55 protein-coding genes and 1 pseudogene (2 of these 56 running past the window's edge) are annotated in these 56621 nt (G+C 72.4%); 44 read left to right on the forward strand and 12 right to left on the reverse strand.

The window, feature by feature from the left end; all coding sequences use genetic code 11:
* The 13 genes from ftsZ to Vlu01_RS10175 all read left to right on the forward strand — a co-directional run.
* Positions 1 to 1043: the 3' portion of a cell division protein FtsZ gene (gene ftsZ / locus Vlu01_RS10115; RefSeq protein WP_203996908.1), read on the forward strand. Its footprint begins 73 nt before the window's first position; 1043 of the gene's 1116 nt are visible here — the last part of the coding sequence; its start codon lies off the left edge, out of view; its stop codon occupies positions 1041 to 1043.
* Positions 1044 to 1052: 9 nt separating this feature from the next.
* Positions 1053 to 1802 carry a YggS family pyridoxal phosphate-dependent enzyme gene (locus Vlu01_RS10120; protein ID WP_203996909.1) on the forward strand — a complete coding sequence of 250 codons (750 nt, stop codon included), beginning with the start codon at positions 1053 to 1055 and terminating at the stop codon, positions 1800 to 1802.
* 190 nt (positions 1803 to 1992) lie between these two features.
* Positions 1993 to 2679 carry a cell division protein SepF gene (locus Vlu01_RS10125; protein WP_203996912.1) on the forward strand — a complete coding sequence of 229 codons (687 nt, stop codon included), beginning with the start codon at positions 1993 to 1995 and terminating at the stop codon, positions 2677 to 2679.
* Positions 2680 to 2708: 29 nt separating this feature from the next.
* On the forward strand, positions 2709 to 3014 hold the full coding sequence (locus Vlu01_RS10130) for a YggT family protein (RefSeq protein WP_203996914.1): 306 nt from the start codon (positions 2709 to 2711) through the stop codon (positions 3012 to 3014).
* Between the two features lie 44 nt (positions 3015 to 3058).
* Positions 3059 to 3862 (forward strand): DivIVA domain-containing protein, encoded by an 804-nt coding sequence (locus Vlu01_RS10135; RefSeq protein WP_203996924.1) that lies wholly within the window; start codon positions 3059 to 3061, stop codon positions 3860 to 3862.
* Positions 3863 to 3936: 74 nt separating this feature from the next.
* Positions 3937 to 4503, forward strand: a complete 567-nt coding sequence (locus Vlu01_RS10140; protein WP_203996926.1) for a hypothetical protein — start codon at positions 3937 to 3939, stop codon at positions 4501 to 4503.
* A gap of 11 nt (positions 4504 to 4514) precedes the next feature.
* Positions 4515 to 4820, forward strand: a complete 306-nt coding sequence (locus tag Vlu01_RS10145) for a DUF167 domain-containing protein (protein WP_203996929.1) — start codon at positions 4515 to 4517, stop codon at positions 4818 to 4820.
* A 229-nt stretch (positions 4821 to 5049) separates the two neighbouring features.
* Positions 5050 to 5469 (forward strand): TraR/DksA family transcriptional regulator, encoded by a 420-nt coding sequence (locus Vlu01_RS10150; RefSeq protein ID WP_203996930.1) that lies wholly within the window; start codon positions 5050 to 5052, stop codon positions 5467 to 5469.
* Between the two features lie 67 nt (positions 5470 to 5536).
* Positions 5537 to 6220, forward strand: a complete 684-nt coding sequence (lspA, locus tag Vlu01_RS10155; protein WP_203996932.1) for a signal peptidase II — start codon at positions 5537 to 5539, stop codon at positions 6218 to 6220.
* Positions 6217 to 7161, forward strand: coding sequence for an RluA family pseudouridine synthase (locus Vlu01_RS10160; RefSeq protein WP_203996934.1), 945 nt, complete (start codon positions 6217 to 6219; stop codon positions 7159 to 7161). The genes lspA and Vlu01_RS10160 overlap by 4 nt, the downstream gene beginning before the upstream one ends.
* A 40-nt stretch (positions 7162 to 7201) precedes the next feature.
* Positions 7202 to 8224 (forward strand): hypothetical protein, encoded by a 1023-nt coding sequence (locus Vlu01_RS10165; RefSeq protein WP_203996936.1) that lies wholly within the window; start codon positions 7202 to 7204, stop codon positions 8222 to 8224.
* 96 nt (positions 8225 to 8320) lie between these two features.
* Positions 8321 to 9748: a MinD/ParA family ATP-binding protein gene (locus tag Vlu01_RS10170; protein WP_203996938.1), complete on the forward strand. Its 1428-nt coding sequence runs from the start codon at positions 8321 to 8323 to the stop codon at positions 9746 to 9748.
* Between the two features lie 64 nt (positions 9749 to 9812).
* Positions 9813 to 10682 (forward strand): DUF2567 domain-containing protein, encoded by an 870-nt coding sequence (locus Vlu01_RS10175; protein WP_308440936.1) that lies wholly within the window; start codon positions 9813 to 9815, stop codon positions 10680 to 10682.
* On the opposite strand, the gene Vlu01_RS10180 is transcribed toward Vlu01_RS10175, so the two are convergent.
* Complete coding sequence (locus Vlu01_RS10180) at positions 10594 to 11289, reverse strand: LON peptidase substrate-binding domain-containing protein (protein ID WP_203996940.1); 696 nt, start codon at positions 11287 to 11289, stop codon at positions 10594 to 10596. The genes Vlu01_RS10175 and Vlu01_RS10180 overlap by 89 nt on opposite strands.
* 106 nt (positions 11290 to 11395) lie before the next feature.
* On the opposite strand from Vlu01_RS10180, the gene hisD reads away from it, so the two are divergent.
* The 9 genes from hisD (at position 11396) to hisF (ending at position 18349) form a co-directional block, all read left to right on the forward strand.
* Complete coding sequence (gene hisD, locus Vlu01_RS10185; protein ID WP_203996942.1) at positions 11396 to 12763, forward strand: histidinol dehydrogenase; 1368 nt, start codon at positions 11396 to 11398, stop codon at positions 12761 to 12763.
* Complete coding sequence (locus Vlu01_RS10190) at positions 12760 to 13881, forward strand: histidinol-phosphate transaminase (protein WP_203996944.1); 1122 nt, start codon at positions 12760 to 12762, stop codon at positions 13879 to 13881. Before hisD ends, Vlu01_RS10190 begins: the two co-directional genes overlap by 4 nt.
* Positions 13878 to 14489 (forward strand): imidazoleglycerol-phosphate dehydratase HisB, encoded by a 612-nt coding sequence (gene hisB / locus Vlu01_RS10195; protein WP_203996946.1) that lies wholly within the window; start codon positions 13878 to 13880, stop codon positions 14487 to 14489. Before Vlu01_RS10190 ends, hisB begins: the two co-directional genes overlap by 4 nt.
* Positions 14490 to 14523: 34 nt before the next feature.
* Complete coding sequence (locus tag Vlu01_RS10200; protein ID WP_373307333.1) at positions 14524 to 14697, forward strand: CG2302 family histidine operon protein; 174 nt, start codon at positions 14524 to 14526, stop codon at positions 14695 to 14697.
* Positions 14694 to 15362 carry an imidazole glycerol phosphate synthase subunit HisH gene (hisH, locus tag Vlu01_RS10205; protein WP_203996950.1) on the forward strand — a complete coding sequence of 223 codons (669 nt, stop codon included), beginning with the start codon at positions 14694 to 14696 and terminating at the stop codon, positions 15360 to 15362. The genes Vlu01_RS10200 and hisH overlap by 4 nt, the downstream gene beginning before the upstream one ends.
* A 30-nt stretch (positions 15363 to 15392) precedes the next feature.
* Positions 15393 to 15713, forward strand: a complete 321-nt coding sequence (locus Vlu01_RS10210; RefSeq protein ID WP_203996952.1) for a hypothetical protein — start codon at positions 15393 to 15395, stop codon at positions 15711 to 15713.
* Between the two features lie 22 nt (positions 15714 to 15735).
* Positions 15736 to 16461, forward strand: coding sequence for a bifunctional 1-(5-phosphoribosyl)-5-((5-phosphoribosylamino)methylideneamino)imidazole-4-carboxamide isomerase/phosphoribosylanthranilate isomerase PriA (gene priA, locus Vlu01_RS10215; RefSeq protein WP_203996954.1), 726 nt, complete (start codon positions 15736 to 15738; stop codon positions 16459 to 16461).
* A gap of 54 nt (positions 16462 to 16515) precedes the next feature.
* Positions 16516 to 17514 (forward strand): NADP-dependent oxidoreductase, encoded by a 999-nt coding sequence (locus Vlu01_RS10220; protein WP_203996956.1) that lies wholly within the window; start codon positions 16516 to 16518, stop codon positions 17512 to 17514.
* A gap of 67 nt (positions 17515 to 17581) precedes the next feature.
* Complete coding sequence (hisF, locus tag Vlu01_RS10225; RefSeq protein ID WP_203996959.1) at positions 17582 to 18349, forward strand: imidazole glycerol phosphate synthase subunit HisF; 768 nt, start codon at positions 17582 to 17584, stop codon at positions 18347 to 18349.
* A gap of 62 nt (positions 18350 to 18411) precedes the next feature.
* On the opposite strand, the gene Vlu01_RS10230 is transcribed toward hisF, so the two are convergent.
* Both Vlu01_RS10230 and yczE read right to left on the reverse strand, forming a co-directional pair.
* Complete coding sequence (locus tag Vlu01_RS10230; protein WP_203996961.1) at positions 18412 to 18873, reverse strand: hypothetical protein; 462 nt, start codon at positions 18871 to 18873, stop codon at positions 18412 to 18414.
* A 143-nt stretch (positions 18874 to 19016) separates the two neighbouring features.
* Entirely contained in the window at positions 19017 to 19670 is a 654-nt protein-coding gene (gene yczE, locus Vlu01_RS10235; RefSeq protein WP_203996963.1) for a membrane protein YczE, read from the reverse strand.
* 58 nt (positions 19671 to 19728) lie between these two features.
* Between yczE and yczR the strand changes: the two genes are divergently transcribed.
* Complete coding sequence (yczR, locus tag Vlu01_RS10240) at positions 19729 to 21186, forward strand: MocR-like transcription factor YczR (protein WP_203996964.1); 1458 nt, start codon at positions 19729 to 19731, stop codon at positions 21184 to 21186.
* Positions 21187 to 21245: 59 nt separating this feature from the next.
* Complete coding sequence (locus tag Vlu01_RS10245; protein ID WP_203996965.1) at positions 21246 to 22559, forward strand: low temperature requirement protein A; 1314 nt, start codon at positions 21246 to 21248, stop codon at positions 22557 to 22559.
* 98 nt (positions 22560 to 22657) lie between these two features.
* On the opposite strand, the gene Vlu01_RS10250 is transcribed toward Vlu01_RS10245, so the two are convergent.
* From Vlu01_RS10250 to Vlu01_RS10260, 3 genes are all read right to left on the reverse strand, one after another.
* The gene (locus Vlu01_RS10250) at positions 22658 to 24478 is read right to left on the reverse strand and encodes an AMP-dependent synthetase/ligase (protein WP_203996966.1); all 1821 of its coding nucleotides are present in this window, start codon (positions 24476 to 24478) and stop codon (positions 22658 to 22660) included.
* A gap of 140 nt (positions 24479 to 24618) precedes the next feature.
* Positions 24619 to 25557, reverse strand: coding sequence for a terpene synthase family protein (locus tag Vlu01_RS10255; protein WP_203996967.1), 939 nt, complete (start codon positions 25555 to 25557; stop codon positions 24619 to 24621).
* A 122-nt stretch (positions 25558 to 25679) separates the two neighbouring features.
* Entirely contained in the window at positions 25680 to 26309 is a 630-nt protein-coding gene (locus Vlu01_RS10260; RefSeq protein ID WP_203996968.1) for a TIGR03085 family metal-binding protein, read from the reverse strand.
* 198 nt (positions 26310 to 26507) lie between these two features.
* Between Vlu01_RS10260 and Vlu01_RS10265 the strand changes: the two genes are divergently transcribed.
* From Vlu01_RS10265 to Vlu01_RS10275, 3 genes are all read left to right on the forward strand, one after another.
* Complete coding sequence (locus tag Vlu01_RS10265) at positions 26508 to 28376, forward strand: ABC transporter ATP-binding protein (protein ID WP_239095807.1); 1869 nt, start codon at positions 26508 to 26510, stop codon at positions 28374 to 28376.
* A 100-nt stretch (positions 28377 to 28476) separates the two neighbouring features.
* The gene (locus tag Vlu01_RS10270; protein WP_203997121.1) at positions 28477 to 30204 is read left to right on the forward strand and encodes an ABC transporter ATP-binding protein; all 1728 of its coding nucleotides are present in this window, start codon (positions 28477 to 28479) and stop codon (positions 30202 to 30204) included.
* Positions 30205 to 30268: 64 nt separating this feature from the next.
* Positions 30269 to 31003: a DUF2470 domain-containing protein gene (locus tag Vlu01_RS10275; RefSeq protein WP_203996969.1), complete on the forward strand. Its 735-nt coding sequence runs from the start codon at positions 30269 to 30271 to the stop codon at positions 31001 to 31003.
* A 26-nt stretch (positions 31004 to 31029) separates the two neighbouring features.
* On the opposite strand, the gene Vlu01_RS10280 is transcribed toward Vlu01_RS10275, so the two are convergent.
* The 3 genes from Vlu01_RS10280 to Vlu01_RS10290 all read right to left on the reverse strand — a co-directional run bounded on the left by Vlu01_RS10280 (position 31030) and on the right by Vlu01_RS10290 (position 33191).
* Complete coding sequence (locus Vlu01_RS10280; protein ID WP_203996971.1) at positions 31030 to 31626, reverse strand: TetR/AcrR family transcriptional regulator; 597 nt, start codon at positions 31624 to 31626, stop codon at positions 31030 to 31032.
* 78 nt (positions 31627 to 31704) lie between these two features.
* Positions 31705 to 32460 (reverse strand): ABC transporter permease, encoded by a 756-nt coding sequence (locus Vlu01_RS10285; protein ID WP_203996973.1) that lies wholly within the window; start codon positions 32458 to 32460, stop codon positions 31705 to 31707.
* Positions 32460 to 33191 carry an ABC transporter ATP-binding protein gene (locus Vlu01_RS10290; RefSeq protein ID WP_203996975.1) on the reverse strand — a complete coding sequence of 244 codons (732 nt, stop codon included), beginning with the start codon at positions 33189 to 33191 and terminating at the stop codon, positions 32460 to 32462. The genes Vlu01_RS10285 and Vlu01_RS10290 overlap by 1 nt, the downstream gene beginning before the upstream one ends.
* Before the next feature lie 108 nt (positions 33192 to 33299).
* On the opposite strand from Vlu01_RS10290, the gene Vlu01_RS10295 reads away from it, so the two are divergent.
* The 5 genes and pseudogenes from Vlu01_RS10295 to Vlu01_RS10310 all read left to right on the forward strand — a co-directional run bounded on the left by Vlu01_RS10295 (position 33300) and on the right by Vlu01_RS10310 (position 37396).
* The gene (locus Vlu01_RS10295) at positions 33300 to 33692 is read left to right on the forward strand and encodes a MerR family transcriptional regulator (protein ID WP_203996977.1); all 393 of its coding nucleotides are present in this window, start codon (positions 33300 to 33302) and stop codon (positions 33690 to 33692) included.
* A 495-nt stretch (positions 33693 to 34187) separates the two neighbouring features.
* A pseudogene (locus Vlu01_RS27530) lies at positions 34188 to 34505 on the forward strand (phosphoribosyl-AMP cyclohydrolase); the annotation flags it as partial.
* Between the two features lie 186 nt (positions 34506 to 34691).
* Complete coding sequence (gene hisI, locus Vlu01_RS27535) at positions 34692 to 35120, forward strand: phosphoribosyl-AMP cyclohydrolase (RefSeq protein ID WP_239095825.1); 429 nt, start codon at positions 34692 to 34694, stop codon at positions 35118 to 35120.
* Positions 35121 to 35196: 76 nt separating this feature from the next.
* On the forward strand, positions 35197 to 36771 hold the full coding sequence (locus tag Vlu01_RS10305) for an anthranilate synthase component I (RefSeq protein WP_203996982.1): 1575 nt from the start codon (positions 35197 to 35199) through the stop codon (positions 36769 to 36771).
* 55 nt (positions 36772 to 36826) lie between these two features.
* The gene (locus Vlu01_RS10310) at positions 36827 to 37396 is read left to right on the forward strand and encodes a Trp biosynthesis-associated membrane protein (protein ID WP_203996983.1); all 570 of its coding nucleotides are present in this window, start codon (positions 36827 to 36829) and stop codon (positions 37394 to 37396) included.
* Positions 37397 to 37415: 19 nt separating this feature from the next.
* Here Vlu01_RS10310 and Vlu01_RS10315 read toward each other — a convergent pair whose 3' ends face one another.
* Positions 37416 to 37667 (reverse strand): hypothetical protein, encoded by a 252-nt coding sequence (locus Vlu01_RS10315; protein ID WP_203996985.1) that lies wholly within the window; start codon positions 37665 to 37667, stop codon positions 37416 to 37418.
* A gap of 441 nt (positions 37668 to 38108) precedes the next feature.
* Here Vlu01_RS10315 and trpC point away from each other — a divergent pair, with 441 nt between their 5' ends.
* The 5 genes from trpC (at position 38109) to Vlu01_RS10340 (ending at position 43431) form a co-directional block, all read left to right on the forward strand.
* The gene (trpC, locus tag Vlu01_RS10320; RefSeq protein WP_203997123.1) at positions 38109 to 38912 is read left to right on the forward strand and encodes an indole-3-glycerol phosphate synthase TrpC; all 804 of its coding nucleotides are present in this window, start codon (positions 38109 to 38111) and stop codon (positions 38910 to 38912) included.
* Positions 38913 to 38951: 39 nt separating this feature from the next.
* Positions 38952 to 40190: a tryptophan synthase subunit beta gene (gene trpB / locus Vlu01_RS10325; RefSeq protein ID WP_203996987.1), complete on the forward strand. Its 1239-nt coding sequence runs from the start codon at positions 38952 to 38954 to the stop codon at positions 40188 to 40190.
* A 4-nt stretch (positions 40191 to 40194) separates the two neighbouring features.
* Entirely contained in the window at positions 40195 to 41010 is an 816-nt protein-coding gene (gene trpA, locus Vlu01_RS10330; protein ID WP_203996989.1) for a tryptophan synthase subunit alpha, read from the forward strand.
* Between the two features lie 79 nt (positions 41011 to 41089).
* The gene (gene lgt, locus Vlu01_RS10335; RefSeq protein WP_373307344.1) at positions 41090 to 42235 is read left to right on the forward strand and encodes a prolipoprotein diacylglyceryl transferase; all 1146 of its coding nucleotides are present in this window, start codon (positions 41090 to 41092) and stop codon (positions 42233 to 42235) included.
* A 14-nt stretch (positions 42236 to 42249) separates the two neighbouring features.
* Entirely contained in the window at positions 42250 to 43431 is a 1182-nt protein-coding gene (locus Vlu01_RS10340) for an FAD-dependent oxidoreductase (RefSeq protein ID WP_203997001.1), read from the forward strand.
* A 66-nt stretch (positions 43432 to 43497) separates the two neighbouring features.
* Here Vlu01_RS10340 and Vlu01_RS10345 read toward each other — a convergent pair whose 3' ends face one another.
* Positions 43498 to 44361 (reverse strand): GNAT family N-acetyltransferase, encoded by an 864-nt coding sequence (locus Vlu01_RS10345; RefSeq protein ID WP_203997003.1) that lies wholly within the window; start codon positions 44359 to 44361, stop codon positions 43498 to 43500.
* A gap of 147 nt (positions 44362 to 44508) precedes the next feature.
* Between Vlu01_RS10345 and gltB the strand changes: the two genes are divergently transcribed.
* The 7 genes from gltB to Vlu01_RS10380 all read left to right on the forward strand — a co-directional run bounded on the left by gltB (position 44509) and on the right by Vlu01_RS10380 (position 56332).
* The gene (gene gltB, locus Vlu01_RS10350; RefSeq protein WP_203997004.1) at positions 44509 to 49230 is read left to right on the forward strand and encodes a glutamate synthase large subunit; all 4722 of its coding nucleotides are present in this window, start codon (positions 44509 to 44511) and stop codon (positions 49228 to 49230) included.
* Positions 49223 to 50725, forward strand: a complete 1503-nt coding sequence (locus Vlu01_RS10355; protein ID WP_203997005.1) for a glutamate synthase subunit beta — start codon at positions 49223 to 49225, stop codon at positions 50723 to 50725. Before gltB ends, Vlu01_RS10355 begins: the two co-directional genes overlap by 8 nt.
* 191 nt (positions 50726 to 50916) lie before the next feature.
* Entirely contained in the window at positions 50917 to 51717 is an 801-nt protein-coding gene (locus Vlu01_RS10360; RefSeq protein WP_203997006.1) for an SGNH/GDSL hydrolase family protein, read from the forward strand.
* Between the two features lie 159 nt (positions 51718 to 51876).
* Positions 51877 to 54561: an FtsK/SpoIIIE domain-containing protein gene (locus tag Vlu01_RS10365; RefSeq protein ID WP_203997007.1), complete on the forward strand. Its 2685-nt coding sequence runs from the start codon at positions 51877 to 51879 to the stop codon at positions 54559 to 54561.
* Positions 54562 to 54564: 3 nt separating this feature from the next.
* Complete coding sequence (locus Vlu01_RS10370; protein WP_203997008.1) at positions 54565 to 55422, forward strand: hypothetical protein; 858 nt, start codon at positions 54565 to 54567, stop codon at positions 55420 to 55422.
* A 173-nt stretch (positions 55423 to 55595) separates the two neighbouring features.
* A complete protein-coding gene (locus tag Vlu01_RS10375; RefSeq protein WP_203997009.1) occupies positions 55596 to 55859 on the forward strand; it encodes a DUF6244 family protein in 264 nt (87 codons plus the stop codon).
* A gap of 35 nt (positions 55860 to 55894) precedes the next feature.
* On the forward strand, positions 55895 to 56332 hold the full coding sequence (locus Vlu01_RS10380; protein WP_203997010.1) for a hypothetical protein: 438 nt from the start codon (positions 55895 to 55897) through the stop codon (positions 56330 to 56332).
* A 45-nt stretch (positions 56333 to 56377) separates the two neighbouring features.
* Here Vlu01_RS10380 and Vlu01_RS10385 read toward each other — a convergent pair whose 3' ends face one another.
* A protein-coding gene (locus tag Vlu01_RS10385) for a J domain-containing protein (RefSeq protein WP_203997012.1) crosses the window boundary here: on the reverse strand, positions 56378 to 56621 show its end. The gene runs 842 nt beyond the window's last position; the window shows 244 of its 1086 coding nt (coding positions 843-1086); its start codon lies off the right edge, out of view; it ends in the stop codon at positions 56378 to 56380.

Here is a 56621-nt window from a genome sequence, read left to right on the forward strand (position 1 = left end):
ACCGGATGATCGAGGTTGGGCTCAAGGGCGTCGAGTTCATCGCGATCAACACGGACGCGCAGGCGCTGCTGATGAGCGACGCCGACGTCAAGCTCGACGTTGGCCGCGAACTGACCCGCGGCTTGGGGGCCGGCGCCAATCCGGACGTCGGCAAGAACGCCGCCGAGGACCATCGCGACGAGATCGAGGAGGTCCTCAAGGGAGCCGACATGGTCTTCGTGACCTGCGGTGAGGGTGGTGGCACCGGCACCGGTGGCGCGCCGGTGGTGGCGAACATCGCCCGCAAGCTCGGCGCGTTGACCATCGGTGTGGTCACCCGCCCGTTCTCCTTCGAGGGCAAGCGCCGTCAGGTGCAGGCCGAGGCGGGCATCGACGAGCTGCGCAACCAGTGCGACACCTTGATCGTCATCCCCAACGACCGGTTGCTGGCGCTCGGCGATCGCAACATCAGCATGATGGACGCCTTCCGGACGGCCGACCAGGTGCTGCTCTCCGGTGTGCAGGGCATCACGGACCTGATCACCACGCCGGGTTTGATCAATCTGGACTTCGCCGACGTCAAGAGTGTGATGAGCGGCGCGGGCAGCGCGTTGATGGGCATCGGTAGCGCCCGGGGCGAGAACCGTGCGGTCGAGGCCGCCGAGGCCGCCATTTCCAGCCCGCTGCTGGAGCAGAGCATGGACGGTGCCCGGGGTGTGCTGCTCTCCATCGCCGGTGGTTCCGACCTCGGCCTGTTCGAGATCAACGACGCGGCCCAACTGGTCACCGACGCGGCGCATCCGGACGCGAACATCATCTTCGGCGCGGTCATCGACGACGCGCTCGGCGACGAGGTGCGGGTCACCGTGATCGCGGCCGGCTTCGACGGCGGCACACCGGCGTACAAGGCGGCCGAGCCGGCCCGCAAGACCAACCAGAACCAGCCCGCGCAGCCGAGCACGCCGATCCTGCCGTCGCCGGCCACTCCGGCCACGCCGCAGTCGCCGCGCCGGGTGCTCTTCGACGACGTGGATGTGCCTGACTTCCTGAAGAACGGGTCCTGAACAGCACCGATGACTGACAGTCGAGCCCCGGCGAGCGGGGACCGGCGCGCGGAGCTCGCCGCCGGGCTCGCCCGCGTACGCTCCCGTATCGCCGACGCCTGCGCCGCCGCCGGCCGGGACGCAGCCGAGGTGACCATGATCGCGGTGACCAAGACCTACCCGGCCGCTGACGTGGTGACGTTGGTCGGCCTCGGCGTGACCGACGTGGGGGAGAACCGCGACCAGGAGGCGGCGGCCAAGGCGGCGGAGGTCGCTGCCGCCGGAGTCACCCCGCGCTGGCATTTCGTCGGCCGGTTGCAGCGCAACAAGGTCAAGTCGGTGCTGCGATATGCGGACGTGGTCCAGTCGGTCGACAGCGTCCGGTTGGCGTCCGCGTTGGACGCGGGCGTCACGTCGGTCGGCCGGGAGCGTCCGCTGGACGTGCTGGTGCAGGTCAGCATCGACGGTGATGCGGCACGGGGTGGCGCGGTGCCGGACTCGGCCGATCCGGACGTCGGTCTCGGCCCGGTCACCGAAGCGGTCGCCGCCGCCGCCGGGTTGCGCCTGGCCGGTCTGATGGCGGTGGCACCGCTGGGTTGGGAGCCGGAGCGTGCGTTCGCCCGGCTGGCCACCGTCGCGGCGCTGGTACGGGCGGACCATCCACAGGCCACGCAGCTGTCGGCCGGCATGAGTGGCGACCTGGAAGTGGCGATCGGTCACGGCGCGACACATGTCCGCGTCGGCAGCGCGTTGCTCGGAATGCGTCCCACGCTGCGGTAGCCTGGCCGCGAGGGAAGCAAATTACATCAGTGTTGTTTGTGGGAACGGCCTTCCCGGCAACGGGGGGTGTGACGTGCAACGCGAATTGCGCGTCGGGGGATTGCCGTTCCTGTCCGGTGGGCAGGGATGTCCACTCGCGACAGGCGACACGGCGGGGGCGTGCCGCACTGCGGACGGGAAGGGCGCGGGGATGGGTGCACTGCGCAAGGCGGGGGTCTGGCTCGGACTGGTCGAAGAGGACGACGAGCGGGCCTACGACGACGGCGGCTACGACAAGGGTGGCTACCGGGAGTCGCGTTACCGGCAGAGCCGGTACGCCGAGGAGTTCGCCGACGAGGAGGACGAGACGGAGGAGCCGCCGGCACCTCGTCCACGGTTGAGTGACCGTGGGCGCCTGAGCGAGCGGCAGAGCCGGTTGGGCGAGGCCGAGCGGCTGGAGTCCGAGCGCCCGGAGCGGGCCGAGCGGTCCAGCGTCCGGTCGATCACCCGGTCCACCGGCGAGCCGTCCGGCGCGCTGACGTACCACACCCGGGACAACCTCGCTCTGGCGCCGCAGGTGCAGCCGAGGGAGCGTGCGCTGGCGCCGGAGGAGGAGCAGCGATACCAGATCACCACGCTGCACCCGACCACCTACCGTGAGGCGCGCACGATCGGCGAGCACTTCCGCGATGGAGTGCCGGTGATCATCAACCTCACCGAGATGGACGAGGCGGATGCCCGCCGTCTGGTGGACTTCGCCGCCGGGCTGGCCTTCGGTCTGCGGGGTACGATCGAGCGCGTGACCAACCGGGTGTTCCTGCTCTCACCGGCCAATGTCCAGGTCACCGCGGAGGACAAGGCCAAGATCGCTGAGGGTGGGTTCTTCAGCCTGAGTTGACCCGCCCGACCTGAGGGACGTCGCCTGCCGTGTTGTCGATCTTGTTACAGGTTGTCTACCTGACCACGTACATCTTCCTGATCGTGCTGTTGGCCCGGTTCGTGCTGAGCGCGGTGTTGCAGTACGGCCGACGCTGGCAGCCTGGTCGGGGAGCGTCAGCCGGACTGGAATCCGTGTGGAGCGTCACTGATCCCCCGCTCCGGGCGTTGAGGCGTGTGATCCCTCCGCTGCGAATTGGTACCGTGAGCATCGACCTGGCCTCCCTTGTGCTCCTGGTTATCCTGTTCGTGCTGATGAGGTTTGTGTTAGAGCCGGCGATCATCAGGACCGCCTGATGACCGACGCGCTATCGCGGCCGCAACTGACCCGAGGAGTTTCGATGCCGCTGACCCCGGCCGACGTCCACAACGTCGCCTTCAAGAAGCCGCCGATCGGCAAGCGGGGCTACGACGAGGAGGAGGTCGACGCCTTCCTGGACGAGGTCGAGCGCGAACTCGCCCGTTTGATCGAGGAGAACAACGAACTGCGCGCCCAGGTGGAGCGCGGTGGGCGGGGCGGTGCCCCCGCCGGCCCCGGTGGCGATGCCCGCCTGGCGGCCGAGCTGAACGACGTCAAGGCCCAGCTCGACCGGGTGCAGCGCGACAAGGCCGCCGCCGAGCAGGCCGCCCGCGCCATGCAGGCTGAGCTGGAGCAGGTCCGCGCGGTCGGTGTCGGTGGCGCGGCAACCAGCGCTGACGGCGAGCAGCAGGCACTGCGCGTGCTGATGATGGCTCAGCGCACCGCCGACGACCACGTCTCCGACGCTCGTCGCGAGGCCGACCAGCTGCTCTCCGAGGCCCGCTCCAAGGCCGAGGAGGTCACCCGCGAGGCCCGTGCCAAGGCCGACGCGCTGGAGCGCGACGCCCGGCAGCGCCACCAGGAGGCCATGGGTGGCCTGGACGCCAAGCGCACCGCGTTGCAGAAGCACATCGAGGAGCTCAAGCAGTTCGAGCGGGAGTACCGCACCCGGCTCAAGGCGTACCTGGAGAGCCAGTTGCGGGACCTCGACGGCCGTGGCCAGGGCCTGGAGGTCGAGATGACCCGCGGCGAGGGTGCCCGCGCCGCCGGCAACGGGCTCGCTGCGGCGGGTCTCGCCGGATCCTACGGCGGGGGCCGCTCCGGCGCGCTTGAGGCCGGTCGCTGAACCGGGTCGGTGACTGCCGCCGAAGCGGCGATCACCCGCCCTGCCTCATCGGTACGACACGGCGAGGGTGAGTCATGATAGTTATCAGTCTCGCGCTCATCCTCGTCGCGGTGGTGCTGCTGGTCTTCGGCCTGGCCGGTGGCTCCAGCCCACTGCTGGTCGTCTCGATAGGGGCCAGCCTGCTGGCCGCCGTGGCACTGGTCGTGGGTGCCCGCCAGGCGGCAGGTCGCGCCTCGGTCGCCAGCGGCGCCCCGGACAGCAAGGCGCGTGGCGACGGGCGTGAGCCCGGCATACCGACCCAGCAGACCTCGGCAGATGTGGACACCGGCGATGCTGGGTGGCGGCAACCACCCGGCTCGCCGGTGGCCGAGCCGGGTGAGCGGTCAAGCGTCGTCGACGGGTACGACGACGAGCCCGGAGCCGAGGAAACCACCGCTGAACAGGCGGCCCGGGTGGTCCGTCTCGCAGGCGAGGTGCGGGTCGTCGACGGCCGGCCGCGTTACCACCTCGACGAGTGCCCGCACCTGGTCGGCCGGGAGCACGAGCCGCTACCCGTCGCGGAGGCGGTCGAACTCGGCTTCACCCCCTGCGCGCACTGCACTCCGGACACGGTGTTGCTGTCGGAATCCGAACGCCGCTGAGCCGGCCCCCGATGGACGATGCGCTCACCGTCGCGGTACGGGTGAAACCAGGGTCTTCCCGGGCCCGCGTGGGTGGCCGGTTCGACGGCCCGCACGGACCTGCTCTGGTCATCGCGGTGCATCCTCCCGCGGCTGACGGCCGGGCCACCGAGGCGGCCCGTCGCGCGTTGGCCGCCGCGCTCGGCGTCCGCCCGGCCGCCGTGTCGCTGCGTACCGGTGCGGCGAGCAGAGACAAGCTTTTCCTCGTCACCCCGTCCGGGCCGGATCTGGCCAGCCGACTGATCCGGCTACGCGACGGCGCGGAACCGGCCGGCTGAGTGTTCGTCATCTGCTAGCGTTCCCTGTGCCCCGAAACGGCAGTAATCGGGGCGGAGCGGGCGTTTCGGTGCGGCACGTTGTCGCACGCCTTTACGTTCCGTATCCTTGCCAACCTCCGGAGTGCGCGGCCTCGTGCCGCGCGCCCGTTTTGTACCTGGGGCGGCCGATGTTGGCGGCCCTGTCGAGGTGTCGCGGATTCACCGCGGCTCCGTGGCCGAGGGAGCGACGATGGCCAAGCCAGCCGACACCAGGACCGCCGGCCGCAAGTCTGCGGCGAAGTCCACCCGCAGCGCCGCGGAGACCGACAAGATCCGTGCCGCACTGGCGGCCCGGCACGAGGAACTGCGAGCCGAGTACGATCAGACGCTGAGCGAGATCACCGAGCTGCAGCGCGACCGCCTCACCGACTCGGCCGGGGACGACCAGGCTGACACCGGCACCAAGACGTTCGAGCGGGAGCAGGAGATCTCCCTCGCCAACAGCATCCTGGAACGGATCACGCAGGTCGAGCGCGCCCTGGAGCGTCTCGACGAGGGTGGCTACGGCTGGTGCGAGCGGTGCGGTAACCCCATCCCGGTGGAGCGCCTGGCTGCCTTCCCGTCCGCCACCCTCTGCGTGACCTGCAAGCAGCTGGAGGAGCGGCGCTGACGACACGCTCCCCGGCGTCCGTGCGTGGCGGTGCGACGGCACCGCCACGATCGTCGATGGGGAGCAGATGAACGCAGCACCACCCGCCGGGCCCGGCACCACCGGGCCCGGCACCACCACCAGATCGCGGCGGCGAGCCGTCACGATCCTCCTCTCGCTCGCGGTGTTCGCGCTGGCCGTCGACCTGTTGACCAAGCACCTGTCGCTGCAGGAGCTGAGCGACCGCGAGCCGGTGCGGCTGCTGGGTGGCGCGCTCTACCTGTCGCTGACCCGTAACAGCGGGGCCGCGTGGAGTCTCGGCAAGGACTACACCTTCATCTTTCCGATCATCGCGATCGGGGTGCTCGGCTGGATCGCCTGGATGGCGCGGACGTTGCGGTCGGTCCCGTGGGCGATCGCGCTGGGCCTGGTGGTCGGCGGCGTCGTCGGCAACCTGATCGACCGGATCTTCCGGGCACCGGGCTGGTTCGTCGGGCACGTGGTCGACATGTTCAGCGTCTTCGACCCGTACGGTCGGGTTTTCCCGATCTTCAACGTGGCCGACAGCGCTCTGGTCTGCGGCGTGCTGCTCGCCGTGGCGCTGGAGTTCACCGGGCGCCAGCGCGACGGCACCAGGGCGCTGGCCGACGGTCGTCGCGCCGACGCCGATCCGGACGACGTATCGGCCGACGACGGCACCGACCGGCAGCCCGCCGGGACGGGCGACCAGGCTGTCACCGACACCGACGGCGGACGGCGGGAGCGGGCATGACGGCCACCTTCGCCGCCGGCGGCGACCAGCGCAGCCTGCCGGTACCCGACGGACTCGACGGCATGCGGCTGGACCAGGCCGTGGCCCGGCTGTTCGGCCTCTCCCGGACCGCCGCCGCGGCGCTCGTCGACGCCGGCGAGGCACTGGTGGACGGTGCGGTACGGCCCAACTCGCACAAGGTTCGGGCGGGTTCCTGGCTGGAGGTGACGCTGCCCGCGCCGGCCACGGCACCGGTGGTGGTGCCCCAGGCGGTGCCCGGCCTGCGGGTGGTGTACGCCGACGACGACATCGTGGTGGTCGACAAGCCGGTCGGCGTGGCCGCCCATCCCAGCCCGGGGTGGACCGGCCCGACGGTGATCGGTGGGCTCGCCGGGATCGGGCACACGATCGCCACCAGCGGCGCCGCCGAGCGTCAGGGCGTCGTGCACCGACTCGACGTGGGCACCACCGGCGTCATGGTGGTGGCCAAGAGCGAGCAGGCGTACAGCGTGCTGAAGCGGGCCTTCAAGTACCGGGAGGTGGAGAAGCGCTACCACGCGGTGGTGCAGGGGCACCTGGACCCGCTGCGCGGCACCATCGACGCTCCGATCGACCGGCACCCGCACCACGACTACCGCTGGGCGGTGGTCTCCGGCGGCAAACCGAGCATCACCCACTACGACACCATCGAGGCGTTTCCGTCCGCGAGCCTGGTCGACGTGCGGCTGGAGACCGGACGGACCCATCAGATCCGGGTGCACTTCTCGACGCTGCGGCATCCGTGTGTGGGTGACCTCACGTACGGCGCCGATCCGACACTCGCCGCCCGGCTCCGACTGGATCGGCAGTGGTTGCACGCCAGAGAGTTGAGCTTCGAGCACCCCCGTACGGGGGACGAGGTCCGCTTCGTCAGCGACTACCCTGACGATCTGGGACGCGCGCTGGACCTCCTCCGCGACTGACGCGTCCGCCCGTGCCGACCGACTGACGAGGGGACCGCCCGTGCGCGCCGGCGATCTGCTGCGGAAGTTGGACCAGCGACTACTGCCCCGCCTCGCGGCCACGGTGACCCGGCTGGGTCAGGGCCCGAGCCGTACTCCGCTGCTCGGGTGGGTGGCGACGCTGTCGTGTGTCACCGTGCTCGCCACGGCCCTGCTGGCCACCGGTGGCCCGCCCGCGCAGGACCAGACGGTCGGCGAGGTGACCCGGGTGGGAGTGGTCGAGGGTGACTCCATCCCGCGGTACGAGGCGACCGCTGCCGCCGATCTGGCCGCGTTGGCCGGCCGGTCGCTCGGCGACGGCACGTACGCGCTGGTCTCGCTCACCGAGTACCTCACCCCGTCCCGGCTCGCCGCGGTGGTCGGTGACGTGGGAGTCGCGTTCGTGTTCGGTCGGGTGCCGCTGCCGGAGCGACAGACCGAGATCGTCCGCATCCCGGCCCAGCGGGTGCCGGAGGACGTCACGGCCGGGATGGCCAAGCTGGCCGAGCGCAAGGAGCGGGAGGCCGCCGACTACCGCGCCCGGGCCACCGCGCTGGGCGGCGGCGCGCCACCGGAACGCGAACTGCGCGACCTGTACCTCAGCGGCGCGCAGGTCGCGGCGGCGGAAGCGGCCGCGTACCGGGCCGGGTGCGCCTGTCTCTACGCGCTGGTGGTGCGCGCCGAGCCGGCAAAGTTGCGCGGCGTGGCAGCCCGCTCCGGGGTACGGGTGGTGGATCCGGCTCCGGAGGTCCGGCGGCTGGAGCGGACCGTCTTCACCCCACCGCTGCCCGAGCAGCGGGACGTCGTCCGGCCGCCGGTCGACCGGGTGACCACACCGGAGCCGACCGCGAGCGTCGTCGTGACCAGCAGGCCGCCCGCGCCGGAGCCGACCGTGGCGGATCCTTCGCCGTCAACGCCGGCGGTGACGGATTCGTCACCGTCACCGTCGCCGCCACCACCCTCGCCCGCTCCCTCGGCCTCGACCTGGACGCCGTCCACCTCGGCAGACCTGGTCGACGAGGATGATCCGGAGCCGACACCGTGACGGTTGTCGACACACCCGGTTGCCGCCCGGTGTGGCCTCAATAGGCTTTCGTTCGTAGCCTGTCAGACGGAGACCGTAGCGCTGGGGAGGCGATCCGTGGAGGGCAGCGAGACCGGTTGGGGACGACCCGCCGAACCGGCACCGCGGTGGCGGGCGCTGCTCGATCGAGCCCGCCTCGGCGGTCGCAGCGCAGAGTCGGCCGGCACCGAGCACCGGGCCGAGGAACTGCCGCCGGCACCGCCCGAGCCGTCGCCCGAGCCGTTGCCGCGGCGGGGGCCCGGCACCGGCTACACGGCGCGCGTACCGGCCGTGGGACCGCCAGCGGACCGGTCGTACGGCGAGGAGCCCGCCTACCGTGCCGAACCGGCGTACCTGGTGGACCCGCCGCGCCCCGCCCAGCCGTACCGGGGGCAGCCAGGGCAGCCACCGTACCCGGCGGTGCCGGAGCCGCGCCGGCCGGAGCCGGTCGAGTCGCGGTACACCCTGTTGGACAACGGCTACCGGCATGCCGCACCACCGGTGGAGTCCCGATACGCCCTGCTGGACAACGGCGGCTATCAGCCGCACTCGGCGGCGGTGGCGCCGCCGGCCGTGGCGCCACCGACCCAGGTTCCGCCGGCGGCACCGTTGCCGCCGGTCCCGCCGCCGGCTGGGGTGCCGCCGGCCATGGTGGGCGGCCGTCCGCGCATCGAGTGGCGGGCGCAGAGCGCCGGCAGCGACCTCGAACGGGCCGCCGCCGTGCTCCGTCGTGACCTGGGTACCCCACGGGTGATCGCCTTCGCCAACCCCAAGGGCGGGGTGCACAAGACGACGGCCACCGTGCTGGCCGCGGCCACCGTCGGCAGCGTACGCGGCCGAGGCGTGCTGGCCTGGGACGACAACGAGTTGCGCGGCACGCTCGGGCTGCGCGCCGGCAGCGCCCGGCACGCCCGCACGATCCGACACCTGGTCGCCGATCTCGTCCAGATCGAGATCCGGGAGGGCACCGAGCTGCTGGAGACGCTGGACGACTACCTGCGGCACGCCTCCGACGGGTCGTACGACGTGCTCGCCGGTGAGGAGAGCCCCCGGTTCGCCCAACGACTGGATCAGTTCACCGTCAAGCGGGTGCTCGACCTGTTGCGCCGTACCCACGACGTGATCTGTGTGGACACCGGCAACAACGTGGAGAGCCCGAACTGGCGCACCGTCATGCAGGCCGCCGATCAGCTGGTGGTCACCACGGTGCCGCGCGAGGACGCGGCGTTCAGCGCGGACTGGATGCTCGACCTGCTGCACGAGGAGGGGATGGGTGAGCTGGCCGACAACGCCGTGACCCTGATCTCCTGCCCCACGCCGGGACGGCTGCCGTTGCAGAGCGACCTGGAGCGGCACTTCGCCACCCGGACCCGGGCGGTGACCATGGTGCCGTACGATCCGGCGCTGGAGACCGGCTCCTCGATCGAATACCACCAGCTCCAGGGCGAGACCCGGCAGGCCTGGCTGCGGGCGGCGTCGGCGATGCTGGAGCCGTTCGGACGCTGACGGATCGGGCATTCCTGCGGCGACACGGTGTACGACCGACGAGGGTAGCTGCGAGGATCATCGGGTGAGCCCCACCACCCCCGCCGCCGAGCCTCCCGCACGACCGTCAGCGGCCCTGCCGCCGTCGTCCACCGAGCCGGTGAGCCCGCCCGCCGAGCAGCCGACGACGGAGGCGACAACCGGGTCGACGATCCCGCCGAGCACCGAGGCGGTGTCGTCCACCGAGCCGACCACCGGGCGGCCGGGTGGCCCCGGCCGGGTGGCGGTCTTCGGGGCGGCGGTGCTGGTGATGGGTGTGCTGGGGGCGCCGCTGGGTTGGCTCTGGGCGGCGGTCGCGCCGGCCACGCCGGTCATCAAGAGCGGCGACGGCGCCGTCTACGGCCAGGCACAGCCGGAACAGCCGATCGCCGCCGACGGGTGGTTCAGCCTGCTCGGGCTGGGGTTCGGGGTGCTCGCCGCGCTCGCCGTGTGGATCCTGCTGCGACGCCATCGGGGACCGGTCGGGCTGGTCGTCGCGGTGGCCGGTGGATTCGCTGCCGCGTTGGTCGCCTGGCAGGTGGGGCGTCGGATCGGACTGGCCGGCTATCAGCGGCTGCTGGACACCGTCCCGGACGGCACCCGCTTCAGCAAGCCGGTCGACCTGCGTTCCGGTGGGATCGAGTTGTTCCTCGGGGTGCTGCCGGTGCCCTACGGCAACCTTCTGCTGCCGGCGTTCGCCGCCGCGGTGACGTACACCCTGCTCGCCGGCTGGTCCCGATGGCCGTCGCTGCGGCCCGAGCCGGAGCCGGACGCGGCCTGGCTCGCCGCGTATCCGTCGTCGCAGCCCCCGCTGTCGGCGGGTGAGGTCAGTTCGGGGCCGGTGGAGGCGACGCCAGCTCCGCCAGCGGCACCGGAACCGCCCGCACCTGGCGCAGCAGAGCCGCCTCGCGGTTGAGCAGGTGCAGCTCGGCGCGCAGCCGGGCCGCCGTGCCGTCGATGGCGAGCAGCCGCTGACGGTCGGTCAGCGTCAGCGCCGCGGTCGCGGCGACCAGGTGGGACAGCACCGTCGGGTCCTCGGGCAGTTGCTCGGTCAGCTGACCGGCCTCGGCCCGGATCAGGCCGAGGTACTGCCGGAAGACGGAGATCACCCGGGCCGCCAGCAGGTCGGCGGTCTCGTCCGGGCCGTCCGGCTCGGGCAACCACTGCACCTCGGCGGTCAGGTACGGCGCGGAGTCGTGGTCGACGTCGCCCACCCGGAACCGTCGCCGTCCCACGGTGACGATGTCGAAGCCGCCGTCGTCCAACTCGGTGACCTGCCGCAGCTCGGCCGTGCAGCCCACCTCGTGCAGGGTGACCTCCGCGGACGCGGCCTGGCCGACGCCGGTGGCGACCTCCCAGCCGCTGCGGATGGCCACCACCCCGAACTCGCGCGACGCGCCCTCAGGCAGCGCGACCAGGTGCCGGACCAGGGCGCGGTAGCGCTCCTCGAAGATGTGCAGCGGCAGGACCAGCCCCGGGAAGAGCACCGTGGCGAGCGGGAACACCGGCAGCCGTGCGGTCACGTGATCGAGCGTAGCCGGATCGGCAAGCGGCGGCGTGTCCCGCCTCACCGTCCCGGACAGCGGGCGGCGACGGTCGGCTCGGCGACGGCCGCCTAGACTCGCAGGCGTGTTGAACCGGATCGACCTGCGCGGTGGTGCGCGTGACCCGCGCCACCTGCTGCCTCGCGCCCAGCTCGACGTCTCGGTGGCCGTCGAGCGCATCCGCCCGATCGTCGAGGCGGTGCGCGAGCATGGGTATCCGGCGGTCCGTGAGGCCAGCGAGCGCTTCGACGGAGTCGCCCCGGAGGTGCTGCGGGTGCCCCCGGAGGCCATCGCGGCGGCCGAGGGCACGCTGGACGGCGAGGTTCGTGCGGCGTTGTTGGAGTCGATCGCCCGGGCCCGGCGGGTGCACGCCGATCAGCGGCGGGTCGACCACACCACCCAGGTCGTGCCGGGTGGCACCGTCACCGAGCGGTGGATCCCGGTCGACCGGGTCGGTCTCTACGTCCCCGGTGGGCTGGCGATGTACCCGTCGACCGTGGTGATGAACGTGGTGCCCGCCCAGGCGGCCGGCGTCCGGTCGCTGGTGGTGGCCAGCCCGCCGCAGCAGGACAACGGCGGCCTGCCGGATCCTCGGGTGCTCGCGGCCTGTGCGCTGCTCGGCGTCGACGAGGTGTACGCCGTCGGCGGTGCCCAGGCCGTGGCGATGTTGGCGTACGGCTGTGCCGTCGACGCCGCCGGCAGTGCGCACTGCGACCCGGTGGACATGATCACCGGTCCCGGCAACATCTGGGTCACCGCCGCGAAGCGGCTGCTGCGCGGAGTGGTCGGCATCGACGCGGAGGCCGGCCCGACCGAGATCGCGATCCTCGCCGACGACACCGCCGACCCGGTGCACGTCGCGGCCGACCTGATCAGTCAGGCCGAGCACGACCCCCTCGCGGCCAGTGTGCTGGTCACCCCGTCGGTCGCGTTGGCCGATGCGGTCGATCGGGAGCTGGCCCGACTGGTACCCGCGACCAAGCACGCGGAGCGGGTCGGCACCGCGTTGCGCGGTGAGCAGAGCGGCGTGGTGCTGGTCGACGACCTGACGGCGGGGCTGGGGGTGGTCGACGCGTACGCGGCGGAGCACCTGGAGATCCAGACTGTCGACGCCCGCCAGTGGGCGATGCGGGTACGCAACGCCGGGGCGGTCTTCGTCGGCGCGTACTCGCCGGTGTCGCTGGGTGACTACTGCGCCGGCTCCAACCACGTGCTGCCCACCGGGGGCTGCGCCCGGCACTCGTCCGGCCTGTCCGTGCAGTCGTTCCTGCGCGGCGTGCACGTGGTGGAGTACACCGAGGAGGCACTGCGGGAGGTTGCCGGCCACGTGGTGACGCTGGCGAACGTGGAGGACCTGCCGGCGCACGGCCAGGCGGTCACCGCCCGGTTCTCCGACGCGACCGTCCGCACGGGCAGTGAGCCGGCGTCCTCGCCGACCGGGGGCACCACATGATCGGACTGGACGATCTGCCGATCCGGGACGATCTGCGCGGGCTGTCGCCGTACGGCGCGCCGCAGCTGGACGTGCCGGTGCGGCTGAACACCAACGAGAACTCCCACCCGGTGCCGGAAGCGGTCGCCGAGGCGATCGGCAAGGCCCTCACGGCGGAGTTGCGTGACCTCAACCGCTACCCCGACCGGGACGCGCTGGCGTTGCGGGCCGACCTGGCCGGGTACCTCGGCCACGGGCTCACCGCCGACGAGGTGTGGGCGGCCAACGGTTCCAACGAGATCCAGCAGCAGCTGCTCCAGGTGTTCGGCGGGCCGGGACGCAGCGCGCTCGGCTTCACCCCGGCGTACTCGATGCATCCGCTGTTGGCGCTCGGCACGGGCACCCGGTGGGTGCCGGCCCGCCGGGGCGTGGACTTCGCGCTGACCGTCGACGAGGCGGTCGCGCAGGTCCGCGAGCACCGGCCGGACGTGGTCTTCCTCTGCTCACCGAACAATCCCACCGGCACCGCGCTCGACCCGGCGGTGATCACCGCCGTGCTCGATGCCGCGCCCGGCATGGTGGTGGTCGACGAGGCGTACGCGGAGTTCGCCCGGCCGGGCACGGTCAGCGCCCTGACGGTGCTGCCCGGGCACCCACGGCTGGTGGTGACCCGGACGATGAGCAAGGCGTTCGGCTTCGCCGGTGGCCGGCTGGGCTATCTGGCCGCCGATCCGGCCGTGGTGGCGGCGGTGCAGCTGGTTCGGCTGCCGTACCACCTCTCCGCGCTCACCCAGGCCGCCGCGCGGGCCGCGCTGGCGCACCGCGACGCCCTGCTCGGTACGGTCGCCGAGATCGCCGAACAGCGTGACCGCATCGTCGCCGAACTGCGCCGCCGTGGCCTACGGGTCGCCGACAGCGACGCCAATTTCGTGTTGTACGAGGTAGGTGGCGACCAGTCGACCGCCTGGCGGGCCCTGCTGGCCCACGGCGTGCTGGTGCGCGACGTGGGCCTGCCCGGCTGGCTGCGGGTCACCGCGGGCACCCGCGCCGAGACCGACGCCTTCCTCGCCGCCGTGGACAGCACTCGGCGCGAGGGTTCCAACGCCCCGCAGCCGCGACAGACGAAAGGCACACCATGAGCCGGACCGCCCGGGTGGAGCGGATCACCAAGGAGACCAAGGTCCTGGTCGAGGTCGACCTCGACGGCACCGGAGTGGCCGAGATCAGCACCGGGGTCGGTTTCTACGACCACATGCTGTACCAGATCGCCCGGCACGGCGGTTTCGACCTGACCGTGCGTACCGTGGGTGACCTGGAGATCGACGCACACCACACGATGGAGGACACGGCGCTGGCCCTCGGTGCCGCATTCGACCAGGCGTTGGGCGACAAGGCGGGCATCCGCCGGTACGGTTCGGCCACCGTGCCGATGGACGAGGTGCTGGTCCGGGCCGCCGTCGACCTCTCCGGCCGGCCGTACGTGGTGCACGACGAGCCGCTCCTGGCGCCCTACATCGGCCCGGTCTACCCGACCAGCATGACCCGGCACATCTGGGAGTCCTTCGGTCAGGCGGCCCGGATCACCCTGCACGTGGACGTGCTGCGGGCGGCCCGGCCGGGCGGGAACCCGGACGCCCACCACGTGGTCGAGGCGCAGTTCAAGGCGGTTTCCCGGGCGCTGCGGGAGGCCACCGCGGTGGACCCGACGGCGGGCGGGGCGATTCCCAGCACCAAGGGGGCGTTGTGACGAGCCCGGGTACGACGCGGCGGAGGTGTCGTCGGTGAGCGGCATCCTGCCGACGCTGCTGCTGATCCTGGCCGGCGTGCTGGTCGGCGGGGCACTGTCCCTGCACCGGCAGGGCGCACCTCGGGGCGCGGTGGTCGTCACCGCGCTGCTGGCCGCGCTGGCCACCGTCGCGGGCGTGCTCTGGCTGCTGCCGGGGGACGGGTCATGACCGGTCGGCACGGCGGGTCGGCTGCGGGTGGGCGACGCCGGATCGTGGTGCTCGACTACGGCTCGGGCAACCTGCGCTCGGCCGAGCGCGCGCTGGCTGCGGCCGGAGCGGACGTGCTGGTCACCGGTGATCTCGCCGCCGCGGCCGACGCGGACGGCCTGGTCGTACCGGGAGTCGGGGCCTTCGCCGCCTGCGTGGCCGGCATCGAGGCGATCGGCGCTGGTCCGGTGATCGCCGGGCGGGTCGCCGCCGGCCGCCCGGTGTTGGGCATCTGCGTGGGCATGCAGATCCTCTTCGAGTCCGGCGACGAGCACGGGGTGGTCACCAAGGGACTGGGCCTGCTGCCGGGCACGGTCACCCGGCTCGCCGCCGCCCGGCTGCCGCACATGGGCTGGAACACCGTGCAGGCGCCGGTCGGTTCGGTGCTCTTCGCCGGCCTGCCCGCGGACAGCCGGTTCTACTTCGTCCACTCGTACGCCGTCGTCGACCCCGCCGCGTTGACCGCGTCCGGGGCTCGGGTGACCACCGCCCACCATGACTGTGACTTCGTCGCGGCGGTGGAACGGGGCGCGTTGTCGGCTGCCCAGTTCCACCCGGAGAAGTCCGCCGAGACCGGTGCCGCGTTGCTACGCAACTGGCTGGCCACCGTTCCTGCCGGTGGCTGAGCCGGTGAGTGGCGTCCGCCGGGAGCCACGGTGAGCAAGGAACGGGCCCACCGCCGGGCGGCCCGGGAGGCGGAGGCGGCCCGGCAGCGGGTGCTGCGGGAGCGCGCCAGGGCTCGCCGGACCCGTCGTCGGGCGCTGGTCCGCCGGGTGGTGCCGACGGTGCGTCGTGGCCGCACGGGCCGGCTGCCGAGATACTCCCAGGGCGAGCGGGCCGCCATCGTGGCGCTCACCCTGGCCGCGATCATTCTCATCTGGGTGTTCGTGCCCGACCTGGCGTTGCGCGTCGGGCTGATCCTGTTGCTGCTGCTCGTACTGCCGGTGATCGTGGTGATCGCCCTGAACCGCCGTTGACCATGCGAGAAGGACAAGACACATGAGCCTCACCCTGTTGCCCGCCGTCGACGTCGCCGACGGCCAGGCCGTCCGTCTCGTGCAGGGCGCCGCGGGTAGCGAGACCACCTACGGCGACCCGCTGGAGGCCGCGCTGGCGTGGCAGCGGGACGGCGCCGAGTGGATCCACCTGGTCGATCTGGATGCCGCGTTCGGTCGGGGCAGCAACGCCGCTCTGATCGCCGAGGTGGTGCGCCGCCTCGACGTACGGGTGGAGCTGTCCGGCGGCATCCGGGACGACGCCTCACTGCGCGCCGCGCTGGCCACCGGCGCCGAGCGGGTGAACATCGGCACCGCCGCGCTGGAGAATCCGCAGTGGTGTGACCGGGTCTGCGCGGAGTACGGCGACCGGGTCGCGATCGGGCTGGATGTGCGGGGTCGGACGCTGGCCGGCCGGGGCTGGACCCGCGACGGTGGCGACCTGTACGAGGTGCTGGAGCGGCTCGACAAGGCGGGTGCCTCGCGGTACGTGGTCACCGACATCACCAAGGACGGCACCATGCGCGGGCCGAATCTGGACCTGCTGCGCGAGGTGTGCGCTCGTACCGACGCCCCGGTGATCGCCTCCGGGGGCGTCTCCACCCTGGACGACCTGCGTGCGTTGGCCACCCTGGAGCCGGTCGGTGTGGAGGGTGTGATCGCCGGTAAGGCGCTCTACGCGGAGGCGTTCACCGTGGCTCAGGCCCTGGCGGTCCTCGCCAACCCGTGATCCCGCCCCGGCCCTGCCGGGCCGGCGTACCGATGGCAGAGAAAGGACGCTCCCGTGCAGACCAACCGTGAGATCCACCTGGCCTCGCGCCCGCAGGGCTGGCCCACCGAGGACAATTTCCGGCTCGTCACCACCGAGGTTCCCACGCCCGGCCCGGGGCAGTTGCTCGTCCGCAACCAGTACATGTCGGTGGACCCGTACATGCGTGGGCGGATGAACGACGTACGGTCCTACGTGCCGCCGTTCGCCCTGGACGCACCGTTGGACGGCGGGGCCGTCGGTGAGGTGGTCGGCGGCGAGGCCGACGGGTTCGCCCCGGGCGACATCGTGCTGCACGGTCTCGGGTGGCGCGACTACGCGCTGGTCGAGGCGAAGACCGCCCGGAAGGTCGAGCCGGGCGTCGCGCCGGTGACCGCGTACCTCGGGGTGCTCGGGATGACCGGGCTGACCGCGTACGCCGGGCTGCTGGAGGTGGCGGCGATGCGCCCGGGCGAGACGGTGTTCGTCTCCGGTGCGGCCGGTGCGGTCGGCAGCATGGTCGGCCAGATCGCCCGGCTTAGCGGTGCGGGCCGGGTGATCGGCAGCGCCGGGTCGGCGGCCAAGGTCGCGCGACTGCGGGCGCTCGGCTTCGACGCCGCGTTCGACTACCACGACGGTCCGGTACGTGACCTGCTGCGGGCCGCCGCCCCCGAGGGCGTCGACGTCTACTTCGACAACGTCGGTGGCGAGCATCTGGAGGCCGCGATCTCGTCGATGAACCTGCACGCTCGGGCGGCGATCTGCGGCATGATCGCGCAGTACAACGACCCGGAGGCGCCGGCCGCCCCGCGTAACCTGGCCCAGGTCATCGGCAAGCGACTGACCCTGCGTGGCTTTCTGGTCAGTGACCACGGTCACCTGCGGGAGCGGTTCGTGCGGGAGGTCTCCGGCTGGCTGCGCGAGGGCACGCTGTCGTACGACGAGACGATCGTCGACGGGCTGGAGAACGCCCCGGCGGCCTTCCTCGGCCTGTTGCGGGGGGAGAACCTCGGCAAGATGCTGGTGCGCCTGTGACCGGCGGCGCACCCGGTCGACGCGGTGGGGCCGCCGGGCGTCGCACGGGCGGCGATAGGCTCGGCACATGACGGTGGCGGTGCGGGTGATCCCGTGTCTCGACGTGGACGCGGGACGGGTGGTCAAGGGCGTCAACTTCCTCGACCTGCGGGACGCGGGCGATCCGGTCGAACTGGCTGCCGCGTACGACCGCGCGGGGGCCGACGAGCTGACCTTCCTCGACGTCACGGCCTCCGTCAGCGACCGAGGCACGATGCTCGACGTGGTCCGGCGTACGGCGGAGTCGGTCTTCATCCCGCTGACCGTCGGCGGCGGTGTGCGGACCGTGGCGGACGTGGACACGCTGCTGCGCGCGGGTGCCGACAAGATCGGGGTGAACACGGCGGCGATCGCCCGGCCGGAACTGCTCGCGGAGATCGCGGAGCGGTTCGGTCGGCAGGTGCTGGTGCTCTCCCTGGACGTGCGGCGGGCACCGGCGGGCACCACTCCGAGCGGTTTCGAGGTGACCACCCACGGCGGTCGGCGGGGCACCGGGCTGGATGCCGTGTGGTGGGCGCAGCGCGGTGCCGAGCTGGGTGCGGGTGAGATCCTGCTCAACTCGATGGACGCCGACGGCACGAAGGCCGGCTTCGACCTCGAACTCATCGGCGCGGTGCGCCGGGTCGTCGACGTGCCGGTGGTGGCCAGCGGTGGAGCAGGCGAGGCGGCCCACTTTCCGCCGGCGATCGGCGCGGGTGCCGACGCGGTGCTGGCGGCCAGTGTGTTCCACTTCGGGGAGCTGACCGTGGCGGAGGTCAAGGACGTGCTGCGCGGCGCCGGTCACCCCGTGCGCTGAGGTCTGTCGGGGCGCTACGGGGGGTCCGGGTTCCGGTGGTGTGGTGGCCGATGGCGCGGCGGTCAGCCGCGACCGGAGTGCCCCTCGGGGGAGCGCCGGGGCACCGGAATGGACCGCACCAGGTATTCCTGCACGGCGGCGGCGTGCTCCTCCTCGTCGAGGTGCCAGTCTGCGGTGCCCGGCGGGTGCCGGCGGCTGAGCACGCCCTGCACGGTGTCGACGGTGGTGGCCAGCCCGGCGCTGGGCCGGGAGCGCCACAGGTGCTCGCCGTCGGTGGTGATCCGGAACCAGCCGTCGGAGACATCGACCAGCCCGGCGCCGAGCAACCGGCGGATCGCCTCCTCGATGTCGCGCCGCTCAGGAATGCTCTGGTCGAGGTGGTCGGCTGTGGAGAGCACGTCGGCGAGGCGTACTCCCTCGGGGCGGCGGGTGGTCGTGGACCGTCGGTGTCGTCCAGCACCGCTGGCGATGACCAGCGAGACGAAGATCCATGCGTCGGTGCGACGCCAGGCGTTGTCCCCCATGCGGAGATTCTGCCGGGCGACCGGGCTCCAGGAAAACACCGGCCGCCGTACTGCGACAGTGAGTGGCATCATGATTGCCGACAGTCCACCCGGGTAGACGGAACGGGTTCGATCCGCTATGTGTCCGTGGCGCTGGGTGGTCGTCAGGTGACCGGGGCAGGCGTGACCCGTTCCGGTGCCGGTGGGCTCGGCTCGGCGACGTCGAACAGGGGCAGGAACAGTTGGGCCAGCGGTCCGATGGCCAGCGCGTAGGCGATGGTGCCGATGCCGACCGTGCCGCCGAACACCGCCCCCACGGCCAGCACGCCGACCTCGATGACGGTGCGGACCAGGCGGAGTGACCGGTTGGGGTAGCGGGCGACCAGGCCGGTCATCAGCCCGTCCCGGGGGCCCGGTCCGAGTCGGGCGCCGAGGTAGAGCGCGGTGGCCGCGCCGTTGCCGACGATGCCGGCGACCAGCAGGCCGATCCGCAGGGGGAGTGGGTCCACGGACGGCAGCAGGGCCAGTGTCGCGTCGACCGCCAGGCCGATCACCACGACGTTGGCGACGGTGCCGAGGCCGGGGCGCTGGCGCAGCGGGATCCAGGCCAGCAGCACCAGCACGCCCACCGCGATGACCATCGTCCCCATGCTCAGGCCGGTCAGCCGGGACAACCCCTGATGGAAGACGTCCCACGGGTTCAGCCCGAGCCCGGAGCGGATCATCAGGGCCATGCTGAAGCCGTAGAGGACGAGCCCGACGAAGAGGTGCGTGAGCCGTCGGACCGGCCGGTGTCGGAGGTTGCCAATCATTGCCACGCATGCCACTCTAGGTGCCAATTGGCCACGCGATAGAGCCAATATTGGGAGAGTGGCCATGGTCAGTCAGGTTCGCGGCGTCCAATTGGCCCGACTGCTCGGGCAGTGGCATGCCCTGCCGGGCCGGCGACGCAGCCCCGACTACGCCGCGCTGGCCGGGGCGGTACGCGGTCTGCTCGCCGACGGCCGGTTACCGCTCGGCGTACGCCTGCCGGCCGAACGGGACCTGGCTGAGGCGCTGCGGATCAGCCGTACCACCGTCACGGCCGCGTACCGCGAGTTGCGCGACAGTGGCCACCTGGCCAGTCGGCGGGGCGCGGGAAGCTGGACGATGCTGCCGGGGACGCACCGGGTGGCGCCCAACGGGCTCTGGACCCCGCTGGACGACCAGGACATGCTCGACCTGGGGGTGGCGGCGTTGGCCGCCCCGCCCGAGCTGCTACCGGCGGCCCGCGCGGCGGCGGAGGACCTGCCCCGCTATCTCAGCGGTGCCGGGTACCACCCGATCGGGATCATCGAGCTGCGCGAGGCGGTCGCCCAGCGGTACACCGAGCGTGGCCTGCCCACCTCGCCCGACCAGATCATGGTCACCAACGGGACGCAGCATGCCCTGGACCTGGTGTTGCGGTTGGCGGTCGCGCCGGGCGGCGGGGTGCTGGTCGAGTCACCGAGCTATCCCAACGCGCTCGCGGCCCTGGCCGCCCGGCGGGCCCGGATCACCACGTACGGCCTGGCCGCCGATGCCGACGGTTGGGACGCGGACCTGCTGCTGGGCACGCTGCGGCAGGTGCGACCCCGGGCCGGATACCTGATCCCCGACTTCCAGAACCCGACCGGGCACCTGATGCCGGCCGACCTGCGGGAGCGGCTGGTGGCCACCGCGCACGCGGTCGGCACCGATCTCGTGATCGACGAGTCGTTCGTGGACCTGCCGCTGGACGGGACGGAACTGCCGCCGCCGACGGCGAGCTTCGACCGGCACTCCCGGGTGATCAGCATCGGCGGCATGAGCAAGCCGTTCTGGGGTGGGCTGCGGATCGGCTGGATCCGCGCGTCGGCGCCGCAGGTGCAGCGGCTGGCCGCCGCACGGGTGGGGGTCGACATGGCCAGCCCGGTGCTGGACCAGTTGGTCGCGGTGCATCTGCTCGACGTCGCGCCGGCCATCGTGGCCGCCCGGCAGGGCCAACTGGCCGGGCAGCGTGACGCGTTGCTCGGCGCGCTGGCCGCGCGGCTGCCGGAGTGGCGGGTCACGGTGCCGCGCGGCGGGGTGACCCTCTGGGCCGAGCTGGACGGTCCGATCTCCAGCGCCCTGGCGCGGGCCGCCGAAGAGGTCGGCGTACGCCTGGCCCCCGGACCGCGCTTCGGCCTCGACGGCACGTTGGAGCGTTTCCTGCGGCTGCCGTTCACCCTGCCGGCCGGCGATCTGGTCGAGGCCGTCGGCCGGATCGCCGCGGTTCGGTACGACCTGGACCGTGCCGGGCAGCCTCGCTGGCGGGAGCCGAGCGTCATCGCCTGAGCGGGCGTCGATCCGGCGATCATCGACCGTCGGCCGGTGGTGCCGGGCAGACTGCGGGGATGGGCGGCGCCGGCGGAGTGCGATGGTCACGCGGCCTCAGACCTGGCGCTCCCGGGTCCCGCACCACTCGCCTGGAACTCTTCTACGACCTGGTATTCGTCTTCGCCTTCATCCAGGTGACCACGCTCACCGCCGACAACGCCACCCCGCGCGGGCTGGTGCAGTGTGGGGTGGTGCTGGCCCTGCTCTGGTGGGCGTGGACCGGCTTCGCCGTGCTCGGCAACATGGTCCGCACCGACCAGGGCGTCGTGTTGCCGTTGCTGGGGTTCACCACCATGGCCGCAGCGTTCGTGTTCGCCCTGGCGATGCCGCGGGCCTTCCTCGACCTGCCCGGGGGGCTGCCCGGCCCGCTGGTCTTCGCCGTGTGCTACTTCGTGGTCCGGGCCATCCAGGTGGCGCTCTACGGCTGGCTCGCCCGGGGCAGTCCTGAGCTGCATCGCCGCTTCCTCTTCACTGCCGGGCGTGGGGCCATCGTCGGGGTGCTGATCCTGTCCGCCGCGCTGCTGCCCAAGGGGCTGACCGGTGAGCAGGAGAAGATCGGGCTGCGGCTGGCGCTCTGGATCGCCGCGGTCGCCGTCGAGTACGGCACCGCGCTGGCCCGGAGCGGCGGCGGCTGGACGGTGTTGTCCGCCGGGCACTGGGCCGAACGGCACGCCCTGATCGTGCTGGTGGCGCTCGGTGAGACGATCATCGGGCTGGGGCTCGGCGCCGGGTTCGTGGCCGCCCGGCCGCTGACCTGGCCGGTGATCGTCGCCGCGACGCTCGGCGTGACCGTGGTTGCCGGGTTCTGGTGGGCGTACTTCGACAGCTTCGCCCTGGCCGTGGAGCAGACCCTGCACCGTACCCGGGATCCGCAGGCCCGGGCGCTGCTGGCCCGCGACGCCTACACGTACCTGCACCTGCCGCTCGTGGCCGGCCCGATCCTGTTCGCGCTGGGCCTCAAGCGGCTGCTCGGCGGCGCGGCCGAGCCGGTCACGTCGGCCGGGGGGACGCTGCCCGGGTTCGACCTGCTGGCCCTGTACGGCGGGGTCGCGCTCTACCTGCTGACGCTGGTGGCGCTGGGCTGGCGGGTGCTGAGGCTGCGGCGTTGGCCGACGATCGTCGGCATCGTCCTGCTGGCGGTGCTGGTCCCGGCCGCCACCCGGATGCCGGGACTGGCCGCCCTGGGGTTGCTCACCGGGGTGGTGCTGGCGGTGACCGTGGTGCAGACGCTGGCGGACGCGCCGCTGCGTAGGCGGGTGCGCGGGCTGGCGTGGGCCGAGCAACTCGCCGCCGAGGCCGAGCAGACCAACTGGCGGGGTCGCCACCTGTGACGCCCACCGACCGTCGTCCCGGGGCGCGGGGGCCCGAGACGCCGGGCCGGGTCGGCCCACGCCGGAGTTCCGACGCGGCCGACCCGGGGAACCGTCCGTCAGATCTCGGCGACGGTGCCGACGTACATCTTGTCGATCTCCTCGGCGAAGTTGTTCTCCACCCCACGGCGCTTGATCTTGAGCGACGGGGTGATCTCGCCGTCCTCGATGGTCAGGTCGCGCGGCAGGATGGTGACCTTCTTGATGGTCTCCCAGCGGTTCAGCTTCTGGTTGAGCTCGGCGACGTACCCCTCCACCATGGCCAGGGCCTCGGGCGAGGCGACGATCTCGGCGTACGGGCGACCCTCCAGCGGGGTGCCGGCAGCCCATCCGGTGATGGCGTCCGGGTCCAGCGTCACCAGCATGGTGCAGTAGTTGCGGGCCTGACCGATCACCACGGCCTGCGAGGTGTAGGGACAGGTGGCCTTGAACATGCCCTCGATGTGCGACGGCGCGACGTACTTGCCGCCCGAGGTCTTGACCAGATCCTTCTTGCGGTCGGTGATGCGCAGGTAACCGTCGTCGTCGAGGCTGCCGATGTCGCCGGTACGGAAGAAGCCGTCCTCGGTGAAGGCGGCGGCGGTCTCCTCGGGCAGGTTGTGGTAGCCCCGCATCACCGGACGACCCTTGATCAGGATCTCGCCGTCGGTGTCGATGCGGCACTCGAGGTCGCCCATGGCCTTGCCGACGGTGCCGATCCGCAGCCCGTCGGGCGGGTTGACGAAGTTGCCGGCGCTGGTCTCGGTCAGCCCGTAGCCCTCGGAGATCGGCAGGTTCGCCGCGGCGAAGAAGGTGGCGATCTCCGGGCTGAGCGGGGCGGCGCCGGAGACCAGCACCCGGATCCGGCCACCGAGCCGGGCCTGGAGCTTGCTGAAGACCAGCTTCTCCGCCACCGTGTACTTGAGCTTCAGTCCGCCCGGCACCGGCTTGCCGGCCTGCTCCAGGGCGACCTTCTCCTTGCCGACGCCGACCGCCCAGGCGAAGATCTTGGCCTTCGCTCCACCGGCGTCCTGTGCGGTGGTGACCGACTTGTTGTAGACCTTCTCGTAGACCCGGGGCGCGCCGCACATCAGCGTCGGGCGGACCACCGAGAGCAGCTCGACGAGCTTGTCGACCCGGCCGTCCACGTACGTGGGCAGGCCGACGTGGGTGGCGCCGCAGAGCAGCGTCTTGCCGAACGAGTGGGACAGCGGCAGCCAGAGGTACTGAAGGTCGTCCTCGCGGAGCAGCCCGACGGCCTCCTGCGCGACGCCCTCCCAGCACCAGCCGCCGTGCAGCAGCTCGACGCCCTTGGGCCGACCGGTGGTGCCGGAGGTGTAGATCAGGGTGGCGAGGTGGTCCGGACCGATGTCGGCGACCAGGCGCTCGATCAGCTCCGGGTCCTCGGCGAGCCGCTGGGCCCCCTGCTCCTCCAGCTGGGTGAGGGTCAGCTGCGGCACGCTCGCCGACGCGTCGGGTTCACCGTCGAGGAGGATCACGTGGGTCAGCGCGGGCAGTTGCGCTCCGGCGATCTTCGCCGCCTGCTCCGGGTTCTCCGCGAACAGCACCTTGGAGCCGGAGTCGGAAATGATGTAGGTGGCGTCCTCGGCCTCGGTGGTCGGGTAGACCGTGGTCGTGGCGCCGCTGGCGCACATGATGCCGAAGTCGGCGAGCACCCATTCGAGGCGGGTGTTCGCCAGGATCGCGACCCGATCCTCCGGACCGACGCCCAGGCCGTGCAGGCCGGCGGCGATCGCCTTGGCCCGCTGGGAGACCTGTGCCCAGGTCAGCCAGACCGGTCCGTCCGGGCCGGGGTGGGCGAAAGCGTGGTGGTCGGGGGTCGCCGCCACGCGCTTGAGGAACATGTCAGGGATGGAGCTGTACGGTACATCGAGAGCCATCGCTGTAGCCGCCTTCGGGGGTGGAGGCGTGACGGTCGTCACGGTCGGTGTTCGTTACCGAAGAGTATTGCCTGTTCCCGGCATCGGCTAGCCCTGACGATCATCCCACCAGCCCGTTCCCGTCAGGTGGAACGGTCGTCTCACGCGTAGCGCGCCGCAGCCCGTGACCAGTCGTAGGTGGCCCGAATCCAGTTCCGTCGGGAGTCCAGCGCCGGACGCACCGCGTCGCCGTGGCTGGCCAGCAGCGCGGTCTCGGCCGCCAGATACGCGCCGAGCCGTTCGTTGAACCGGTCGGTGGCCGCCTGCAGGGCCGCCCATTCGTCACCGGTCTCCCTGGTCAGCACCGTGATCAGGTTGTGTGCGTCCGGCCCGCCCTGGTTCTCCTTGCGGTAGGAGAAGACGTCGTTGCACCAGCAGATCAGGTCGGCGGCGAGCATCTCCAGGGTGGCCCAGCCGGGGTCCGCCCGGCGGACGGCCGGCGGAAAGCCGTCCAGAGCCAGGTCGGTCAGGGTCAGACTGGGATACACGGCACCGGTGTGGCGGCGCATCTGGACGTACTCGTCGACCGGCGGGACCCGTTCGTGTTCCCGGTTGGCCGCCTCCCACAGCAGCGCGAGCAGATACTCGCGCATCCCGGAGACGAACCGCAGCAACACGGCCGGGCGACGGTGCTCGCGCACCCGTTGGCACAGGTCGGCCAGGCCGGCGGCCAGTGTCCCGGCCGCGCCGGGTGGTACCGGACCTGGCGCGCCCTGACGGTCCAGGACGTCCAGCAGGGCGGCCACGGTCGGCGCGAGCCGAATGGGCTCGGCGCCCAGTCCGTCCTCGTCACAGGCGTCGTCCATCACGAACAGCCAGGAGATGAGGTCGGTCAGCAGGCGGAGACGCTCCAGCGGGGCCTGCGGACAGGCTCGCCCGGCAAGGCCGGCGGCGTCCGCCCGGTGGAGGCGTTGCCCGTTACTGATCAGTCCGAGGTCCTGCGCCCAGTCCGCACTCTCTCGGGCCACGCGCTCGGTGTCGCCGTGCCGAACGCCGGCGAACGGGGGCTCTCGCAGGGCCGAGACCACAAATCTTCGCATTGCGCTCCCTGTCGCCGCCCCCCCACGAGGCGGCGCGGTCAGCGTACGGGAGCAAAGATGCTGGTCGCTCGATGAGTTGCGTAACGTTTCGGATTTCGCCGTGACCGGTTCCGCACACAGGGTTAGAATGCCAGGTTGGCGGCGTGCAACCGGTCGGTCAGTTCCGGGGCGCCGTCGAGCTGCACCCGGGCCGCGCGTTGCCGGCCGGACAGAAACAAGGCCAGCTCACCGGGCGTGCCGACCAACCGCAACGGTGCGTCGCCACGGCCGGTCGCCACCTCGCCGTGGCCGGGTGCCTGGACCAGCAACCGGGCCGGGAAGCGGCGCAGGGCCAGCCGACCGAGGGCCGACACCCGACGCCACAGCGCCTGCTCCAACCCCGCCGGCAGGTCGCGGGGCTGCCAGTCGGCCTGGGCGCGGCGTACGTCCTCGTGATGGATGAAGAACTCCAGCGTGTTGGCCAGCTCATCGGTCAACGGGTTGCTGACCGGGCTCCACAACGGAGGACGCCCCACCTGGTCGAGCAGCTCGGTCCAGTCGCGGGCGGCGACCTGACGTCGCACCCGTTCGGCGTACCCGCTCAGCGGCGGGAGGAAGATGCCGGGCGCGGCGTCCGGACGACGCTCCCGGACCACCAGGTGCGCGGCGAGATCGCGGGTCGTCCAGCCCTCGTTGAGGGTCGGAGCGTCGGGGCCCAGGGCGGCCATCAGTGCAGTGAGCGCCTCGCGCTCCGATCGGGCGTACCTCGGCATGACAGTGATCGTAGGCCGGTAGGGACCACGTCGCCTGCCGAGCGCGTGAGCGAGCGAACCATCGGGTTCAGCAGCGTGGCGCGACCGGGCCGATCCGGTTCGCCGGGGTGACGTCGGACATATCCCCGCGGGTCGGCGGACCCGGCGCGCAGCGGTAAGGATGAGGGAGGATGATGGCGGCTTACGGCGGGGGAGAATGTGGCGAGCGGGACTAGTCGGGAGGTGCTCGGTCGGGGGATGACCGTCCTCGGGCGGGCCATCCGGGAACAACCGAGGATCTTCGCGGTCGCGGTGTCCGGCAGCGTGCTGTTCGGCCTGATGGTGGTCGCCAGCGCGTTCGTGGTCGGCGCGGTGGTCGGCGAGGTGGTGGTGCCGGCCGTCGAGAGCGGATCGGTGGCGGTGGGCACGCTGGCGTTGGCCGCCGCCGCGCTGCTCGGGCTGAGCGTGCTGCGGGTGGTCGGCATCTTCGGTCGACGGCTGGGCGCCGGGTACATGCAGTTCCGCCTACAGGCCGCCTATCGCCGCCGGGTCACCCGCCGCTACCTGGAGCTGCCGCTGTCCTGGCACCACCGCAACGCGACCGGGACCCTGTTGTCCAACGCCAACTCCGATGTCGAGGCCGCCTGGCAGCCGATCGCGCCGTTGCCCTTCGCGGTGGGCACGCTGGTGATGCTGGTCGGTGCCGTGGCGTCGCTGTTCGCCGTCGACTGGGCGCTGGCGCTGGTCGGGCTGGCCGTCTTCCCGGCCCTGTTCGCGCTCAACGTGGCGTACTCCCGTCGGATGGCACCGCGTCAGACGCGGGCGCAACGCCTACGGGCCGAGGTCAGCGGCATCGCGCACGAGAGCTTCGACGGCGCGCTGGTGGTCAAGACGATGGGTCGGGAGGCCCAGGAGACCGACCGGTTCGCGGCCCGGGCCGGCCAGTTGCGCGACGCGCTGATCTCGGTCGGTCGGCTGCGCGGCATCTTCGATCCGCTGCTGGAGACGCTGCCCAGTCTCGGCACCCTCGCGGTGCTGGTGGTCGGTGCGTACCGCCTGCGGCAGGGTGCCATCGAGGTGTCCGAGCTGGTCAGTGTGGCTTTCCTCTTCACCGTGCTGGCCTTTCCCGTGCGGGCCATCGGGTGGGTGCTGGCCGAACTGCCGCGCAGCGTCGCCGGCTGGGACCGGATCCGCCGGGTGCTCGACGCCACCGGAGAGATGGCGTACGGCGACACCCGGCTGGACCCGGCGGTGACCGCCCCGGCCACGCTCACCTTCGCCGACGTCGGATTCGCCTACGAACCCGCCGAGGCGCACCTGCCCGGCGCCGAGGTGTTGGGCGAGGTCTCCTTCACCGTGCCGGCCGGAAAGACCGTCGCCCTGGTCGGTCCGACCGGCGCCGGCAAGTCCACCGTCACCGCGTTGGCGGTCCGGCTGGTCGATCCCCGGTCGGGCTCGGTCAGCATCGACGGCGTGGATGTGCGCGAGCTGGCCGCGGACGTGCTCGCCGGCACCGCGGCGCTGGTCGCCCAGGTGCCGTTCGTCTTCGACGACACGGTTCGGGCCAACGTCTCGCTGGACCGCCCCGGCGTCGACGACGAGGCCGTCTGGGCCGCGTTGCGGCTGGCTGAGGCTGACGGCTTCGTCGCCGCCCTGCCGGACGGGCTGGACACCATGGTCGGTGAGCGGGGCACCTCGCTCTCCGGCGGTCAGCGGCAGCGACTCACGCTCGCGCGGGCGTTGGCGGGCCGCCCTCGCCTGCTGGTGCTCGACGACGCGACCAGCGCCGTCGACCCCCGGGTGGAGGCTGCCATCCTGGCCGGGCTGCGCTCGTCGGCCGGGGGCGGTCCAGGCGCGTCGATCCTGGTGGTGGCCTACCGGCGGGCGACCATCGCTCTCGCCGACGAGGTCATCTACCTGGAGCAGGGGCGGGTGGTGGCGCGGGGCACCCACCCCACGTTGTTGGCCACCGTGCCGGGCTACGCGGATCTCGTCACCGCTTACGAGCAGGCCGAGGTCGACCACGACCGGCAGCGCACGTACGACGAGGTCACTCCGATGACCTCCGGACTGGAGGTGGACCGGTGAGCGTGAGCAGTGCCTCTGTCCGCTCCGGCATCGCCGACGAAGGGTGGATTCGGTGACGGTCGACGAAGCGCCGCAGCCGGCGGAGTCGACGTGGCGGACGATGCGTCGAGGGCTGGCGCTCTCCCCGGAGCTACGGGTCGGGCTGGCCGGCACCCTCGGGCTGGCGCTGGTGTACATGGTCGGCCGGGTGGCCGTGCCGGTGGCGGTGCAGCAGGGCATCGACCGGGGCATCGCCGGCGGGTTGGACCTGGACGCGTTGTTCGTGGTCGTGTCGGTCACCGCGGCGGTGCTGGTGGTGACGACGACGTGTGGCTACCTGATGATGCGCCGACTCTTCACGGTCAGCGAGACGGCGCTGGCCGGGGTCCGGATCCGCGCCTTCCGGCACGTGCACGACCTGTCGATGCTGCACCAGCAGTCGGAGCGGCGGGGTTCGCTGGTTTCCCGGGTCACCAGCGACGTCGACCAGATCACCCAGTTCCTCCAGTGGGGTGGGGTGATCCTGCTGGTCAACCTGGGTCAGCTGGCGGTCACCACGGCGGTGATGCTGGCCTACTCGTGGCAGTTGACGCTTGTGGTCTTCGCCGCCTTCGGACCGGCGGTGCTGGTGATCCGGCTGCTCCAACGTCGGCTCGCCGCGGCGTACGGGGTGGTCCGGCAGCGCACCGGGGCCCTGCTGGCGGCGGTCGGGGAGAGCGTGGTCGGCGCGCCGGTGATCCGGGCGTACGGCATCGCGGGGCGCACCGGCCGGCGGCTGGACGAGGCGATCGACGGTCAACGGCGAGCCCAGCAGAAGGCGATCCGGATCAGTATTTTCGGCAGCTCGGTCGGTGAGCTGGCCGCCGGTTTGGCGTTGGCCGGTGTGGTGGTGCTCGGGGTGTTCCTCGGTGCCGACCAGACGCTGAGCATCGGTGAGATCACCGCGTTCCTGTTTCTGGTGACGCTCTTCATCCAGCCGGTGCAGATCGCCACCGAGGTGCTCAACGAGGCGCAGAACGCGATTGCCGGCTGGCGTCGGGTGCTCGACGTGCTGGATGTCGCCCCCGATGTGGCGGATCCGGGGCCGCAGGGGCGCGAGCTGCCCAGCGGGCCGTTGGACATCCGCTTCGGCGGGGTGCGGTTCGCCTATCCGGGCGGCCCGACCGTGCTGCACGACGTCAGCCTGGAGATTCCGGCGAAGAGTCGGGTGGCGGTGGTCGGTGAGACCGGTAGCGGTAAGACCACCTTCGCCAAACTGGTGACCCGGCTGATGGACCCCACGGCGGGGGCGGTGCTGCTGTCCGGGGTGCCACTGACCGACGTGCGTTTCGACTCGCTGCGTTCCCGGGTGGTGATGGTTCCGCAGGATGGTTTCCTGTTCGACGCCACGGTGGCCGACAACGTCCGCTTCGCCCGTCCGGAGCTGACCGATGAGCAGCTCACCACCGCTTTCACCGAGTTGGGCCTGGCTGACTGGCTGGACGGACTGCCGGCCGGGCTGGCGACCGGGGTGGGCGAGCGTGGCGAGGCGTTGAGCGTGGGAGAGCGCCAGTTGGTGGCGTTGGCCCGGGCGTACGTGGCCGATCCGGATCTGCTGGTGCTGGACGAGGCGACCAGTGCGGTGGACCCGGCCACGGAGGTGCGGCTGCAACGGACGTTGGACGCGGTGACCCGGGGCCGGACCACCCTGGCGATCGCGCACCGGCTCTCGACCGCGCAGAACGCCGACGAGGTGATCGTGGTGGACCGGGGGCGGATCGTGCAGCGTGGCTCGCACGAGGAGTTGATCCGGGAACCGGATTCGGTGTACGGCCTGCTGTACGCCTCGTGGCTTGAGCAGACCCGGTAGACGTCAGGGGACCGATGCCATACCCTCCGAGTTAGGTAAGCCTAACCTCAAAGGAGGTCGTGCCATGCGGCCCAGCCCCGCTGAGATCGTCCGGACCCTGGTGGCGGGTCGGTTGCCCGGCCTCGTTCACCTGGCCTGCCGACCTGGTCTGCACCACGTGCGCCACGCCACCGACGGTGAGGGCCGGGTGCTGCTGCTGGTGCCGGTGGTCAGCGATCTCGCGGCGGCGTTCCGCGCCGGTGCCGAGCAGCACCGCGCGGTCGCGGTGGTGCTCGACGTGCTCGACCTGCCGCCCGCCGCCGGGGCGCCGTCACTCGGTCGGGCGCTGGTCTCCGGTTGGGCGCGTGAGGTGACCGGCGACGAGGCACGTGCCGCCGCGGTGGACTTCGCCGAGGTGGAGCCCACCGGCGACCTGCTCGACGTCGGCACCCGCTTCCGGCTGTTCCGTTTCGAGGTGGCCGAAGCGCGCTGGCACCGGGCCGGCGACCTGCGCCGGATCGACCCTCAGGCGTACGCGGAGGCTGAGCCGGACCCGCTGCACCCGGTCGAGGCGGGGCTGCTCGCCCACCTGGGCGAGGAACACGCCCAGCGGATGACGGACTATCTGCGCCGGCAGCTCGGTCTGGCCGCCGGTCCGGCCGAGCACGCGCCCCGCGTCGAGCGGATCGACCGGTACGGAATGCTGGTGACCTTCGGCCGACCGGGCGGCCGGCGACGGGCCCGACTCACCTTCGGTCGCCGACTGGCCGACCAGGCCGACCTGACCCGCCTGCTGCACCCGGTGTTCTGCGTGAGCTGAGCGGCGGTGCCGCCAGTCACTGCGGGTCACCCGGCGAGTTCGTCGGTGAGATAGCGCTGCACGGTCGGGCCGACCGTGGCGATCAGGGTCTGCGGCGCGACCGAGGCGACCGGCTCCAGCCGGATCACGTAGCGCATCAGCGCCAGCCCGACGAGTTGGCTGGCCACCAGCGACCCACGCAGCGGCACCTCGGCCGGGTCGACGTCGAGCTGGTCGAGGACCCGGCGCAGCACCTGGGTGGTGAGGAACTCGCGCAGGAGCCGGGCCGTCCACTCACTGCTGACCGCGGAGCGCAGCAGGGCCACCCCGGCGGCGCCGGCCGGCGAGTCCCACACCGTGACGAACATGCGTACCAGCCGTTCGCCGAGGGCGTCACGGTCACCGGCGAGCACCTTCGGCAGCAGCTCCCGGGGATCCACCGGAAACCGCATGGCGGCCAGGAAGAGCTGTTCCTTGTTCCCGAAGTAGTGGTGCACCAGGGCGGGGTCGACACCGGCGGAGGCCGCGATGGCCCTGATGGTGCTGGCGTCGAAGCCGCGTTCGGCGAAGGTGGACCGGGCCGCGTCGAGAATCGTGTCCCGGGTGCCGGGGTTGCCGGGCCGCCGTCCACTACGCCGTGCCATCGCTCTCCCTCGCTCCTTCCCGACGGCCGTGCCTGCCCGGCGGGCGCGGTTCGCCCGCGCCGGGCAGGCAGGATGCCGTCAGCCGCTCCGCCGGCGCAGCGTGGCCGCGGCGAGCACCAGCGCCAGTACCGCCGCGGCGGCGACGATCGCCACGTCGCGCCACATCGTGCCGGTCGGTTCGGTGTGCGCGCCGACCTCCTGCAGTGCTTCGACGGCGTACGACAGCGGTAGCACGTCACTGATCACCTGCAACCAGCCGGCCATCTCGCCGCGAGGCACGAACAGCCCGCAGAGCAGCAGTTGTGGCGCGACCACGACCGGCATGAACTGTACGGCCTGGAACTCGGTGCGGGCGAAGGCGCTGCAGAGCAGCCCGAGGGCGACGGCGAGCACCGCGTTCAACGCGGCGATCATGATGACCAGGGCACTGCTGCCGGCCGTCTCCAGACCGAGGAGCCAGTACGCGACGGCCGAGGCGATGACGGCCTGCACCGCGCCGGCCAGCCCGAACGCGATCCCGTACCCGAAGAGCAGGTCCGTCCTGGCCAGCGGGGTGGTGAGCAGCCGTTCCAGGGTGCCGGTGGTCCGCTCGCGGAGCATCGCGATGCTGGTCACCAGGAACATGATGATGAACGGGAAGAAGCCGAGCATCACCAGCGCGATCCGGTCGAAGGCCGACGGCTGACCGGGTGGCGTGGGCTGGTCGACGTACATGTAGTAGACCAGGGTGAGCAGCACGCTGGGCACGGCCACCAGCAGGGCGACGGTCCGTCGGTCGTGGCGCAACTGCCGCAGGATGCGTGCGACGGTGGCGGACAGTATGCGCGGGTTCATCACGCCTCCCCGGACTGGTCGGGCTGACTGGCTTTGATCAGTCGCAGAAACGCCTCGTCGAGATCGTCGACCCCGGCGGTGGCTCGGATCGCGGCTGGCGTGTCGTCGGCGATGAGCCGTCCCTCACGGATGAGCAGCAACCGGTCGCACCGGGCGGCCTCGTCCATCACGTGGCTCGACACCAGCAGGGTCGTCCCGGTCGCCGCGAGGGCGTGGAAACGGGCCCAGAGCTCCGCCCGCAGCACCGGATCCTGGCCGACGGTGGGCTCGTCGAGCACGATCAGCTCGGGTTCGCCGACCAGCGCGCAGGCCAACGACGCGCGGCTGCGCTGCCCTCCGGAGAGGGTGCCGACCAGTTGACCCGCAGCCGAGGCCAGCCCCACGTCGGCCACCGCGCGGTCGGCCTCGGCGTGGGCGCGGCCGTGCAGCGCGGCGAAGTAGCGGGCATTCTCCCGCACCGTCAGGTCGGCGTAGACGCTCGGCGCCTGGGTCAGGTAACCGACCCGGTGGCGCAGCAGCGGCGAACCGGCCGAGGCCCCGAGCACCGTCACCGTGCCGGCGGCGATCACCTGGACGCCGACGACCGCGCGCATGAGTGTCGTCTTGCCGCTGCCGCTGGGCCCGAGCAGACCGGTGACCGAGCCGCGCGGCACCGTGGCGTCGATGCCGTGCAGTACCCGCCGTCCGCCCCGGTTCACGACCAGGCCCCGGACGGCGATCGCGTTGTCCATCACCCACCTCCACAATTCATCGTTCGTTGAAATCAACGGTAGGTGAATTACCGTCGGTGCGGCAAGGCGGGGTCGCGCCGGGTGGGTCGATGCTGGGACCCTCGAACGATGAACATCGGTACGCGGGAGCCGACCTTCACCGTCAGTGAGGCGGCTGGCCAGGTTGGCCTGACCACCCACACGCTGCGGTGGTACGAGCAGGAGGGGCTGGTTGCCCCGGTGGGCCGGGACTCGGCCGGTCGCCGCCGCTACACCCCGCAGGACGTCAACTGGTTGCTGCTGCTGACCCGCCTGCGTCGTACCGGCATGCCGGTACGGGACATGCGTCGCTATGTCGAGCTGGCCCGGCAGGGCGACGGCACGCTCGGTGCCCGTCGGGCGCTGTTCGAGGAGCATCGGGTACGGGTGCTGGACCGGATGGCCGAGTTGGAGGAGGATCTCAAGGTGCTCGACTTGAAGATCGACCACTACCGCCGGGCGGAGCTGGGCGAGTTCGACTGAGCGTCAATGGTAATTCGGACGAAGCGCCCTCCACGGTAGCAACGTCCATAGCACGGTCACCGAGCGGCAGATCGGACGACAGGTCCGTCTCCGGTCATTGCGCCCTGATCGGACGTGCGGCACGATGGCGCAGTGGATCACGCTCCGTCACCGGACAGTGGGTTCTTCGACGACTGGGCCGCACGGTTGCGGGCGAGCGCCGACCGGCCCGTGGTGGGCATCCTGCTACGCGGCAGTCACGCCCGTCGGGCCGCCACCGCGCACAGCGACGTCGACGTCGACGTGTTGCTCGGCGGCGCCCCGTACGCGGCCCGCCGGGCGTACTTCGCGGAGCACTCCGGCAGACTGACCCACGTGTCGGTCGCGGCCCGGGACATCCGTTCCTGGGTGACCCGGCTCGCGGAGCCGGCCGACTGGGCGTTCGGCCTGCCGGTGACGGCTCCCACCCGACTGCTCTGGGCCGACCCGTACTGGCGGCACCGCATCGATCTGCCGGTGCTCTGCCAGCCGGCGGACGAGCCACGGTTGGAGGAACTGATCGCCACGCTCGGCAAGGTTGCCTCGGCCCGGGACGGCGAGGATCCGCTCGGTGCCCGGCTGGCCGCCGCCGACCTGGCCCGGCTCTGCCCGTCGGTGTTACGGCTGGCGAACCCGTCCGTGCGGGTGGTCTCCCGCCGGTCGGCCTTCGCCGCCGCCCTCGACCTGCCGGTGGCGCCTGCCGGCTACCGCGAGGACATGCTGCGCTGCCTCGGCCTGCGTCCCGGCTCGATCGGCCAGCTGTGGGCGGCGGCGGCCCGCCTGGTCACCGGCACCCTCCCGCTGATCCGCCCGTACGCCGCCGAGGTGGCCCGGGCAGCCGGTTCGGATCTTGCCGGGGCCCTGCTCGACGGGCGTCTGGACCGCTACGTGGACCAGTTGGCGGAGTCTGCCGGCGGTACGCCGTCCGCCAGCCGGGAGCCCACTGGGGTACCCGCGCCGCGTACCGGACAATGGGTCACTGTGCCCGTACCTGACGCGCCGGTGACCGGCGCCCACCCTGACCAGCCGGCGTCGCCGGGCGGCTCGCAGCGGCCGTCGCAGCTCGCCCCGGAGATCGCCGGCCGCCTGCGGCGCACCCCCGACGGCCTGGTGGCCGCCGTGGTCCGCCAACACGACAGCGGCGAGGTGCTGATGGTGGCCTGGATGGACGACGAGGCCCTGCACCGCACGTTGACCACCGGCCGGGCCACCTACTGGTCGCGCAGCCGGCGCGAGTACTGGGTCAAGGGCGCCACCTCCGGTCACCACCAGTACGTCCGCTCCGTGGCGCTCGACTGTGACGGCGACGCGGTGCTGGTCAGCGTCGACCAGGTCGGCGCGGCCTGCCACACCGGGCAGCGCAGCTGCTTCTTCACCGAACTCCCCGTCACCGGCGAGGTGACATCATGAGCGAGCGTTGCGAGCGAATCATCAGGTTCGGTGCGGTGGTGCCTCATGGCGGCGCGGAGCGAAGCGGAGTGCCGGCATGAGCGAGCGGATCGTCAGGCACAACGACGGACGGGTGAGTCCGGACGCGGCCACCTTCACCGAGCTGGCCGCCCGGTGGCGGGTGGTGCCGGTGACCCGCCGGCTGCTCGCCGACGCGGAGACTCCGGTCGGCGTCTACCGCAAGCTCGCTGGTGGCCCCGGGACCTTCCTGCTGGAGTCCGCCGAGCAGGGGGTCGGCTCGTCCGGGCTGGCCTGGGCCCGCTACTCCTTCGTCGGCGTGCGCAGCAGCGCCACCCTGGTCGAGCGCGACGGCAGCGCGGCCTGGCTCGGCGTGCCGCCGGCCGGGCTGCCGACCACCGGGGACCCGGTCGAGGTGCTGCGTGAGACGGTGACGGCACTGGCCGGCCCACCCAGCACGCCGGACGACGGCACGCCGCCGCTGACCGGCGGCATGGTCGGTTATCTCGGTTACGACCTGATCCGCCGCTTCGAACGGCTGCCCACGCTCACCGAGGACGACCTGCGCCTGCCCGAGCTGGGCATGATGCTCGCCACCGACCTGGTAGTGCTCGACCACTTCGACGGCTCGGCGATCCTGGTCGCCAACGCGATCCTGCCGCCGCTGGACGAGCCGGACCGCGACGAGCGGGTCGCCGCCGCCTACCACCACGCGGTGGGCCGGCTGGACGCGATGACCACGGCGCTGTCGCGGCCCATCCCACCGATGGTCGCCACGGTCGCCCGCCCGCCGGCCGGCGAGGTGAGCAGCCGCACCCCGGAGGGCGGGTACCCGAAGGCGGTGGAGGCGGCGAAGGAGGCGATCCGGGCCGGCGAGTGCTTCCAGATCGTGCTCGCCCAGCGGTTCGAGCGGGAGACCGACGCCGACCCGTTGGACGTCTACCGGGTGCTCCGCACCACCAACCCCAGCCCCTACATGTATCTGCTGCGCTTCGACGACTTCGACATCGTCGGCTCGTCACCCGAGGCGCATCTGAAGGTGACCGGTGAGGTGGACGGCGAGCGGCGGGCGCTGCTGCACCCGATCGCCGGCACCCGACCGCGCGGCGCGACCCCGGAGGCCGATGCCCGGCTCGCCGCCGAACTGCTCGCCGACCCGAAGGAGCGTGCCGAGCACGTGATGCTGGTCGACCTGGGGCGCAACGACCTCGGCCGGGTCTGCCGGCCCGGCACCGTCGAGGTACCGGAGTTCGCCACCATCGAGCGGTACAGCCACGTGATGCACATCGTCTCGACCGTGGTTGGCACCCTCCGGGCGGACCGCACCGCCTTCGATGCGCTCGCCGCGACCTTTCCGGCGGGCACGCTCAGTGGCGCGCCCAAGGTGCGTGCAATGGAGATCATCGAGGAGTTGGAGCCGGTCCGCCGGGGCCTCTACGGCGGAACGGTGGGGTACTTCGGTTTCGCCGGCGATCTCGACATGGCCATCGCGATCCGGACCGCGCTGATCCGGGCCGGGCGGGCGTACGTGCAGGCCGGCGCTGGCGTGGTGGCCGACTCCGATCCGGCCGCTGAGGACCAGGAGACCCGGAACAAGGCTGCTGCGGTGCTGGCGGCCATCGCCGCCGCGGAGACCCTCCGGCCGGCCCGGTGAGCGCGTGGACGGTGGCACCGCGCAGACCCGCTGCGGCGACGGGAGGAGCGGTCGGGTGAACGCGACGGTGGAATCCGGCGGCGGCGCACCGGGCCGGCGCGAGCTGGCGTACGCCGTGCTGCTCTGCCTGGCCGGTGCGGGGCTGGCGCTGTGGGCGGTGACCCGGACCTGGGTGGTCGGCGTGGCCGGCCGGCCGGATCCGCTGTCGCTGGTGGAGGAGGGACGCACGGGTGGGCAGTTGCTGCTGTGGCTGCCGGCGTTGGCCCTCGTCGGGCTGGCCGGCGGCGGCGCGGTGCTGGCCACCCGGGGGCGGCTGCGTCGGGTGCTCGGCGGGCTGCTGACCCTGCTCGGTCTGGCTGTCGCGGCGGGTGGAGGCTACGGCCTCGCCGGTGACCTCGGAGCTCCGGTCACCTGGCAATGGCCGGCGCTCACCCTGCTCGGCGGGGTCCTGATCGCCGTCGGCGGTTCGTTGACCATGCTGCGCGGTCATCGCTGGCCGGCGATGGGCGCCCGCTACGACCGTCGGCCGTCCCGGCCGGCCGGAACCGGTGGCCCGATCGGTGGCGGCGGCACGGTCGAGGCGTGGGACGCGTTGGACCGCGGCGAGGACCCGACGATCCGGTGAGCGGCCCGGCGCGGTGCGGTCAGCCGACCGGCTGCCGGGCCCGCGCCCGCGCTGCGGCGAGTTCCGCGACGAGGCGCTCCAACTCGGCTCGCTGGTCGGCTCGGGCCCGGTCGGCGCAGATGGCCTCCCAGGCGTTGCCGGACGCGGTACGCATCCGGTCCGGGCCGATCACGGCCCGCTCCAAGGTGTGGACGACGCCGACGGCGAGCGACGCGACGGTACGCGAGATGGTGGTGAGTCCGATGGTCTGGTGCGGCGTGGAGGTACTCATGATCATCCCGGGGAGATCGTCGTTACGGTGGGGCGGGCGCGTCATCGAGTGTGCCCGAGCCTGATGCTGCTCGACGTCGGTTTCGTGCTGATGACTACACCGTCAACTCTGCGGCAACCGTCCTGACCGGCACAGGGACCTTGGTCCTTGAGCTTGGTCACAACATCGACGTGGCCGGATCGCCGACCTGAGATCTACCTGTCGGCCAGCACCGCACATGGGTGAACGTCGATGGTATCGTGACGCAGCGTCACAATCCGTGCGCGCAGGTCGGCCATTATGCCGCAGCCCATTTCGTGAGGAGCGCCATACCCCCGGCGGTCGGGTCCAGGTGGGGCCCCCTAGCATCGGCCCATGACACCCGGAGAGGGGAGTCCGTTGGTGACTGCTGAGTATGCGCACGCGGAAGGGGACGAGGCCGGTTCGACGGCACCCGTCAGTGTGCTCGACGAGATCCTGGCCGGCGTCCGGGAGGACGTGGCCCGGCGGCAGGAACAGGTTCCGCTGGAGCGGATCCGTGAACTGGCCGCAAACGCGCCGCCGCCGTTGGACGCGTACGCGGCCCTGCGTCGGCCCGGCGTCGCGGTCATCGCCGAGGTGAAGCGCGCCTCGCCGTCCAAGGGCAAGCTGGCCGACATAGCCGACCCGGCGGACCTGGCCGGCGAGTACGCGGCCGGCGGTGCCCGCGCGATCAGCGTGCTCACCGAGGGGCGCTGGTTCGGCGGATCACTGGACGACCTCGCCGCCGTCCGGGCCGCGGTGAACATCCCGGTGCTGCGCAAGGACTTCGTGGTCTCCAGCTACCAGGTGCACGAGGCGCGCGCCCACGGCGCGGACCTGGTGCTGCTGATCGTCGCGGCGCTGGAGCAGAACGTGCTGGTCGGCCTGCTGGAGCGGATCGAGTCGCTGGGCATGACCGCGCTGGTCGAGGTGCACGACGAGGAGGAGACCGACCGGGCCATGGAGGCCGGTGCCCAGGTGATCGGGGTCAACGCCCGTGACCTGCGTACCCTTCAGGTCGACCGGTCGGTGTTCGAACGGATCGCGCCGGGTCTGCCGAGCAACGTGGTCAAGATCGCCGAGTCGGGCGTGCGTGGCCCGCACGACCTGATCCGGTACGCCTCCGCCGGTGCCGACGCCGTCCTCGTCGGTGAGGGACTGGTCACCCAGAAGAGCCCTCGGGAGGCGGTGGCCGAACTGGTCAACGCCGGCAACCACCCGGCGACGCCCCGCCCGGTGCGCTGAGCCGCGCCGCTGACCCGTCCGTGAGCGAGAGGACCCGCGATGAGTGCTGACGCCGCGAAGACCGAGGTGCCGGCGCAGTTCCCCGACGCCGCCGGCCACTTCGGCACGTTCGGCGGGCGGTTCGTGCCGGAGGCACTTGTCGCCGCGCTCGACGAGCTGGCCAACGCGCACCAGGCGGCAATGGCCGACGAGGTGTTCCGGGACGAGTTCGCCGGACTGTTGCGTGACTACGCGGGAACGCCGTCGCTGCTCTACGAGGCCCGCCGCTTCTCCGCCCAGGTCGGTGCCCGGGTGCTGCTCAAGCGGGAGGACCTCAACCACACCGGCGCGCACAAGGTGCGCAACGTGCTCGGTCAGGCGCTGCTGACCCGGCGGATGGGCAAGCGTCGGGTGATCGCCGAGACCGGTGCCGGTCAGCACGGTGTCGCCACCGCCACCGCGGCGGCCCTGTTCGACCTGGAGTGCGTGGTCTACATGGGGCAGGTCGACACCGAGCGGCAGGCGCTGAACGTGGCCCGGATGCGGATGCTCGGCGCGACGGTCGTGCCGGTGACGACCGGTTCGCGCACGCTCAAGGACGCGATGAACGAGGCGATGCGGGACTGGGTCGCCAACGTCGACGAAACCCACTACCTGATCGGTACCGCCGCCGGGCCGCACCCCTTCCCGGCGCTGGTCCGCGACTTCGTCCGGGGCATCGGTGACGAGGCCCGGGCGCAGTGCCTGGACCTGACCGGCGGCCTTCCGGACGCGGTGACCGCCTGCGTCGGCGGCGGCTCCAACGCGCTGGGCATCTTCCACGCCTTCACCGACGACCCCCAGGTGCGGCTATACGGCTTCGAGGCCGGCGGCGAGGGCATGGACACCGGCCGGCACGCGGCCAGCATCACCGGTGGCTCCACCGGCGTGCTGCACGGCACCCGGACCTTCGTCCTCCAGGACGCCGACGGCCAGACGCAGGAATCGCACTCGATCTCCGCGGGCCTGGACTACCCGGGCGTGGGCCCGGAGCACGCCTGGCTGCACGACACCGGCCGGGCCACCTACCAACCGGTCACCGACGCCGAGGCGATGGCCGCGTTCGAGCTGCTCTGCCGGACCGAGGGGATCATCCCCGCGATCGAGAGCGCACACGCCCTGGCCGGCACCCTGGCCATCGCGCCGAAGCTCACCGCCGAGCTGGGTCGGCCGCCCACCATCGTGGTCAACCTCTCCGGTCGGGGCGACAAGGACGTGCACACCGCCGGTGAGTACTTCGGCATCCTCGACAAGGAGTGAGGCCATGAGCGAGCGGACCAGCCGGATCGGGGCGGCGTTCGACAAGGCCCGGGCGGACGGCCGGGCGTTGCTGGTGGGCTGCATGCCGGCCGGTTACCCCACCGTCGAGGGCAGCATCGCCGCGATGAAGGCGATGATCTCCGCGGGTGTCGACGTGATCGAGGTGGAGATCCCGTACTCCGACCCGATGATGGACGGCCCGGTGATCCAGCGCGCCAGCGAGATCGCCCTGGCCGGCGGGGTACGCACCCGGGACACGGTGCGGATCATCGAGGCGGTGGCGGCCACCGGCGCGCCGGTGGTGACGATGACCTACTGGAACCCGGTCGAGCGGTACGGGGTGGACGCGTTCGCGCGGGATCTCGCCGCCGCCGGCGGCACCGGGCTGGTCACGCCCGACCTGATTCCCGAAGAGGCCGGCGAGTGGCTGGCCGCCTCGGACGCGCACGGGCTGGACCGCACGTTCCTGGTCGCGCCCTCGTCCACCGACGAGCGGCTGGCGATGACCGCCGCGCACTGCCGGGGCTTCGTCTACGCCACCGCGATCATGGGTGTCACCGGTGCCCGGGCACAGACCTCGCAGGCGGCGCCGACGCTGGTGTCCCGGCTGCGCGAGGTCACCGACCTGCCGGTCGGCGTCGGGCTCGGCGTGGGCACCGGGGCGCAGGCTGCCACGGTGGCCGGGTACGCCGACGCGGTGATCGTCGGCAGCGCCCTGATCCGTTGTCTGCTCGACGCCCCCGACGAGGCGGCTGGCCTGGCCGCCCTGCGCGCGTTGAGCGCGGAACTCGCCGAAGGCGTCCGCCACCCCGACCGCTGAGGCGTACCGGGGGCGGACCGGGGTGACGCCGAAGGGGTCCGCAGCGGTAGCGTGTGCACCCGTGAGTCTCGTCTCGCCGATGCCCCTGGCCGCCATTCCCAGCCCGAGCAACGCCGTGTGGCAGCTCGGCCCGATCCCCATCCGGGCGTACGCGCTGTGCATCATCGCCGGCATCGTGGTGGCCTGCTGGGTCACCGAGCGGCGGTTGCGCCAGCGTGGCGTCGCGCCCGGCGCGGTGCTCGACATCGCCGTCTGGGCGGTGCCGGCGGGCATCATCGGGGCCCGGATCTACCACGTGATCACGTCGCCGCAGCAGTACTTCGGCACCGGTGGGGACCCGATCAAGGTGTTCTTCATCCACGAGGGCGGGCTGGGCATCTGGGGCGCGGTCGCCGGTGGTGCGGTCGGCGCCTGGATCGCGGCCCGGCAACTGGGCATCCCGCTCACCGTGGTCGCCGACGCGCTGGCACCGGGTCTGCCGCTGGCCCAGGCGATCGGCCGGCTGGGCAACTGGTTCAACAACGAGCTCTACGGCGGCCGGACCGACCTGCCCTGGGGGCTGGAGATCCACCGGATGGACGGCGGGCAGGCGCTGCGCGACGAGGCCGGCCAGCCGATCCTGGAGGAGGGGCTTTACCACCCGACGTTCGCCTACGAGTTGCTGTGGAACGTCGGCGTCGCCGCCCTGGTGCTGCTCCTCGACCGTAAGCTGCGGCTGGGTCGTGGCCGGGCCTTCGCCCTCTACGTGATGGGCTACACCGCCGGCCGGTTCTGGATCGAGATGATGCGTACCGACGAGGCCAACACCATCCTCGGCGTACGGCTCAACGTCTGGACCGCGGCGCTGGTGTTCCTCGGTGCGCTCATCTACTTCCTGCGGGTACGCGGGCCCCGGGAGTACCTGATCCCGATCGGTCTGCCGGCCGCCGTCACCGCACCACCGGCCGCCTCCGACGTCTCGCAGGTGGACCTGTCGGCGAAGGGTGCCGGCACCGAACCGGCCGCCCCCGAGGGCTACCGGGTGGTCAGCGAGGAGCAGTTCCGGCACTGGCAGGCCACCGGCGAGACGCCGCCCGACGCGACGGGTACCCCCGAGACGCCGGCCAGCACCGCCAGCGCTCCGGACGCGGCCACCGGGACCGACGCGGACGGTCCGGAGGACGTCTCCGCCGACGGTGAAGCGGCCGGCTCGACGTCGGCTCGGCCGGCCGACCGCGACAGCTGAGGCCAGGGGACGCCATGCGGACCGCGGTGGTGGTCGGCGGCGGGCTCGGCGGCCTGGCGGTCTCCGGTGCCCTCGCCCGTTCGGGCTGGCAGGTCACGCTCCTGGAGCGGGCCGACCGGATCCGCCCGGAGCCGGCCGCCGTGGTGCTCTGGCCCAACGGGGTTCGGGCGCTGCGCGCCCTGGGCCTCGGCGCCGGGCTGGACGCCATCGCCACCGCGCTGCCCGACGGCGGTGTACGCCGCCCGGACGGGCACTGGCTGGTGCAACCCCGGCCGACGCCGGCCGAACGCCTCCCGGTGGTGGTGCACCGTGAGGATCTGCACGACGCGCTGATCGCGGGTCTGGGCGAGCGGGTCGAGCTGCGTACCGGGGTGACGGTGCGTACCGTGCGTGCCGTCGCAGGTGAACGGCCTGCCGTCGGCGACGGCCGGCACACCTACGAGGCGGACCTGGTCATCGCGGCCGACGGCACGGACAGCGTGATCCGTCGCCAGCTCGCGCCCGAGTCGGGGGTGGTCAGCTCCGGCTGCGCCGCCTGGCGGGCGGTGATCCCCTGGTACCGCGCGCCGAGCCTGCCCGATTCGGTCGGCGGTGAGATCCTCGGCGCCGGTTACCGTTTCGTGGCCGCCTCGCTGGGTGAGCGCGGCTCCTCCGGTGCCTCCAGCCGTGGCGGCATCTACTGGATGGCCACCGCGGCGGGAGCCGCCCGACCTGAGCCGCCGGAGACCCAACTGGCGCTGCTCCGCCGCTGGTACGCCAACTGGCCCGCGCCGGTCGACGACCTGCTGGCCGCGACCGACCCGGCCGATCTGGTGCAGCGGGAGATCCGGGAGCTTCGTCCGCTGCCCCGGGCGTACGGTTTCCCGGCCGGGCCGGGTGGGGTGGTGCTGCTCGGCGACGCCGCCCACGCCATGCCGCCGCACCTCGGGCAGGGCGCGTGCCTCGCCTTCGAGGACGCCGCGACGCTCGCCGCGCTGCTGCGCGAGTCGACCCTGCCCGACGCGGTGGTGGCGTACGACCGGGCGCGGCGACCCCGGGCGGCGGCCGTGGTCCGGCAGACCCGTCGGATGTCCGCGGTGCTGCGTACCCGGGGCCGGCTGGCCCTGCGTGCCCGCGACGCCGCCCTCGGCACCATCACTCCCCGTCTGCTGGGCACCGCCGCCTCGATCGCCGCCCAGTGGCGGCCACCGGCCTGAACCCTGGTCGACCAGGAAGGTCGCGTCTCCCACCGTGCGGATCAACGCGATGGGGGAGTGGGTGGCTCAGGGGTACAGCGGGGTGGGGGTGGCGACGCAGGCGGTGCCGACGCGGTGGAAACCGGCGCGCAGGTAGACCCGGGCGATCTCCTCGCTACCGGCGGAGAGGAAGACCAGGTCGGTGCCGTGCGCGAGCAGGGCGCGGGCCAGGGTGGCGGTGACCGCCGCGCCAAGTCCGCGACGGCGGGCGCTGGGCAGGGTGGCCACCCCGGCGATCTCGGCGACGTCGTCGACCCGCATGGCCATCCCGCTGGCCAGTGGACCTTCGGTGCGCGTGCCGGCCAGGGTCGAGAGGCGGCTGCCGTTGGCGATGCTCGCCCGTTCCTCGTCGACCGCCGCCTCGTCCAGACCGATCATGGCGGCGTCGCGCTCGGTGACTCCGGCCTCGCCCCAACCCGTGCCGGGCGCGGCGAATCCGACCGCCGCCACCGCCCGCCGGGCGGCCACCGCGGCACCCAGGTCCTCGTCGGTCGGGTCGAGCAGCCGCAGCGACACGCTGTCGGCGTCCTCCGGGTGGAGCAGGGTCGCCGGGTCGGGCAGGGCAGCCGGGTCGAGCACCATCAGTGGTGCTTCGAGCACGGCCAGGCCAGCCGAACGGGCCACCGGGAGCAGTTCCGGGTTGAGGTCGTGCACCCATTCGAGGGCCTCGGGCAGGCCGAGTTCGCGCTGTCGTTGCCGTACCGCCGTCACATCGGCGAGGGTGGGCGGCCGGGCATCGCCGCGCCTCGGTCGCGCGTAGAACGGCCATCCGGTGCCTTCCCGGACGAAGAGCACCAGAGCGCCGTGATCTTCTACCCGGGCCGCGTCCCGGGGCACCGCGTCATAGAACCGTTCCAACCGGTCGAGGAGGTCGGTACGCTCGGAATCCACGCCGCGAGATTACCGGTCCCAGAGTCTGGACGGTGTGATCGATCCGCACTGGCCTTGCGTGCCGGGCCCTAACGTAGACTCAATAATCCGATACAGGGCCGACGTCGTCCCGACCATGTTCCAGTCTGAGCGACGACAGGAGGCCCGGTGGCCCTTGCGTACCCTCACCGCCCCCAGCCGGCGCCGCGAGAAGGCCAGCTAGCGTCCCCCGCTGGCCTCCACGACCCCGCGTACGAGCATGACGCGTGCGGCGTGGCCTTCGTGGCGGACCTGCACGGCCGGCGCTCGCACACGGTGGTCGCCAACGGCCTCGGTGCGCTGTGCCGACTCGACCACCGTGGTGCCCGGGGCGCCGAACCGAACACCGGTGACGGCGCCGGCATCATGATCCAGGTGCCGGACGCGTTTCTGCGCGCGGTGGTCGAATTCCCGCTGCCCCCGCCCGGCGAGTACGCCACCGGTCTGGTGTTCCTGCCCGACGACGACGCCGCCGAGGCCCGCGCCCGGCAGGTGGTCGAGAAGTACGCCCTGGTCGAGGGGGCCGAGGTGCTCGGCTGGCGGGACGTCCCGGTCGACCCGAGCGACCTCGGCGAGACGGCCCTGGCGGCGATGCCCCGCATCCGTCAGGTCTTCCTCGCCGCGAAGCGGCTGACCGACACCCCCGCCGGTCCGGCCGGTGCCCCGCTGGGCGGCATCGAGCTGGAGCGGGTCGCCTTCTGCGTACGCAAACAGGCCGAGCGCGAGTCCGCCGAGCGGAAGGTGCCGGCCTACTTCCCGTCGCTGTCCGGCCGGACCATGGTCTACAAGGGGATGCTCACCCCGGACCAGCTACCCGCGTACTACCCGGATCTCACCGACGAGCGGGTGGACAGCGCGATCGCCCTGGTGCACTCCCGGTTCTCCACCAACACCTTCCCGTCCTGGCCGCTGGCGCACCCGTACCGCTTCATCGCCCACAACGGTGAGATCAACACCATCCGGGGCAACCGGAACTGGATGCAGGCCCGCGAGGCGCTGCTGCGGACCCCGGATCTGCCCGGCAACATCCGCCGGGTCTTCCCGATCTGCACCCCGGCCGCCTCCGACTCGGCGAACTTCGACGAGGTCCTCGAACTGCTGCACCTGGCCGGGCGCAGCCTGCCGCATGCGGTGCTGATGATGATCCCCGAGGCGTGGGAGAACGACCCGGACATGGCCGCCGACAAGCGGGCCTTCTACCGGTTCCACGCCAGCCTGATGGAGCCCTGGGACGGCCCGGCCTCGGTCGCCTTCACCGACGGCGAGATCGTCGGTGCGGTGCTCGACCGCAACGGCCTGCGTCCCGGCCGCTGGTGGCAGACCACCGACGGGCTCGTGGTGCTGGGCAGCGAGGCGGGCGTGCTCGACCTCGACCCGGCCACCGTGGTGGCCAAGGGCCGGCTCCAGCCGGGAAAGATGTTCCTGGTCGACACCGTCGCCGGGCGGATCGTGCACGACGACGAGATCAAGACCGAGCTGGCTGCCGCCCAGCCGTACACCGACTGGCTGCACGCCGGGCTGATCGAGCTGGACGACCTGCCGGTCCGCGAGCACGTGGTCTACACCCACGACTCGGTACGCCGCCGCCAGCAGACCTTCGGCTACACCGAGGAGGAGCTGAAGATCCTGCTCGCGCCGATGGCGCGGACCGGTGTGGAGCCGATCGGCTCGATGGGCACCGACACCCCGATCGCCCCGCTGTCCACTCGGCCACGACTGCTCTACGACTACTTTCATCAGCTTTTCGCCCAGGTCACCAATCCTCCGCTGGACGCCATCCGGGAGGAGTTGGTGACCAGCCTGGCCACCACCATCGGCCCGGAGGGCAACCTGCTCGATCCCGGCCCGGCGAGCTGTCGGCAGATCGTGCTGCCCTACCCGGTGATCGACAACGACGAGCTGGCGAAGATCCTCTGTATCGACGAGGACGGTGACCTGCCCGGGTTCAAGGCGGTGCGGGTATCCGGGCTCTACCGCGTCCGCGAGGGCGGCGCCGGGATCAAGGCCCGGCTGACCGAGATCTGCCGGCACGTCTCCGAGGCGATCGAGGACGGCGTACGGATCCTGGTGCTCTCCGACCGTGACTCCAACGCCGACCTGGCCCCGATCCCGTCGCTGCTGCTCACCGCGGCGGTGCACCAGCACCTGGTGCGGGAGCAGACCCGCACCCAGGTCGCACTGATCGTCGAGTCGGGCGACTGCCGCGAGGTGCACCACGCGGCCGTGCTGATCGGCTACGGCGCCGCCGCGGTCAACCCGTACCTCGCCTTCGAGTCGGTCGAGGACATGATCTCCACGGGGGCGCTGGTCGGCGTCGAGCCGAGGACGGCGATCCGCAACTACGTCAAGGCGCTCGGCAAGGGCGTCCTGAAGATCATGTCCAAGATGGGCATCTCGACGGTGTCGTCGTACTGCGGCGCCCAGGTCTTCGAGGCGGTCGGGCTGCACACCCGACTGGTCGAGCGGTACTTCCGGGGCACCCCGAGCACCATCAGCGGCGTCGGGCTCGACGGCATCCACCGCGAGGTGGCCGCCCGGCACGCGCTGGCCTGGCCGGCCCCCGGCGCCCAGCCGGTCGACCTGTTGCCGGTGGGCGGCGAGTACCAGTGGCGTCGCGAGGGTGAGCTGCACCTGTTCAACCCGGAGACGGTGTTCCTGCTCCAGCACGCCACCCGCAGCCGGCAGTACGACGTCTTCCGGCAGTACACCGCCAAGGTCGACGAGTTGGCCGCCCAGGCGGGCTCGCTACGCGGGCTGTTCCGGCTGCGTGACGGGGTACTGCCGCCGGTGCCGATCGAGGAGGTGGAGCCGGCCAGCGAGATCGTCAAGCGGTTCGCCACCGGCGCCATGTCGTACGGGTCGATCTCGGCCGAGTCACACGAGACCCTCGCCATCGCGATGAACCGGCTCGGCGGCAAGTCCAACACCGGCGAGGGCGGGGAGGACGTCGAGCGGCTGCACGACCCCGCCCGTCGTTCCGCCGTCAAGCAGATCGCCAGCGGCCGGTTCGGTGTCACCAGCGAATACCTGGTCAACGCCGACGACCTCCAGATCAAGATGGCGCAGGGGGCCAAGCCCGGTGAGGGTGGGCAGCTGCCCGGCAACAAGGTCTGGCCGTGGATCGCCCGTACCCGGCACGCCACCCCCGGTGTCGGCCTGATCTCGCCGCCGCCGCATCACGACATCTACTCGATCGAGGATCTCGCCCAACTGGTGCACGACCTCAAGTGCGTCAACCCGACCGCCCGGGTGCACGTGAAGCTGGTCAGCGAGGTCGGTGTCGGCACCGTCGCCGCCGGGGTGGCCAAGCTCAAGGCCGACGTCATCCTGATCTCCGGCCACGACGGGGGCACCGGCGCGTCCCCACTGAACTCCCTCAAGCACGCCGGCACGCCCTGGGAGTTGGGCCTGGCCGAGGCGCAGCAGACGCTGCTGCTCAACAAGCTGCGTGACCGGGTCACCGTGCAGGTCGACGGGCAGCTCAAGACCGGCCGCGACGTGATCGTCGCGGCGCTGCTCGGGGCCGAGGAGTTCGGCTTCGCCACCGCCCCGCTGATCGTCTCCGGCTGCGTCATGATGCGCGTCTGTCACCTGGACACCTGCCCGGTCGGCATCGCCACCCAGAACCCGGTGCTGCGGGAGCGTTACACCGGCAAGCCCGAGTTCGTGGAGAACTTCTTCCTGTTCCTCGCCGAGGAGATCCGCGGCTACCTGGCCGAGCTGGGCCTGCGCAGCATCGACGAGGCGATCGGGCGTACCGAGCTGCTCGACGTCGTACCGGCGGTCGAGCACTGGAAGGCCACCGGACTGGACCTCGGTCGGGTGCTGCACCTGCCGGAGCTGCCCGAGGGCGCGGCCCGTCGGGGCGTACGCGCCCAGGATCACGGTCTTGAGCTGGCGCTGGACAACGAGCTGATCGCGCTGGCCGAGCCGGCGCTGTCGGCCACCGGCTCGGACGCCTCGGTCCCGCTGGTGCGGGCCGAGGTGGCCATCCGCAACGAGCACCGCAGCGTCGGCGCGATGCTCGGCGGTGAGGTCACCCGTCGCCACGGCGGTGCGGGCCTGCCGGCCGACACCATCGAGTTCACCCTGCGCGGCACCGCCGGGCAGTCCTTCGGCGCGTTCCTGCCGCGTGGGGTGACCCTGCGCCTGCACGGCGACGCCAACGACTACGTCGGCAAAGGGCTCTCCGGTGGTCGGTTGGTCGTCCGGCCGGACGCGGCGGCACCGTTCGTGTCCGCCGACGCCGACGCCGGTGGCCGCGCCGAGGACCAGATCATCGCCGGCAACACCATCCTGTACGGCGCCACCGCCGGTGAGGTCTTCCTGCGGGGCCGGGTGGGGGAGCGGTTCGCCGTCCGCAACTCGGGCGCGGTCACGGTCGTCGAGGGCGTGGGCGACCACGGCTGCGAGTACATGACCGGTGGCACGGTGGTGGTGCTCGGCCCGACCGGCCGTAACTTCGCCGCCGGCATGTCCGGCGGCACCGCGTTCGTCTGGAAACTCGACCGACGCCGGGTCAACACCGAACTGGTCGACCTGTCCGCCCCGAGCGAGGCGGAACGGGCCCGCCTGCACGAACTGGTGCAGCGGCACTTCGTCGAGACCGACTCGGCGGTCGCCGAACAGCTGCTCAAGCGTTGGCCGGAGGCGGTGGAGGAGTTCACCGCCGTGGTTCCCCGGGACTACCGCCGGGTGATGGAGATCATGCGGGCCGCCGAAGCCGCCGGCCAGGACGTCGACGACGCGGTGATGAGCGCGTTGGCGGTACCGGCGCAGCCGGCCGCCGGCTCGTCCGCGCCGGTCCCGCCCGCGCCGCGGGCCCTCGCCCAGGAGGTGGCTCGTGCCTGACCCGAACGGTTTCCTGCGCTACGGCCGGCAGCTGCCGGCTCGCCGGCCAGTGCCGGTGCGGATCAGCGACTGGCGGGAGGTCTACCCACCCGCTGGTGAGGAACTCATCCGTGAGCAGGCCACCCGCTGCATGGACTGCGGCGTCCCGTTCTGCCACGACGGATGCCCGCTGGGCAACCGCATCCCGGACTGGAACGATCTGGTCCGCACCGGCAACTGGGCTGCGGCGGTGGAGTCGTTGCACGCCACCAACAACTTCCCGGAGTTCACCGGCCGGCTCTGTCCGGCACCCTGCGAGGCCGCCTGCGTGCTCGGCCTCGGCGGTCAGCAGCCGGTGACCATCAAGCAGGTGGAGGTGGAGATCGCCGACGCGGCCGGGGCCCGGGGGCTGACGCCGCGTCCGGCCGCCGCGCCCTCCGGGCGGTCGGTCGCCGTGGTCGGCTCCGGGCCGGCCGGGCTCGCCGCCGCGCAGCAACTGGCCCGTGCGGGTCACGCCGTGACCGTGTACGAGCGTGACGACGCGATCGGCGGCCTGCTGCGGTACGGCATCCCGGACTTCAAGCTGGAGAAGCGGCACATCGACGCCCGGCTGGCGCAACTGCGCGCCGAGGGGGTCGTCTTCCGCGCCGGGGTGAACGTCGGGGTCGACATCACCGCCGAGCAGTTGCGGGCCCAGCACGACGCGGTGCTGCTGGCCTGCGGCGCGTTGCAGGGCCGGGACACCGACACGCCGGGCCGGCAACTGCGTGGCGTGCACCAGGCGATGGCGCATCTGGTGGCCGCCAACCGGGTGGTCGCGGCGGCCGGTGCGGGCCGGCCCGCACTCGCCACCCTGCCCGACGGCACGCCGATCGACGCGGCCGGCAAGCACGTGGTCATCATCGGCGGTGGCGACACCGCGGCGGACTGCCTCGGCGTGGCGCACCGGCAGGGCGCGGCCGGCGTGCACCAGCTCGACCTGTACCCGCAGCCGCCCCGGGCCCGGGACGAGGACCGCGACCCGTGGCCGACGTGGCCGTGGATCCTGCGGGAGTACCCGGCCCACGAGGAGGGCGGCGAGCGGGTCTTCGCGGTGGCGGTGCAGGAGTTCGTCGACGACGGCACCGGCGCGGTACGGGCGGTGCGGATCGCCGAGGTGACCGTGGAGAAGCGCGACGGCCAGCGGATCGTCACGGTGGTGCCGGGCACCGAGCGGGAACTGCCCGCGGACCTGGTGCTGCTGGCGATCGGTTTCGAGGGCACCGAGGAGCAGCCCTTGTTGGCGCAGCTCGGGGTGGCCCGTAACGCGCGGGGAGCGGTCGACTCCGGGGCGGACTGGCAGACCGAGGCCGACGGGGTCTTCGTCGCCGGTGACATGCACCGGGGCGCGTCGCTGATCGTCTGGGCGATCGCCGAGGGACGGGCCGCCGCCGCGGCCATCCACACCTACCTCAACGGCATCGGCACCCTCCCGGCCCCGGTCCACCCGGCCGCCCAACCCCTCACCGCCCGCTGAGGTGTAAGGAAGGGCCCCCTGTTAACGCCTGGCGTATAGCAGGGGGCCCCTTTTAACGTCTCGGCCTCGACGGACGTTCCTTAACGGCTATTCACTTTATCCAGGGGTTTCGATAGCATTACCGCCCAGTAACAACCCTTGACCACGCGCGCGGTTCTCGGGCTCCACCACCACCCCTGTGGAGGTCCGCCATGTCCCACCGTCCGCTGGCCCGTGCCCTGACCGCGCTGGTCGCCCTGCTCACCGCCGCCGTCGGCGCGCTGGCCGTCCCCGGCGTCGCCCAGGCCGCCGCCCCGATCCACTACGTCGCCCTCGGCGACTCGTACTCCTCCGGTGTCGGTGCCGGGCCGTACGACCTGTCCACCTGCCTGCGCAGCCAGAAGTCCTACGCGCCGCTGTGGGCCGCCGCCAACAACGTGGCCAGCTTCCGCTTCCCCGCCTGCGGCGGCGCGGTCACCGCCGACGTGCTGAACAACCAACTGAGCTCGCTCTCCGCCACCACCACCATGGTCACCATCACCATCGGCGGCAACGACGCCGGCTTCGCCGACGTGATGACCGACTGTCGCTTCGGCAGCACCTCCACCTGCACCAACGCGGTCAACACCGCCAAGGCGTTCGCCACCAGCACGCTGCCGGCGCGACTGGACCGCACCTACGCCGCCATCAAGGAACGGGCCCCCAACGCCCGGCTGATCGTGCTCGGCTACCCACGGCTCTTCGAGACCCGCTCCTGCGGACTGCTGGCCATGAGCACCTACAAGCGCACCATCCTCAACGAGGCCGCTGACGTCCTCGCCGCCGTGACCGCCGACCGCGCCGCCGCGGCCGGCGCCACCTTCGCCGACACCCGACCCACCTTCGCCGGCCACGGCGTCTGCGGTGCCCAGCCGTGGATCCGGGACGTCACCGGGGTCATCGAGGCGTACCACCCGAACGCCGACGGCTACCGCTACGGCTACCTGCCGGCGCTCAACGCGGTCACCGGCTGACCACACGGGCGGCCGACGGTCCGGGAAGGACCGTCGGCCGCCGGCTCCCGCTCCGGTACGACGCGACGACCGACACGTCCGGTTCGGACTGTGCCGGTGTCGCCGCCGTCCGTTAGGGTTTCTGCGACCAGACGGCGCTCGGCGGTGAGGGGCAGGGGTGTGGGCAGGCTCGCGTCCGCGTACGAGCAGGCGGTCGCCGCGCACCGGGCGGCACGCACCCACCTCGAATCCGCCCGCACCGCGCTGAACGCCACCGCACCGTCGGCCCCGCTGGTCGACACCGACCTGCTGGCCCGACTGGCCCGGGTCGGTACCGCGCTGGCCACCCCGACCCCGGGCACCCCGCTGGCCCGCCGGCCCGTTCCGGTACGCATCGGGGAGGCCGTGACCGCCGGTGGCGGCTTCCCGGCCCTGCTGCCGCTCGGTGCCGGGTACCACCTGGCGGTCGACGGCGACGCCCGCCACCCGGCGGTCGCCGGGCTGCTGCGGGCCCTGGTGCTGCGGCTGCTGGCCACCGCCGTACCCGGCGGCGTCCGGGTCGCGGCGCTGGACACCGCCGCCCTCGGGGCCACCTTCGGTCCACTACGGCCGCTGCTCGACGCCGGGATCGTCGATTCGCCGGCCACCACCGAGGCCGAGGTCACCGCCCTGCTCGACGCCGCCGAACGGCACGCCCGCGCCGCCCGGCAGGCCGACCGACCGGATCAGGACCTGCTGGTGGTCGTCGCGGCCTCCATTTCCTCGCCCCGCGAGGCCGCCCGGCTGGCGGCGCTCACCCATGCCGGTCCGGCCGCCGCCGTCTGTGTGCTGCTCGCCGGCTGGCCACCGACCGGGCCGGGCGAGTCCGCCCCACCGCTGGGTGCCACCACCCTGCTACGGCTCACCGACGGGTACGCCCGGGTCGGCGACCCGCCCGACGCGCCGTTCAGCGCCGACGGCAGCGGCCTGGCCGCACCGGTGCTCCTCGACGGCGACCCGCCACCAGCCTCCGTCGCGGCGCTCGCCGCCCATCTGGGCGAGGCCGCCCGGCGCGGCGAGGCGCTCGGCTTCGTGGACCTGCTACCCGGGCAGCGGTGGGCCGACTCCGCCCGCGCGGGCCTGCGCACCGTGGTGGGCCGCGCCGGACGTGACCCGTTCGCGATGGCCTTCGACGACGCCACCCCGCACTGGCTGGTCGGTGGGCGCACGGGAGCCGGCAAGACGGTCTTCCTCCTCGACGTCCTGTACGGTCTGGCGGCCCGCTACTCGCCGGCCGAGTTGCAGCTCTACCTCCTCGACTTCAAGGAGGGGGTCAGCTTCACCGAGTTCGTGCCCACCGAACGCGACCCGTCGTGGCTGCCGCACGCCCGCGCCGTCGGCATCGAGAGCGACCGGGAGTACGGCGTGGCCGTGCTGCGTGAACTGCGTCGCGAACTGCACCGGCGGGCCACCGCACTCAAACGACACGGCGTCACCAAGTTGGCCGACCTGCCCGCCGACACCCCGGTACCCCGGATCGTCGCCGTGATCGACGAGTTCCACGTGCTGCTCGCCGGCAACGACCCGCTGGCCCGTGAGTCGGTCGACCTGCTGGAGGAGTTGGCCCGCAAGGGCCGCTCGTACGGCGTACACCTGGTGCTGGCCAGCCAGAGCACGACGGGAATCGAGGCGCTCTACGGCCGCGCCGAGGCGGTCTTCGGGCAGTTCGCCCTGCGGGTGGCACTGGCCGGCGGCGGGGGAGTGCTCGACCACCTCAACGACGCCGCGGCGACCCTGCCGGTCGGCTCGGCCGTGGTGAACACCGCCGCCGGCGCACCCGGGGCGAACACCGTGATCCGCTTCCCCGACGCGCACGCCGCGACCGACGAGTTGACCCGGCTGCGGCACGAACTCTGGCAGGCACGCCCGGCGGGAGGCCGACCACCGTCGGTGTTCCGGGGCTACGACACCGCCCGCGTCGAGGACGACGCCACCTTCACCGGGTTGCGTCCCGGCGGTCGGCGTCCGCTGGCCCTGGTCGGCCGGACGGTCGACGTGGACGGCACCACCGCCATGTTCATCATGGACACGGCGCCGGGCCGACACCTGGCCGTGATCGGCACTTCACCCGCGGGGGCCGAGGTGGTGCGGGCGGCCACGCTGAGCCTGGCAAGCCAGCACCAGCCGGGCGAGGCCACCTTCCTGCTCGCCGCGCTGGTGGCCGCCGCCGACTCGGCGGCCGACGACACCGCCGCCACGCTGTCCGCTGCCGGGCACCGGGTCGAACGCCTCGACGCCGCCGCACTGCGCGACCGGATCAGCGCCCTCGCCACCGGCCTGGCCGGCGGGCACCGGCCCGGCGGCTTGGCACCCCCTGCCGGGGACGCCGTCTCCACCGCGTCACACGCCGGGTCGGCGACTCCGGACGTCGCTTCCGTCGGGCCCGGTGCGGTGCCGTCCGGTGCGGGTGCGGTGCCGTCCGGTGCGGGTGCGGTGCCGGCGGACCGCAGCTACCTGGTGGTGTTCGGGATGGACGCCGCTGCCGGTCTGCTCGGCGAGAGTGACCCCAGCACGTTCCGCTCCGGCCTCGACGACCTGCGGGTGCTGCTGCGTCAGGGGCCCGGCCACGGGGTGCACCTGCTCGGCTGGTGGCGCGGCCTGCGCCGGCTCGCCGACGACCTCGGCGGTACCCAGAACCGCGACGACGTCGCCTGCCTGGTCGCCCTGAACGTGCCCGGCGCGGATCTCGGCCTGCACCTCGGCGTGCACGACCTCGCGTACACTCCCCGCGCCGGTCGGGCGTTGCTGGTGGACCGGCACGACCAGCGGGTCCGGCTGATCGTGCCGTTCGCCCGCGATGATCACCCCTCCGACGGGCAGGAGTGAGGCGTGTCCACCTTCGACGAGTACGCGGCACTGGCCCGTCACCTTGCCGCGCAGCAGCGCGCCGGGGAACAGGGCGCTGCCGCGGCGGCCGAACGGCAGCGGGATCTGGGTGCCGCCGTGGACTACCTCGACCGGCGGCTGACCGCCCAGGGGCAGCGCCTCGACCATCTCGGCCGCACCATCGGCGTCACATCGACCGGCGGTCCGGTGCCGCCCGGTGCCACGCCGCCCGGTGCCGGCCGACCCGGGGAGCCGTCGGGTTCGCCCGGCCACCCGGACAGCGGGTGGGGACCGGGGACGGGGTCGGACGGCGGCGCAGCCGCCGCGCCGGGGCGGCCGGATGTCGGGGCGTACTCCCAGGTGGGTGTGGGGGAGTCGGGCCGGGCGCTGCCGGTGGCGGTGAGCGCGACGGAGGCCGGGGTGCCGGCCCCGCGCGCGGGTGAGGTCGACCCGGCGACGGAGCTGGAGTTGGCCCGGCGCTGGGCCGACGAGGCCGACCGGCACGGGCAGCAGGTGGAACTGCTCGCCCAGCGGCCGGCGTTGCTACCGACCTGGTCCCCGATGGCCCGGGCGCTCGCCGTCTACCTCGGTTTCGCGGGCGTCGCCGTGCTGCTGATGCTGGGATTGGTGCTCGCCTCCGGCGTCGGGGTGGTCGGCTTCGGCACCCTGGTCGCCTGGATGTGTGCCGGCCTGCCCGCAGTGGCGATGATCGGCGGCTGGCTGGTGCTCGGCCGCTGGGGACGACCCGCCGTCGGAGCCGCCACCCCGCCCCGCTACCCGGTCCTGGGCTTCCTGGTCTGCTTCCTGGCCGTGCCGCTCGCCTACTGCGGCTACCTCCTGCTGTTCCGAGCCATGCGCTGACCGCGTCGAGCCGCGCGATACGCGTCGAGTCGCGCGTTACGCGTCGAGTCGCGCGCGATCTTGGTACGAATCGGCCCCTGGCGGGGCGGAAACGCACCAAGAATCATTCGGTGCGGTGGGATAGCCTCCCTTGTGTCCGGTGGTGACGAGGCTGTGTGCGGTGGGGAGGGCGTGTGAGCGCAGCGGAGATGATCGCCAGGCTGACGGCGGCGGCGCAGAAGCTGGACGAGGCGAAGGCGAAGACAGCGGCGGCGGCCCAGGACGCGGCCGAGGCACGTCAGCTCGTCTCCGGGGCCCTGCAGGGCGTCGCCGCCGGTCCGCTGATCGGCATGATCGACTCGTACCGGCAGGCGCTAGCCCAGGCCGCCCAGGGGCACGAGCCAGCCCGGCAGCACGTCCAGGAAACGATCGCCAAGGTACGCGCGCTGGGCAACTGATCCTGGACCACACCGGATTCGATCGAGGTGGTGACATGAGCGGCGACGAGACGCGTGACGGCGGAACGCTGGACGGGTTCCACATCGGGCAGGTGCCGGCCGATGTCGGCGACGAGGTGTCGGACTTCGACACCGAGTGGGAGGACGTACGCTTCGCCAGCCGGTTCTGGGAGCGGCAGACGCCCGACGGCACTCGGGTGGACCTGCGGGTGCACGTGCTGCGCGGGGACCGGCTGACCGACCTCGACGCGTTGCGCGACTTCCTCGCCGGGTATCACGAGCGCGACCCCGCCCAGTGGCAGCTGGCGGAGTTCCCGCACGGCGACGGTACCGGCCTAATCGGCGACGGTCAGGCGTTCTGGCTTGTCGAGCCGGGCGTCGCGGTCAGTGTGTTGACGATCCCCGAGTTCACCGAGTCGCTCCTGCCAACCGCTCTGTCGGTGCGTGCTGACAGCAGCGGCCCAACCGTGTGACGAGGGCGACCCGGCCGGCACCCCGCTTCCCCTTCGCGTAAGTGCTCAACGTAGCCAGCGTATGCGGTTCTCGACGTAGCGGAGCACCTGGCGCCACGCGACACTCGCCAATCCCGCCTCAACGGTTCCAAGCTGGCGGCGTGCGCCCCAGCCGGCAAGTGGTCGGTCGACGACCCGCAACAGGTCATCGACCACGTCGATCGGCGAACCCACACGCATCAGGATGAGCACCTGGCCCAGTTCGAATGCCTCCGCGATCTCGAAGATGAGATCCCGGTTGGGAATGAAG

Source organism: Micromonospora lutea, assembly GCF_016863535.1.
GTDB lineage: Bacteria > Actinomycetota > Actinomycetes > Mycobacteriales > Micromonosporaceae > Micromonospora > Micromonospora lutea.

Excerpts from the sequence above, each read along its gene's own strand:
- Vlu01_RS10120 (WP_203996909.1), top strand. The coding sequence starts at position 1,053 with ATGACTGACAGTCGAGCCCCGGCGAGCGGGGACCGGCGCGCGGAGCTC.
- Vlu01_RS10275 (WP_203996969.1), top strand. The coding sequence starts at position 30,269 with ATGCGGCCCAGCCCCGCTGAGATCGTCCGGACCCTGGTGGCGGGTCGG.
- Vlu01_RS10135 (WP_203996924.1), top strand. The coding sequence starts at position 3,059 with ATGCCGCTGACCCCGGCCGACGTCCACAACGTCGCCTTCAAGAAGCCG.
- Vlu01_RS10295 (WP_203996977.1), top strand. The coding sequence starts at position 33,300 with ATGAACATCGGTACGCGGGAGCCGACCTTCACCGTCAGTGAGGCGGCT.
- priA (WP_203996954.1), top strand. The coding sequence starts at position 15,736 with ATGAGCCTCACCCTGTTGCCCGCCGTCGACGTCGCCGACGGCCAGGCC.
- Vlu01_RS10145 (WP_203996929.1), top strand. The coding sequence starts at position 4,515 with ATGGACGATGCGCTCACCGTCGCGGTACGGGTGAAACCAGGGTCTTCC.
- Vlu01_RS10280 (WP_203996971.1), bottom strand. The coding sequence starts at position 31,626 with ATGGCACGGCGTAGTGGACGGCGGCCCGGCAACCCCGGCACCCGGGAC.
- Vlu01_RS10380 (WP_203997010.1), top strand. The coding sequence starts at position 55,895 with ATGAGCGGCGACGAGACGCGTGACGGCGGAACGCTGGACGGGTTCCAC.
- Vlu01_RS10150 (WP_203996930.1), top strand. The coding sequence starts at position 5,050 with ATGGCCAAGCCAGCCGACACCAGGACCGCCGGCCGCAAGTCTGCGGCG.
- Vlu01_RS10245 (WP_203996965.1), top strand. The coding sequence starts at position 21,246 with ATGGGCGGCGCCGGCGGAGTGCGATGGTCACGCGGCCTCAGACCTGGC.
- trpA (WP_203996989.1), top strand. The coding sequence starts at position 40,195 with ATGAGCGAGCGGACCAGCCGGATCGGGGCGGCGTTCGACAAGGCCCGG.
- hisH (WP_203996950.1), top strand. The coding sequence starts at position 14,694 with ATGACCGGTCGGCACGGCGGGTCGGCTGCGGGTGGGCGACGCCGGATC.
- Vlu01_RS10260 (WP_203996968.1), bottom strand. The coding sequence starts at position 26,309 with ATGCCGAGGTACGCCCGATCGGAGCGCGAGGCGCTCACTGCACTGATG.
- Vlu01_RS10305 (WP_203996982.1), top strand. The coding sequence starts at position 35,197 with ATGAGCGAGCGGATCGTCAGGCACAACGACGGACGGGTGAGTCCGGAC.
- Vlu01_RS10190 (WP_203996944.1), top strand. The coding sequence starts at position 12,760 with ATGATCGGACTGGACGATCTGCCGATCCGGGACGATCTGCGCGGGCTG.
- hisF (WP_203996959.1), top strand. The coding sequence starts at position 17,582 with ATGACGGTGGCGGTGCGGGTGATCCCGTGTCTCGACGTGGACGCGGGA.
- trpB (WP_203996987.1), top strand. The coding sequence starts at position 38,952 with ATGAGTGCTGACGCCGCGAAGACCGAGGTGCCGGCGCAGTTCCCCGAC.
- Vlu01_RS10360 (WP_203997006.1), top strand. The coding sequence starts at position 50,917 with ATGTCCCACCGTCCGCTGGCCCGTGCCCTGACCGCGCTGGTCGCCCTG.
- lspA (WP_203996932.1), top strand. The coding sequence starts at position 5,537 with ATGAACGCAGCACCACCCGCCGGGCCCGGCACCACCGGGCCCGGCACC.
- Vlu01_RS10285 (WP_203996973.1), bottom strand. The coding sequence starts at position 32,460 with ATGAACCCGCGCATACTGTCCGCCACCGTCGCACGCATCCTGCGGCAG.
- Vlu01_RS10315 (WP_203996985.1), bottom strand. The coding sequence starts at position 37,667 with ATGAGTACCTCCACGCCGCACCAGACCATCGGACTCACCACCATCTCG.
- yczR (WP_203996964.1), top strand. The coding sequence starts at position 19,729 with ATGGTCAGTCAGGTTCGCGGCGTCCAATTGGCCCGACTGCTCGGGCAG.
- Vlu01_RS10250 (WP_203996966.1), bottom strand. The coding sequence starts at position 24,478 with ATGGCTCTCGATGTACCGTACAGCTCCATCCCTGACATGTTCCTCAAG.
- Vlu01_RS10340 (WP_203997001.1), top strand. The coding sequence starts at position 42,250 with ATGCGGACCGCGGTGGTGGTCGGCGGCGGGCTCGGCGGCCTGGCGGTC.
- lgt (WP_373307344.1), top strand. The coding sequence starts at position 41,090 with ATGCCCCTGGCCGCCATTCCCAGCCCGAGCAACGCCGTGTGGCAGCTC.
- hisB (WP_203996946.1), top strand. The coding sequence starts at position 13,878 with ATGAGCCGGACCGCCCGGGTGGAGCGGATCACCAAGGAGACCAAGGTC.
- Vlu01_RS10125 (WP_203996912.1), top strand. The coding sequence starts at position 1,993 with ATGGGTGCACTGCGCAAGGCGGGGGTCTGGCTCGGACTGGTCGAAGAG.
- Vlu01_RS10290 (WP_203996975.1), bottom strand. The coding sequence starts at position 33,191 with ATGGACAACGCGATCGCCGTCCGGGGCCTGGTCGTGAACCGGGGCGGA.
- Vlu01_RS10270 (WP_203997121.1), top strand. The coding sequence starts at position 28,477 with ATGCGTCGAGGGCTGGCGCTCTCCCCGGAGCTACGGGTCGGGCTGGCC.
- Vlu01_RS10140 (WP_203996926.1), top strand. The coding sequence starts at position 3,937 with ATGATAGTTATCAGTCTCGCGCTCATCCTCGTCGCGGTGGTGCTGCTG.
- Vlu01_RS10230 (WP_203996961.1), bottom strand. The coding sequence starts at position 18,873 with ATGGGGGACAACGCCTGGCGTCGCACCGACGCATGGATCTTCGTCTCG.
- Vlu01_RS10160 (WP_203996934.1), top strand. The coding sequence starts at position 6,217 with ATGACGGCCACCTTCGCCGCCGGCGGCGACCAGCGCAGCCTGCCGGTA.
- Vlu01_RS10255 (WP_203996967.1), bottom strand. The coding sequence starts at position 25,557 with ATGCGAAGATTTGTGGTCTCGGCCCTGCGAGAGCCCCCGTTCGCCGGC.